General features: G+C 39.9%; 51 protein-coding genes (2 of these 51 running past the window's edge). 31 read left to right on the top strand and 20 right to left on the bottom strand.

Annotated elements, in window-relative coordinates; all coding sequences use genetic code 11:
* A protein-coding gene (locus M595_RS02530) for an element excision factor XisH family protein (protein WP_023064340.1) crosses the window boundary here: on the bottom strand, positions 1–136 show its start. Its footprint begins 281 nt before the window's first position; the window shows 136 of its 417 coding nt (coding positions 1–136); its start codon is at positions 134–136; the stop codon falls past the left edge of the window.
* 357 nt (positions 137–493) lie between these two features.
* Between M595_RS02530 and M595_RS02525 the strand changes: the two genes are divergently transcribed.
* Complete coding sequence (locus M595_RS02525; RefSeq protein ID WP_023064379.1) at positions 494–1,087, top strand: hypothetical protein; 594 nt, start codon at positions 494–496, stop codon at positions 1,085–1,087.
* Between the two features lie 186 nt (positions 1,088–1,273).
* Here the strand turns inward: M595_RS02525 and M595_RS02520 are convergent, their stop codons facing one another.
* Positions 1,274–2,749 carry a DASH family cryptochrome gene (locus M595_RS02520; RefSeq protein WP_023064420.1) on the bottom strand — a complete coding sequence of 492 codons (1,476 nt, stop codon included), beginning with the start codon at positions 2,747–2,749 and terminating at the stop codon, positions 1,274–1,276.
* 293 nt (positions 2,750–3,042) lie between these two features.
* On the opposite strand from M595_RS02520, the gene M595_RS02515 reads away from it, so the two are divergent.
* The 5 genes from M595_RS02515 to M595_RS02495 all read left to right on the top strand — a co-directional run bounded on the left by M595_RS02515 (position 3,043) and on the right by M595_RS02495 (position 6,826).
* Positions 3,043–3,492 (top strand): hypothetical protein, encoded by a 450-nt coding sequence (locus tag M595_RS02515; protein ID WP_023064281.1) that lies wholly within the window; start codon positions 3,043–3,045, stop codon positions 3,490–3,492.
* Between the two features lie 23 nt (positions 3,493–3,515).
* Complete coding sequence (locus M595_RS02510; RefSeq protein WP_023064428.1) at positions 3,516–4,118, top strand: PIN domain-containing protein; 603 nt, start codon at positions 3,516–3,518, stop codon at positions 4,116–4,118.
* 142 nt (positions 4,119–4,260) lie between these two features.
* Positions 4,261–4,923 carry a vWA domain-containing protein gene (locus M595_RS02505; protein ID WP_023064374.1) on the top strand — a complete coding sequence of 221 codons (663 nt, stop codon included), beginning with the start codon at positions 4,261–4,263 and terminating at the stop codon, positions 4,921–4,923.
* Between the two features lie 73 nt (positions 4,924–4,996).
* Positions 4,997–5,764: a PP2C family serine/threonine-protein phosphatase gene (locus tag M595_RS02500; protein ID WP_023064321.1), complete on the top strand. Its 768-nt coding sequence runs from the start codon at positions 4,997–4,999 to the stop codon at positions 5,762–5,764.
* Between the two features lie 153 nt (positions 5,765–5,917).
* On the top strand, positions 5,918–6,826 hold the full coding sequence (locus tag M595_RS02495) for a phosphodiester glycosidase family protein (protein ID WP_023064401.1): 909 nt from the start codon (positions 5,918–5,920) through the stop codon (positions 6,824–6,826).
* Positions 6,827–6,859: 33 nt separating this feature from the next.
* Here M595_RS02495 and M595_RS02490 read toward each other — a convergent pair whose 3' ends face one another.
* Both M595_RS02490 and M595_RS02485 read right to left on the bottom strand, forming a co-directional pair.
* Positions 6,860–7,840: a pentapeptide repeat-containing protein gene (locus tag M595_RS02490; protein ID WP_023064383.1), complete on the bottom strand. Its 981-nt coding sequence runs from the start codon at positions 7,838–7,840 to the stop codon at positions 6,860–6,862.
* A 123-nt stretch (positions 7,841–7,963) separates the two neighbouring features.
* Entirely contained in the window at positions 7,964–8,371 is a 408-nt protein-coding gene (locus M595_RS02485) for a peptidoglycan-binding domain-containing protein (protein WP_023064312.1), read from the bottom strand.
* A gap of 198 nt (positions 8,372–8,569) precedes the next feature.
* On the opposite strand from M595_RS02485, the gene M595_RS02480 reads away from it, so the two are divergent.
* From M595_RS02480 to M595_RS02440, 9 genes are all read left to right on the top strand, one after another.
* Positions 8,570–9,772: an NAD(P)/FAD-dependent oxidoreductase gene (locus M595_RS02480; protein WP_023064409.1), complete on the top strand. Its 1,203-nt coding sequence runs from the start codon at positions 8,570–8,572 to the stop codon at positions 9,770–9,772.
* A 518-nt stretch (positions 9,773–10,290) separates the two neighbouring features.
* Positions 10,291–10,527: a hypothetical protein gene (locus M595_RS02475; RefSeq protein WP_023064348.1), complete on the top strand. Its 237-nt coding sequence runs from the start codon at positions 10,291–10,293 to the stop codon at positions 10,525–10,527.
* Positions 10,528–10,864: 337 nt separating this feature from the next.
* Positions 10,865–11,902, top strand: a complete 1,038-nt coding sequence (locus M595_RS02470) for a tetratricopeptide repeat protein (RefSeq protein WP_083492762.1) — start codon at positions 10,865–10,867, stop codon at positions 11,900–11,902.
* 156 nt (positions 11,903–12,058) lie between these two features.
* Positions 12,059–12,958, top strand: coding sequence for a vWA domain-containing protein (locus M595_RS02465; RefSeq protein ID WP_023064363.1), 900 nt, complete (start codon positions 12,059–12,061; stop codon positions 12,956–12,958).
* Positions 12,959–13,292: 334 nt separating this feature from the next.
* On the top strand, positions 13,293–14,375 hold the full coding sequence (locus tag M595_RS02460) for a hypothetical protein (protein ID WP_023064309.1): 1,083 nt from the start codon (positions 13,293–13,295) through the stop codon (positions 14,373–14,375).
* 115 nt (positions 14,376–14,490) lie between these two features.
* On the top strand, positions 14,491–15,492 hold the full coding sequence (locus M595_RS02455) for an endonuclease/exonuclease/phosphatase family protein (protein ID WP_023064398.1): 1,002 nt from the start codon (positions 14,491–14,493) through the stop codon (positions 15,490–15,492).
* A 30-nt stretch (positions 15,493–15,522) separates the two neighbouring features.
* On the top strand, positions 15,523–15,840 hold the full coding sequence (locus tag M595_RS02450; protein WP_023064399.1) for a thioredoxin family protein: 318 nt from the start codon (positions 15,523–15,525) through the stop codon (positions 15,838–15,840).
* A gap of 292 nt (positions 15,841–16,132) precedes the next feature.
* Positions 16,133–17,089, top strand: coding sequence for a hypothetical protein (locus M595_RS02445; RefSeq protein ID WP_023064267.1), 957 nt, complete (start codon positions 16,133–16,135; stop codon positions 17,087–17,089).
* A 69-nt stretch (positions 17,090–17,158) separates the two neighbouring features.
* Entirely contained in the window at positions 17,159–17,632 is a 474-nt protein-coding gene (locus M595_RS02440; RefSeq protein ID WP_023064333.1) for a BPTI/Kunitz-type proteinase inhibitor domain-containing protein, read from the top strand.
* A gap of 107 nt (positions 17,633–17,739) precedes the next feature.
* Here M595_RS02440 and rsmG read toward each other — a convergent pair whose 3' ends face one another.
* A complete protein-coding gene (gene rsmG, locus M595_RS02435) occupies positions 17,740–18,435 on the bottom strand; it encodes a 16S rRNA (guanine(527)-N(7))-methyltransferase RsmG (RefSeq protein WP_023064335.1) in 696 nt (231 codons plus the stop codon).
* A 66-nt stretch (positions 18,436–18,501) separates the two neighbouring features.
* Positions 18,502–19,158 (bottom strand): ABC transporter ATP-binding protein, encoded by a 657-nt coding sequence (locus tag M595_RS02430; protein ID WP_023064331.1) that lies wholly within the window; start codon positions 19,156–19,158, stop codon positions 18,502–18,504.
* 156 nt (positions 19,159–19,314) lie between these two features.
* On the opposite strand from M595_RS02430, the gene M595_RS02425 reads away from it, so the two are divergent.
* From M595_RS02425 to M595_RS02415, 3 genes are all read left to right on the top strand, one after another.
* Positions 19,315–20,331 carry a Sll0314/Alr1548 family TPR repeat-containing protein gene (locus M595_RS02425; RefSeq protein WP_023064274.1) on the top strand — a complete coding sequence of 339 codons (1,017 nt, stop codon included), beginning with the start codon at positions 19,315–19,317 and terminating at the stop codon, positions 20,329–20,331.
* Between the two features lie 21 nt (positions 20,332–20,352).
* Positions 20,353–20,805, top strand: coding sequence for a DUF3531 family protein (locus tag M595_RS02420; RefSeq protein WP_023064341.1), 453 nt, complete (start codon positions 20,353–20,355; stop codon positions 20,803–20,805).
* Positions 20,806–20,870: 65 nt separating this feature from the next.
* Positions 20,871–21,305, top strand: coding sequence for an NUDIX hydrolase (locus tag M595_RS02415; protein WP_023064376.1), 435 nt, complete (start codon positions 20,871–20,873; stop codon positions 21,303–21,305).
* A gap of 5 nt (positions 21,306–21,310) precedes the next feature.
* Here the strand turns inward: M595_RS02415 and rnhA are convergent, their stop codons facing one another.
* A complete protein-coding gene (gene rnhA, locus M595_RS32065) occupies positions 21,311–22,075 on the bottom strand; it encodes a ribonuclease HI (RefSeq protein WP_023064411.1) in 765 nt (254 codons plus the stop codon).
* 452 nt (positions 22,076–22,527) lie between these two features.
* Here rnhA and M595_RS02405 point away from each other — a divergent pair, with 452 nt between their 5' ends.
* From M595_RS02405 to M595_RS02380, 6 genes are all read left to right on the top strand, one after another.
* Positions 22,528–28,428, top strand: a complete 5,901-nt coding sequence (locus M595_RS02405; protein ID WP_023064272.1) for a PAS domain S-box protein — start codon at positions 22,528–22,530, stop codon at positions 28,426–28,428.
* A gap of 387 nt (positions 28,429–28,815) precedes the next feature.
* Positions 28,816–29,037, top strand: coding sequence for a hypothetical protein (locus tag M595_RS02400; RefSeq protein ID WP_009784000.1), 222 nt, complete (start codon positions 28,816–28,818; stop codon positions 29,035–29,037).
* Positions 29,038–29,143: 106 nt separating this feature from the next.
* Positions 29,144–29,701 carry a sugar O-acetyltransferase gene (locus M595_RS02395; RefSeq protein WP_023064386.1) on the top strand — a complete coding sequence of 186 codons (558 nt, stop codon included), beginning with the start codon at positions 29,144–29,146 and terminating at the stop codon, positions 29,699–29,701.
* Between the two features lie 156 nt (positions 29,702–29,857).
* Positions 29,858–31,147: a polysaccharide deacetylase family protein gene (locus tag M595_RS02390; RefSeq protein ID WP_023064402.1), complete on the top strand. Its 1,290-nt coding sequence runs from the start codon at positions 29,858–29,860 to the stop codon at positions 31,145–31,147.
* Between the two features lie 62 nt (positions 31,148–31,209).
* Complete coding sequence (locus M595_RS02385) at positions 31,210–31,683, top strand: phosphate-starvation-inducible PsiE family protein (protein ID WP_023064393.1); 474 nt, start codon at positions 31,210–31,212, stop codon at positions 31,681–31,683.
* 111 nt (positions 31,684–31,794) lie between these two features.
* A complete protein-coding gene (locus tag M595_RS02380) occupies positions 31,795–32,247 on the top strand; it encodes a nitrate reductase associated protein (protein ID WP_023064422.1) in 453 nt (150 codons plus the stop codon).
* Between the two features lie 11 nt (positions 32,248–32,258).
* Here the strand turns inward: M595_RS02380 and rimM are convergent, their stop codons facing one another.
* A complete protein-coding gene (gene rimM / locus M595_RS02375) occupies positions 32,259–32,870 on the bottom strand; it encodes a ribosome maturation factor RimM (RefSeq protein ID WP_023064439.1) in 612 nt (203 codons plus the stop codon).
* Between the two features lie 44 nt (positions 32,871–32,914).
* Between rimM and M595_RS02370 the strand changes: the two genes are divergently transcribed.
* Both M595_RS02370 and M595_RS02365 read left to right on the top strand, forming a co-directional pair.
* Positions 32,915–34,123, top strand: coding sequence for a tetratricopeptide repeat protein (locus tag M595_RS02370; protein ID WP_023064407.1), 1,209 nt, complete (start codon positions 32,915–32,917; stop codon positions 34,121–34,123).
* Positions 34,124–34,156: 33 nt separating this feature from the next.
* Positions 34,157–34,615, top strand: a complete 459-nt coding sequence (locus M595_RS02365) for a hypothetical protein (protein ID WP_152983524.1) — start codon at positions 34,157–34,159, stop codon at positions 34,613–34,615.
* A 25-nt stretch (positions 34,616–34,640) separates the two neighbouring features.
* Here M595_RS02365 and M595_RS02360 read toward each other — a convergent pair whose 3' ends face one another.
* The 5 genes from M595_RS02360 to M595_RS02340 form a co-directional block, all read right to left on the bottom strand.
* The gene (locus M595_RS02360) at positions 34,641–35,255 is read right to left on the bottom strand and encodes a hypothetical protein (RefSeq protein ID WP_023064344.1); all 615 of its coding nucleotides are present in this window, start codon (positions 35,253–35,255) and stop codon (positions 34,641–34,643) included.
* Positions 35,256–35,507: 252 nt separating this feature from the next.
* The gene (locus M595_RS30425) at positions 35,508–35,729 is read right to left on the bottom strand and encodes a hypothetical protein (RefSeq protein ID WP_023064444.1); all 222 of its coding nucleotides are present in this window, start codon (positions 35,727–35,729) and stop codon (positions 35,508–35,510) included.
* 693 nt (positions 35,730–36,422) lie between these two features.
* On the bottom strand, positions 36,423–37,949 hold the full coding sequence (locus M595_RS02350; RefSeq protein ID WP_023064391.1) for a UDP-N-acetylmuramoyl-L-alanyl-D-glutamate--2,6-diaminopimelate ligase: 1,527 nt from the start codon (positions 37,947–37,949) through the stop codon (positions 36,423–36,425).
* 155 nt (positions 37,950–38,104) lie between these two features.
* Positions 38,105–38,380, bottom strand: coding sequence for a glutaredoxin family protein (locus M595_RS02345; protein ID WP_023064408.1), 276 nt, complete (start codon positions 38,378–38,380; stop codon positions 38,105–38,107).
* Between the two features lie 41 nt (positions 38,381–38,421).
* Positions 38,422–41,907: an EAL domain-containing protein gene (locus M595_RS02340; RefSeq protein ID WP_152983523.1), complete on the bottom strand. Its 3,486-nt coding sequence runs from the start codon at positions 41,905–41,907 to the stop codon at positions 38,422–38,424.
* A 642-nt stretch (positions 41,908–42,549) separates the two neighbouring features.
* Here M595_RS02340 and M595_RS02335 point away from each other — a divergent pair.
* Together M595_RS02335 and M595_RS02330 are read left to right on the top strand one after the other, a co-directional pair.
* Complete coding sequence (locus M595_RS02335) at positions 42,550–43,323, top strand: SGNH/GDSL hydrolase family protein (RefSeq protein ID WP_023064306.1); 774 nt, start codon at positions 42,550–42,552, stop codon at positions 43,321–43,323.
* Positions 43,324–43,601: 278 nt separating this feature from the next.
* Positions 43,602–45,014 carry a sensor histidine kinase gene (locus M595_RS02330; protein ID WP_023064284.1) on the top strand — a complete coding sequence of 471 codons (1,413 nt, stop codon included), beginning with the start codon at positions 43,602–43,604 and terminating at the stop codon, positions 45,012–45,014.
* A gap of 33 nt (positions 45,015–45,047) precedes the next feature.
* On the opposite strand, the gene M595_RS02325 is transcribed toward M595_RS02330, so the two are convergent.
* The 4 genes from M595_RS02325 to murJ all read right to left on the bottom strand — a co-directional run bounded on the left by M595_RS02325 (position 45,048) and on the right by murJ (position 49,919).
* Positions 45,048–45,254, bottom strand: a complete 207-nt coding sequence (locus tag M595_RS02325; RefSeq protein WP_023064440.1) for a hypothetical protein — start codon at positions 45,252–45,254, stop codon at positions 45,048–45,050.
* Positions 45,255–45,275: 21 nt separating this feature from the next.
* A complete protein-coding gene (locus M595_RS02320; protein ID WP_023064421.1) occupies positions 45,276–46,034 on the bottom strand; it encodes a TylF/MycF/NovP-related O-methyltransferase in 759 nt (252 codons plus the stop codon).
* Between the two features lie 452 nt (positions 46,035–46,486).
* Complete coding sequence (locus tag M595_RS02315) at positions 46,487–47,872, bottom strand: carotenoid oxygenase family protein (RefSeq protein ID WP_023064357.1); 1,386 nt, start codon at positions 47,870–47,872, stop codon at positions 46,487–46,489.
* A gap of 433 nt (positions 47,873–48,305) precedes the next feature.
* Positions 48,306–49,919, bottom strand: coding sequence for a murein biosynthesis integral membrane protein MurJ (gene murJ, locus M595_RS02305; protein ID WP_023064378.1), 1,614 nt, complete (start codon positions 49,917–49,919; stop codon positions 48,306–48,308).
* A gap of 258 nt (positions 49,920–50,177) precedes the next feature.
* Between murJ and sfsA the strand changes: the two genes are divergently transcribed.
* Entirely contained in the window at positions 50,178–50,900 is a 723-nt protein-coding gene (gene sfsA, locus M595_RS02300; RefSeq protein WP_023064275.1) for a DNA/RNA nuclease SfsA, read from the top strand.
* Positions 50,901–51,112: 212 nt separating this feature from the next.
* Positions 51,113–51,541 carry a dUTP diphosphatase gene (gene dut / locus M595_RS02295; RefSeq protein WP_023064307.1) on the top strand — a complete coding sequence of 143 codons (429 nt, stop codon included), beginning with the start codon at positions 51,113–51,115 and terminating at the stop codon, positions 51,539–51,541.
* Between the two features lie 557 nt (positions 51,542–52,098).
* Here dut and M595_RS02290 read toward each other — a convergent pair.
* From M595_RS02290 to M595_RS02280, 3 genes are all read right to left on the bottom strand, one after another.
* Complete coding sequence (locus M595_RS02290; protein ID WP_023064279.1) at positions 52,099–53,832, bottom strand: diflavin flavoprotein; 1,734 nt, start codon at positions 53,830–53,832, stop codon at positions 52,099–52,101.
* A gap of 32 nt (positions 53,833–53,864) precedes the next feature.
* The gene (locus tag M595_RS02285; RefSeq protein ID WP_023064423.1) at positions 53,865–54,497 is read right to left on the bottom strand and encodes a vWA domain-containing protein; all 633 of its coding nucleotides are present in this window, start codon (positions 54,495–54,497) and stop codon (positions 53,865–53,867) included.
* A 205-nt stretch (positions 54,498–54,702) separates the two neighbouring features.
* Positions 54,703–56,430 carry a diflavin flavoprotein gene (locus M595_RS02280; protein WP_023064346.1) on the bottom strand — a complete coding sequence of 576 codons (1,728 nt, stop codon included), beginning with the start codon at positions 56,428–56,430 and terminating at the stop codon, positions 54,703–54,705.
* A gap of 662 nt (positions 56,431–57,092) precedes the next feature.
* Between M595_RS02280 and M595_RS02275 the strand changes: the two genes are divergently transcribed.
* On the top strand, positions 57,093–57,671 hold the start of the coding sequence (locus tag M595_RS02275) for a response regulator (protein WP_023064287.1). Its footprint extends 3,666 nt past the window's final position; the window shows 579 of its 4,245 coding nt (coding positions 1–579); it begins with the start codon at positions 57,093–57,095; its stop codon lies off the right edge, out of view.

Here is a 57,671-nt window from a genome sequence, read left to right as displayed (position 1 = left end):
GTAGCTGTTTTGCACCTAAGTATACATACATATCCTTAGTTCCCCATCTCAGATGCAAGGGATCGTGAGTAATTGTCCAATTCTCTTTAATTAAGGCATTTTTAACCGCATCGTGATAGAGATCTAAAGCTGGCATAATTCTCTAGAACAGCAATCAATATCTACTATTATACCTGATTTATTCAAGTTGGGAAAGTCCCAATTTTCGAGCTACTTCTATAGAAGCAACCGGATAAACGGTTTCTGTGGGAGTTATTAAATCCCTCTAATCTCCCCCACAAATAAATTGATATTGTTCGCGAACAAACTCATAAATATATTCAATTTTAAGACTCCATTCTTGAGTAGATTTTTGTAAGATTTCGCCTTCTTGATATCACGACTAATATATCAAATCATAAAAATTCTGTTTTAGTAAAATCCGCACCTCCTAATTTCAGAAATATTTTGCGAAGAAGCTGTTGTCATCAATACAGAGTTACAGCTTAGAAAGATGAATTTAAAGGAAATTGTTAAAAAAGCAATTCGGAAAGAACTTGACGGAACTTCTGAGAATTGGGTAAGATTTTCGAGACTCGCATTAATATTACGTCGTGATGGAATTAAGATCAAAGCAGGGTACTTTGACAAAAATCCAGATTTTCGCATTTACAGAACCGAAAATATTAATGTATTTTATGTTACGCTACCTGACAAATTACCTCAAAATAACACAAAACATCCTCCCATCAGAAAAAGAGTATCTCAATCTAGAAAGGTTATTTCCAAAGCGGTTAATAAACCTCCTCAACCAAAGCTTACTCCAGATCAAATTAATTCCCCAGAAAGTTTAGAACAGGCTTTTTTAGACATTCTCATCTGTTTAACTGAAAATCAACTCAATCATTTTATTCAACCAGAAATCTTCGGCAATCAATTTTATTACATCTATCAGAAACCCATTCGACAAGTGATAAAAGAATTTTTTCCCAATAAAAAGCTGAAAAATGTATTAAATGAAAGCTCATTATTCTTAGTTCGAGAGTCGTCTAAAGACTCAAATAAATGGGAAGTCGCGATCGCCAAACTTGTCAAGCAGGTGTTCTAGAAACCATGAATTATTTGTTAACAGGAGTGGTTCAAAAACTATACAGCAAGGGTTTTAGGGATTGATCTTCATCCTATTTTTAGGAAAGTTCAGGGTGTAAGCAAGAGGGCGCAAGCCTTACACCCCGACAAAGTTGTATTTTGTTGTATTCTATCGAGTTAAAAAATCCTAAATGAGTTGCTATTGCTAAAAACGTTTAGCTTTCGATAAAGCCGCCTCATAGCTTTTTTTATTGCTTTGAACAGACTTCATCAAATCAACAACAGGGTTAGGATAATCCACCCCTAATTGAACACCAAACCGCTTTTGTTCAACGGGTTGTAACATCCAAGGTTCGTGAACTTTTGACGCAGGTAAAGCCGCTAATTCTGGCAACCAATGCTTAACATAATCACCATTGGAGTCATAATCTTTAGCCTGTTTAGGAATATTAAAATACCGAAATCCTCGTGCATCATTTCCGACTCCTGCGGTATAGTTCCAGTTTCCCCAATTACTACAAACATCATAATCAACTAACAGCGACTCGAACCATTCCGCCCCCATTTTCCAATTTATTCCCAAATTTTTAGTCAGAAAACTGGCTACATTTTGGCGCCCTCGGTTTGACATAAAACCTGTTGCTGCAAGTTCGCGCATATTCGCATCAACCAGGGGAAAACCAGTGGTTCCTGTACGCCACTTTTCAAACCGTTCCCAGTCTTCTTTCCAAGGAATTGGAACCCCTTGTAACCCGGACAGACGGAAGATTTTATTGCCATGTTTCAGACAAATAAACCGAAAATAATCCCGCCACAGCAACTCAAATACTAACCAATAAGTTGAGTCATTTTTAACCCGTTGTTCTTCGTAATCCTGTACCTGATCATAAATAAAACGAGGTGATAAACATCCCAATGCTAACCACGGAGAGAATTTAGAGGAATAATTTGCCCCCAACATTCCATTCCGGGTTTGTTTATAGTCTTTTAAACAATCTTGTTCCCAAATATAATCCGTTAACCTTGCAATTCCGGCTGTTTCTCCGCCTTGAAATTTTAAAACTGATCGTTGATCAAACGGGGGAGTTTCTAAGCCTAGCTCTTGCAATGTTGGCAATTCTCCCAATTCAATTTTTGGTAAACTGGGTAAACGCTGAGGTGTGGGAAATGAGGCATAAATTGTGCCATTTTTCTCGACTTGTTTGCGAAATTGAGTGAAAACCTCTGGAAGTTGGTTAGCTGCAAAAGGTAAATCATCAATATCATAAAGAGTTGCTCCCCAATAGGATTTTAACGCTACGTCTAAAGGTTTTAACGCTTTTTTTAGTGCGGTTTCAACCGCCAATTCTTCTGAGGTAACTTCCCGATAATAGTAGACTTCATCAATCTCTAATTGTTTAACGATTTCAGGAATAACAACTTCGGGGAAATCATAACGAACGATTAAATCACTTCCTAATTTTCTCAGAGAGTTGCGTAAATCTGTGACGCTTTCCAGTAAAAATTGTGCGCGAAATACTCCCGTTTTTGGGAAACCAAAGGAGGTTTTTCCAAATTGTCGGGGGTCAAAACAGTAAACGGGAATGATCTCTGCTTGCGCTTTCACTGCTAAATGTAGCGGTTCATGGTCATGGACTCGTAAGTCGTTACGATACCAGATGAGAACTCGTTTATCACTCATTTTTGCTCAACCTCAATTAACCTCGTTACAAATCTTAACAAGTTTTTCAGGATTTGACTATTTGAGCCTGTTCAGTGTTATCTTAGTTACTAAATCCTGTCAAAAATTATACAGATTGCATAAAAAATAAATATCAAAACTCCGTAATTTATGAAATATGATTGATATAGAAATAATTCAGAATATTCAAAAACTTAGGGGCGCTCTTGCTTCCACCTGAAACCTTTACTCAAAATTTATCCCTTTTCTTCCGCTATAATTTAATTTGAGGATAAATCCAATCTGAGAAAACTATGAGTCTTCAAATCTTTGACTTCGTTATATACGGAAAAGATGATCAGCCAAAGCTGATTGTGGAAGTTAAAATAAAACAAGAACCCACTTTGAATTGGGCGGCTCAAATCCACGCTATGTATGGTTTTGGTCTGTTAAATTCACCCTTTTTTCTCCTAGCTCTTCCCCAAGTTTTTTATCTTTGGAAAAATCCTGAAAAATTTTCAGATAATCTGATAGAGCCAACTTACAGAATTGATCCTAAACCCCTTTTGAAACCTTATTTTGATAAATCGGGTGTCTCTCCCAATGAAATTAGTGGTTCAAGCTTTGAACTGATTATGTTTTTCTGGTTAAATGAGGTCTTATTGGGAATAACAAAAGAAAATGAAGTGAATTTTAAAAATCAAGACTGGCTGTTTGATTCCGGATTGGTTGATGCAATTCGAGGTGGAGAGGTTAAGGCTTAGGTTGATATTTTGGTTGGATAAGAATGAATGTGTATGTTGAGACAAACTTTATTCTAGAATTGGCTTTTATGCAAGAACAGCACGAAAGCTGTTTGCAACTTCTTGAACTTTGTAGAGCAAATAAAATTAATGTGCTGATTCCAGCCTACAGCCTTGTAGAACCCTATGAAACAATGATTCGCTCTGATAAAAAAAGAAAAAGACTGACTGAAGAACTGAATACAGAGTTAAAACAACTTGGTCGTTCTCAGAGCTATTCTGAGCAAGTAAATATGCTTCAAGATTTAGCCAGTTTTTTATTGCGGACTCGGGAAGATCAAAAGCAAAGATTAGAGAATACAATCACTCAATTGGTTCAACTCGCAGAGATTATTCCTTTAGATGGGGAGATTATTAGAGCGGCAGTTTCTGGTCAAACTGAACTTGATTTAACTCCACAAGATTCTGTTGTATATGCTTCTGTTCTTAGTCATATCAGCAATATAAATAGCCGCAATAACTGTTTTTTAAATCGTAATCGCAAAGATTTTAACACCCCCGATATAACTAATAATTTAGCTTCCTATAACTGTCAAGTTTTATTTAGCTTTGAGAGTGGGTTGGATTATATTCTTAGCCAAATTTAATCAATTGGTGTATGATTAGCAAAGCGATCCTCCTGCGGAGACGCTGCACGAACGCCAAATCTCTCGCTTCAAATCAGCGATCATCAAAAACAGGCAAAAATCGAGTATCCTAAGAGAACTGCAAACTCCCACACCACCCATTATGAGACTTGAGGAAGCTGTAGAATTTGCTGAAAACCCTGAACCCCGTTGTCCTTGTGTGCTGTTGCTGGACACTTCCGCCTCCATGCAAGGTGTACCCATCGACGCCCTCAATGATGGCCTGAACACGTTTAGACACGATTTAGCTCGGGATGAATTGGCAAAAAAACGAGTCGAAGTTGCCATTATTTCCTTCGATAATCAAGTTAAAATTCTCCAAGATTTTGTCACCGCCGATCAGTTTGAACCTCCCTTGCTAACAGCACAGGGACAAACTTTTATGGGAACAGGGATTAACCAAGCCCTAGATTTAGTAGCCGCCCGCAAAGCCGAATATCGTAATAATGGTATTGCCTATTATCGCCCGTGGGTGTTTATGATTACTGATGGTGAACCGCAGGGCGAATCTGATCGGATGGCGGATCAAGCGGCTGAACGAATTAAACAAGAAGAAGGCAATAAACAGGTTGCTTTTTTTGCAGTGGGAGTGGAAGGGGCGAATATGGAACGCCTGAGTTTAATCGTTGAACGCGCTCCTTTAAAATTAAAAGGATTAGACTTTAGAGAAATGTTTATCTGGCTGTCTGCGAGTATGCAAATGGTGTCTCACTCCAAAGTCGATGAACAGATTGCTTTACCGCCTCCCGGATGGGGTGCTGTCTAAATTAATCTGCCCATTGCTAATCGTGAATTAATTGTTATTCGCTGATTTTTGAGTATCTTTTACGGGATATCCCATGTCTAACCGCGACTTTAACTGGCAAATTGTATCGGCATCTATACGGGGCAAGAGTCATGAAAAAAGTGATCTTCCCTGTCAGGATGCTTACTGCTACAAAAGATTATCAGATGATCTTTTAATTGTGGCTGTGGCGGATGGAGCCGGTTCAGCGAGATTGTCAGAAATTGGCTCAAAAGTAGCCGTAGAAACGGCTGTAAATACTCTTGCTCAAACGATTAATCTTCCCTTATCAGCATCCCAAGAAATTGACTGGAAAGGACGATTAATGGATACGTTAAATTCAGCAAAAATGGCAGTACAAGCTGAAGCCAGTGTTCAAGACGTGGAAATTAGAGAATTAGCAACAACACTGATTTTATTGTTAGCAACCTCTAATTTTATTGCCGTTGCTCAGGTGGGTGATGGGGCAGCAGTGGTAGAAGATACAGCGGGAAAAATAGAGGCGATAACGCAACCCGAACAGGGTGAATATTTGAATGAAACAAAATTTTTGATTGGGTTTGATGCGGTGGAAACGGCACAGATTAGGGTTTGGGAAGGTGAACCGACTCATTTAGCGGTGTTCTCAGATGGCTTACAAATGTTAGCATTGAAAATGCCCGAAGCAACTCCCCATCGACCTTTCTTTTCGCCCCTGTTTAAATTTGTTTCGATGATTACAGATGAACAAGATGCTCAAGAACAGTTAGAAGCTTTCTTGCGATCGCCTCGTGTTTCTGAACGAACTGATGATGATTTAACGCTAATTCTAGCTTCATTATAGCACATTAATTAATCAAAAATACAATCGGAAAACTCAGTCTAAAAATTCATCAAAATAAATTTATAAAAATCCGGTTACTTCTTCCTCGCGAATGAGTATTGATTTGTATTACCCTAAAATAGGGTTATGCGTGAGTTGTATCTCTCAATACCGATGAATAAACGTTTTCTGATCAAAACTATACTAAGTTTCAGTTTAGTGATTCTCTTAACTCCGGGTTTATTATACTTGGGATTACACCTGACCCGACCTTTACCTATTTCCAAACAAAAACAAAAACTTTTTCAAGGGATTACTTACCAAAGAATTCGACGTTCAAAACCCGATCCGTTAATGGTTCATATTGTTAAAATAGACTTAACTACTCCCGGAATTAAACTTTTAGTAACTCCCGGAAAACCCGGAGAAGATAATCAAGATATCGCGGCTCAAACTACATCCGAGTTTTTACAAAATTATGATCTACAACTGGCAATTAATGGTAGTTTTTTTCATCCCTTTTATGTCCATAGTCCGATAGATTATTATCCCCATTCGGGAGAACGGGTTAATATTTTAGGGCAGGCAATTTCTCAGGGAAAAATTTATTCAAGCGTGAATGAAGATTGGCCAGTGCTTTGTATTTCTCCTGAAAATAAAGCAGAAATTTACCCAGATACTTGTCCTCAAAATACCGTTCAAGGGATAGCCGGAAATCTAATTTTAGTTAAAAAAGGTAAACCGATTAAAGTTAAAAAATTCTCAGATCACAACAAAAAGTTTCCTCGCACTGCGGTGGCAATTGACAAAACAGGAGAAACGCTGTGGTTCATTTTAATTGATGGTCGTCAACCGTTTTATAGTACAGGTGTAACCTTAGCCACTTTGACCAATATTATCCAAGAAATAGAAGGGGTAGAAACGGCGTTAAATTTGGATGGTGGGGGTTCGACAACGTTAGTGATTTCTGAGGGAACAGATACCAAAGTTTTAAATGCACCCTTTCATAGTCGAATTCCCATGCGTCAACGTCCCATCGCCAATCATATCGGGATTTATGCTTTACCGATTGAACAAAAATAAGACTATTTTGACTCTTTTTTAAAGTCATTTAATTTACTCTAATTTTAACCCTAACTTGTAGAGAAAATCTTTAGAATATCGAGCCAGTTCCCAATTTTGAGCCGCCCAAACTTGAGACGGATGTAACCCTTTGGCATTTTGAAAATTAACGCCTTGCAAATTAGCCCCTTGAAAATTAGCCCCTTGTAAATTGGCATCTTTGAGATTAGCCCCTCGGAGATTGGCATCTTGAAAATTGGCATCTTTGAGATAAGCACCTTCTAAAATAGTACCTCGAAGATTAGCTTCTTGAAAATCTACACCTTGTAAGTTTCCCAAAATATAAGCCCCTTGAATATCTGCTTTTTGGAGATTCGCTTCTAACAAATTAACCCCTTGTAAATCTGCATAACTGAGATTAGCAGAACTCAAGTTTATTTTCTGCATTTGTGTCAGAAGAAAGAAGGCTTCTTGTAGATTAGCTTTCCAAAAATTAGCCCCTTGCAGTTGAGTGAGTTCAAAGGTACTTCCTTGTAAATTGGCTTCTTGAAGTTTAGCCCCTTGTAGGTTCACTTCTTTAAAATCACCATCCACTATATGAATTTGTTCAAGATTAGCTTTCGGTAACAATAACCCTTTTAAACTAATCCCATCTTTAGCTAATTCTTCTAAGGCTTTAATTCGAGCATGACTAAACTCAATTCCTTGAGCAGAGTCGATCACTTGCCACGCTTCATAATGAGATTGTTTCTTTCCTCGTCGCAAATAAACAACTAAAGCAGTAACAATACTAATACTTTCAAACGTTCCTAAAATTCGAGATTTTTCAATCGAACGAATAAACAACTGACCCCAGTCTGTTTGCTCTTCTAAAGTATTTTCTAGATATAAAATAGAGAGAATAACAAAAATAACAGCCGTAAAAATAATCAGAACTTCTAAAACTTCATGCAATAGACGACCACAGACTCGATGAAGTCGAGATATCTGTCGCTTATTACCTAATCTAGCAATTTTTTTTTTGAGGGATTCCATGGTTTAAAATTGGAGAAAAATTAAACTTTCACTCTAATATTTGATCAAAAAATGTAGAATTCCTCTCCGAAAAGGAGCTAAACATTGCTAACTTTTTTTAAGCTCTAAACCCATCATAAAACACTAACATCCATAGTAAATTTGAGCCTGACCCAAGCCAAAATCCCGTAGATAATGTTGCCAGCGTTTGGCAATTTCAGGATTAGAAAACGGCCCAACCGCAACTTTGGGATTAAAAGGACTATTCCGTTGATACACCCCCGTTTCCGGCACCCCCAATAAAATCACTTGTTCCACAATTTTAGGTAAATCTTCGGACTTACCAGAAATAACCACAAAATAAGCCGCTTTAGCCTTACCTCCATGGACTCCATAAGTCCGTTGTGCTTCCTCCAAAGCCGCCTCTGTTTCAGGATTCAATCTCCCATTCACAGGCCCGGGGTCAAGACCCAGTGCTTGCAGTCGTCTTTGCAACTCTAGCACCAGTAATTTACTGTAATGTAAACGTCCAAATAACTTATCTTCCGGCATGGGTTAATAGTTTACAGTTAAGACCTTCTCTTTCTCTATCTTGCATCAGTCTAGGGACATACTCCGCAACGAACCATACACTCACCCGTATTTTTACTCAACACTCAGCCCAAACTAACAGACGGAAAACACTCCCTAGCCTTGTTATCCTAGTGAAAGAAACTGCTTGATTGCTTATCCGTTCCTCATCTGCAAACTATGACTGAACAACCAACCCGCATCTGTATTTTGGGTGGAGGCTTTGGTGGACTCTATACCGCCCTACGCTTAAATGAGTTACCCTGGCAGAAATCTCAACAACCGGAAATTATTCTTGTTGATAGCCGCGATCGCTTTTTGTTTTCGCCATTATTGTATGAACTCTTAACTGGAGAACTGCAAAGTTGGGAAATTGCTCCCCCCTTTGAACAACTGTTGCAAAATACAAATATACGCTTCACTCAGCAACTTGTCACCGCTATCGATATTGAAGCCCAGCAAGTTCAGTTCAGTGAAGGTGAACCTGTGACTTATGATTATTTGGTTTTGGCAATGGGAGGGGAAACACCCCTCGATATTGTACCGGGAGCGGCTGAATATGCAATTCCTTTCCGAACCCTCGAAGATGCCTATCGCCTCGAAGAACGGCTGCGAGTTCTAGAAGCCTCTGATCGCGATAAAATTCGGATTGCGATCGCAGGTGGCGGTTACAGTGGTGTAGAGTTGGCTTGTAAGCTTGCTGACCGACTCCAAGATCGGGGACGGTTACGACTGATTGAACGAGATCAGGAGATTTTGCGGGGTTCTCCGAGTTTTAACCGTGAAGCCGCCCAACGCGCCCTCCAACAGCGTCGGATTTGGGTGGATTTGGAGACAACCGTTCAATCGATAGCAGCAGATTCGCTCGCTTTGGAGTACCGGGAACAGATCGATACGATTCCGGTAGATGTGGTCTTGTGGACGGTGGGAACAAAAATTTCGCCGATTGTCGAGTCGCTACCCTTGAAGCATAATCAGCGGGGTCAGGTGAGCGCAACAACGACCTTGCAAGTGGTTGACCATCCCGAAATTTTTGCGCTGGGAGATTTGGCTGATTGCAAGGATGTTGACGGTCAAAACGTGCCGACAACGGCTCAAGCCGCGTTTCAACAAGCAGACTATGCAGGCTGGAATATTTGGGCTTCTTTGACAGGACGCCCCTTGTTACCCTTCCGCTATCAGGGTTTAGGCGAAATGATGACTTTAGGCACTGATGATGCTACCCTGACGGGTTTGGGGATTAAGTTAGAGGGACAAATGGCACATCTGGCTCGTCGTTTGATTTATCTTTATCGTTTGCCCACCCTCGATCATCAAGTTCGGGTTGCTTTTAACTGGATGACTCGACCCCTTCAGGAAATGATGTCACCTCCGACTCGGTAGTCAGGTGGAGGTCGGGAGGTCGGGAGATCTTGCTTCTTGCCTTCTTGCCTTCTGACTTCTTGCCTTCTGACTTCTGACCAACGGTCACAGCAGCGGACAGACCCCCAACGGGTACTCTGTGACTTCTAACTTCTAAATCTCCCTCTCCATAGTTAATGGGTTTAACCCCTTAATGGTTTAATACTGCTTTCACCGGAATAAATCTCTATTTAGAAGTCAATTTTTATTCAAAATATTCTTACTTTAGTCTCAAAAATATACTAACTAATGGGGTTGACAATAAAATAAAATTATGTATATCGTCTCCAATGGGGATAAGGTTCTTTTTGTCAATCTCCATAGGTAAAAAATTAATCCAGATTAATATTAGTTTAAATACGTTTTATAAACCGCTTAAAAAGCAGATTCTTGGAGAACTGTCACTAAAATCTTGCTTTGTAGGTATTGGCAGTGTGTCATAAAGGAAGTTATACTAAAGCCAAAGTTTATAACCTAGTCCACCTTTCATTTACAAAATTATGAGCGAGCAAAATAAAGGTCAAATTATTCCGAGCAACCTGGATGCTTTACACTTTGATAGTTTCTCTCGTGATCCGAATATGGACATCGTGTGTGTGACTCCTGTACGCACCATTGTTCGTCGAGAAGAAGAAATCGTTTTAATTCGTAAGGTTCGCAAAGTTGAGGAGTTTGATGCAAGTCCTGCTTGTCCGATCAATACCACTCAAGTTTCTGGTGTTCAGCAAGATAAATAAGGACATCACTCAACCGTTGCAATAGAAATACAGTTTTCTGCTGGATTAAATTAATTCATCAAATTAATTTAAACGGAGGAAATGTTCGTTGTTTTTATTGAGAAAAACGGGATTTTAAAGATGAAAAAATGGGGGAAATAACACGGTTTAACTGAGTTTTATAGCTGTAGGGGGCGATATAACTAGGTTTAATCGTGTACCCCAATTTCATTTTCAAGCTAATGAGTTGAGATCACAGTAGTTGATTACTGAAAATGAAAAGCAGTAATTGAGTGAGGGGTTAAGTTGCACGAATTATATGATCGTCTGACTTTATAGCAATGTCAGATCTGTACCGATGTCGCTCAATACAAAACCTGTAACGTCTTCACCTCATAAAGCGATCAGAATTTTCCTCAAGATAGTGGAGATAGCCTTGTTAGTGGCGATTATTATTATTGCAAGTAGTGTTCTTCTGTTTATTTTTGTGTTAGTTGTGCCAGCCTTGTTAAAAAACAGGAAAGACCGTTCTCAAGTTTACAACAATCAAGGTCTTGATTACGAACAAAACCAAGAATATTCTGAGGCAATTGAAGCCTACGAACAAGCGATTACAACCTATTCAAACTCTGCGGAGGCTTATTACAATAAAGCCAATACTCATTACACCCTCCGAGAGTATACTCAAGCCATTGAAAACTATACTCAAGCCATTGAAATTAATCGCAAATATGCAGAGGCTTACAATAATCGTGGTAATACCTACTACATCCTAGAAGAATACGAAAAAGCAGTTGAAGATTACACTCAAGCACTGACTTTAAAGCCTCAATTTTATCGCGCTTATTACAATCGAGGTACTGCATATCATCGACTAGGTGGCTACGAAAATGCGATCGCCGATTATAGTCAAGCCTTAGAATTCAACACTAACTATGCAGAAGCTTACAATAATCGTGGGGCGGCGAGTTATGCCTTACAAAAAAATCGAGACGTTCTAGACGATTACAATCTAGCAATTGAGATTTCTCCCGACTATGCCGAGGCTTATAACAATAGAGGAACGGTTTACTATGACTTAAAAGATTATGTCAAAGCCATAGAAGATTACGATCAAGCAATTAAGATTCATCCCAACTATGCCGAAGCCTACAACAACAGGGGTAATGTTTATTACGAACGCAAAGAATACGATCAAGCAATAGAAGACTACAATAAAGCGATTCTAAGCGAGCCAGGTTATGCGGAAGCTTTCTACAATCGTGGATTAGTTTATCAGCAGTTGAGAGAGAATTCCAAAGCAATTCCAGACTTTAAACAAGCTCTACAACTCTGTGAACAAAAAGAAAATCCTATGCTTTACAAAAAATTACAAGCTGTTTTAGGAAAAGGTTAATACAGCTATGATAATTTAAAAGAGTTCAAGGATGAAAGTAGAAGACCCTAATTTTAGGTGTGAGTCGCAATATTATCAGTCTTCTAAAATTAGTCAAAACAACAACATTACTGTCACAACACATTAAATTTAGACCCAGAATAAGAAGGAGAAAACATGACAAATCCCCAGAGAAATTTCACCCCCGCAGTTGATCTAGTGATTGTAATCGACACCAGTCCCTCCATGAAAGACGAAGCCCAAGCCCTGAGTCAAGCCGCTTCCGTCTCTATTAAAGCCGCAGCTTCTAGTTGTCCTTCTGACTTGAGAGTGACTTGGTTTGGCGTCGAAGGAACATGGAACAATACCAACTTTAATCGCACCATCCGGGATTATCTTCTCAAAGTCTGCAAAATTTCAGAATCCAAAATTCGAGGTCGTAAACGAGGAGAACTTCCCTCAGCAGGCGCTCAAGAAGATGGGGCGAGAGCCATTGAAGATATTGCTAACCATTTTGATTGGCGACAGGGTGCTGCACGGGCGATTTTTTATCTCGGTGATGAAGCCCTCGAAGGCGGTGGCTCTGAGGTGAAAAAAGATGATATCGAGGCTGCAAACCGAGCCATTCAAACAGTAAAAGCAAATCAAGTTAAAGTTCATACCTATTTTGGGACTTCTAAAAGCAAAAACAAAGATCAATTACAACAAGAATTTGCTCGGGTTTCCAAAGAAACAGGAGGGCAAAGCTTTACCAAACAGGATACGCTTAAAGGCTTCACTTTTGTCTTAGAAAGCGTCATTTGCGGAAGTCGAAATGTTGCTGATGTTCCGAGTACAGGTGGAGGAAGTAAGCAACCTGTTAATCCCATCGTTGTCGGGGATTTAATCGGTAATATCAGCTTTGATAGCTTTAGCCGAGATTCCCAAACTGACATTGTTTGTTTGACTCCCGTGCGAACAATTGTGCGTCGAGAAGAAGAAGTTGTACTGATTCGCAAAGTTCGTAAAGAAGAAGTTGTAGAGGCTTCTCCTGCTTGTCCGATTGAAACAACTCAAGTTTCACCTTCTCAGTCTTAAACTTCTGTAGACAGGAGATTGCTCAAGACCGCTAAAACTTCACAGTGAGAGGGCAATCTAGCTCGATTTAGATTTGAGTAGTTGTATTCTTAAGTCTTGTCTAAATCAGCTTAAATTAAGAATTGCCACTCACTGACTCCGCAAGTTTTAAAAATACTTATTTCAGATTTTTAGGAGTGAAGTTCTTTGATAATTTCCATCACATTTAAAAATTTTTAAGCTGAACTTAATCGTTTGGTATACAAACTTTGATAAGATTATTGAAGACCAATTTTTTAATCTTTCCCTCAAGTCTATCAAGCCTTAACTCACTATACACATTGGAGATGAAACCATGAAAACATTAACTATTCATAGTCAAGACAGTTGTTATGTCATTAACCAAGGACAAATGGATAATGACTTACAATCAAAAACGGCTAAGTCTATTACCTTAGAACATGGAAAATATTCAATCAAAATTGAAAAAGGATGGTATAGTTATTCATCCAGTTCAGAGACAAATGAACCCCTCGTTATCCTCTGGATTTATGGACATGACAATGCGCCCTTTGTCAATCAAAATACCGGATTAGAAGTCGGAACTACCTGGACAACACTCAACGGATTTAATGATGTGTTGACCCTAGAAATTAAACCCAATCAAAAAGCAACAGTTTGTGCATTATTTCTTGATATTGATGCCCGTCAAAGTAAGGGTGGAGAAGTCGAAGTTTCTTTTACACAAATTCCCTCTGCTGTTCAAAAACGACTAACAATTCATAGCCAAAATAATTGCTGGAAACTCAATCAAAGTCAACTTCAAAACATTAAACGACATAGCTTTAACTTTATCGAACTAGAACCCGGAGAATATCAGCTCAGGGTTAAAGAAGGGAAGATTAGTTACTGGCAACAACAGGAAGAAAAATTCAAGCTAGAACCTTGGGCAATGCTTTGGATAAACGGTGGAAAATTTATTACCAAATATCCGGCTCAAGACTCTAACTATAGCGTTTCTGAGAGTTGGTGTTCTCTCAATGGATATAACGACAGACTCAATCTAAAAGTTCTGGAAAAAACCACCCTATTTGGACTATTTTTTGATACGGTCAAAGAAGACAATCAAGGTCAAGTTGTCCTCGCAATTGAAGAAGTTGCACTCCCGAAACCCAATCAAACTCAAACCGTTTCCTCCCAACCCAAACAACCTCAGCCTGTTGACAATATTGATTGGTCTAATATTATTAATAGTCCCGCCATTTGGGAAATGCGCGATCAGCAGGATATTGTTTGTGTGACACCTGTTCGGACTGTTGTTCGCCGCGAAGAAGAAATTACACTGATTCGTAAAGTTCGCAAAGTCGAAGAAGTAGACGCTTCTCCTGCTTGTCCGATCAATACTAATCAAATTTCTCCCCCTCAACAAGAACCTTAAACTTATCCCTAACAATAGGAGTGGTCAGGGAGATTTTAAGATTGATCAAACTATCACTTCCTATTGCTTGTCAAGATTAAAAATAATTAAAACTCTCGTGAATTTCTAACTCATTATGCCGCCTAAAAACTTCAAAGTTGGTACATTTAACCTCTATAATTTAGTGCTACCCGAGGTCACTTACTATGATAGAAATAAATATTCAACTGAAGTCTACGCTCAAAAGAAAACCTGGATAACAGGACAATTTGAACGAATGAATGCGGACATCGTAGGCTTTCAAGAACTCTTTCACGAACAAGCAATTAAAGAGATTGTACAAGATATAAAATCCTATGAAAATGCTCACCTTTTCGTCGGTTATCCGGCAAGCTATAACCCCGAACAACTCAGACCTTTAGTTGGACTGGTTTCTCGTTTTCCGATTTTAAATCATCAAGTTTATGAAGATTTTCCCCCTCAAGCTCGTTTAGAAATAAATGATAAAGATATCCCGTTAGATAAATTTTCTCGACCGATCCTTTCAGCCCAATTACAAATTAGTGATAGCGTTGAATGTACTGTTTTTGTGGCTCATTTGAAGTCAAAACGCCCGATTTTACCCGCAGATGCAGATAGAAATGATCCCGTTGAACAAGCCAAAGGAGCCGCCAGAGCGTTAATATTACGAGCAACAGAAGCCACAGCATTACGCATGATTTTGATGGAAACCTTAAAAAATAGACAACATCCCGTGATTGTAATCGGTGATGTCAATGATAGTGGTTTATCCGTCACAACTCAAATTATTACCGGACAACCGCCTTGGGAAAAACTTCCCTTTGAGAAAAAGAAAGAAATTTGGGATGTTTTACTCTATAGTGTTAAAGATATTCAAGCTCGTCAAAGTTATGGAGATTTTTACTACACTCATATTTACAATGGTTATTATCAAGATCTCGATCATATTTTAGTTAGTGAAGAATGGGTGGCTCAAAATCCAAGTCGTTTGGGTCAAGTGGAATATGTTTCCATTCTCAATGATCATTTAATTGATGAAACCTTGAGTTATGAAGATGTTAAAAAATGGCAATCCGACCATGCTCAAGTTGTCACGACTATTAAACTGGAACAGTAAAAAATTAGAAATTTTAGGAGCCATAAAATAATGGTGGTTAAAAAGCAATTTTCTAGTCTAGATGATTTAATTAAAAATACACCCATTCCAGTCTTTGTCTGTTTTTATTCTAATCAGTGTCCCTATTCTAAAACCTATGCTCCCATTTTAGAACAACTCAAAGCTCAAATGGGAAACCAAATCCAAGTGATTAAAATTAGTACCGATAAGTATCCGCAATTAGCTGTTAAACATGAAATTAAAGCCTCACCCACTTCGCTGTTATTTATTGAAGGTGAATTAGCTTGTCGGATCAAAGGCGTAATGCAAACTCCCCAACTGATTCAATACTTGCAAAAATTTATATAAATTCAACATTTAAGCCTACAAATTATCAGTTAATTATTCCATGTAATTCAATACATAAATGGGGTTGAGCTTGATTGTTTTCTTATTTAAGATTTATTTAAAGATTTGTAAACCTTAAATTTAATTTCTAGACAATCTGAGATATGATGATAGGATGGTAAGATAAGAATAGAAAGAATTAATTGTGATTCAAACCGAAGTATAAACTCATCATTAGAAAACCTAGCAACTTCAACCTGAAGTGTAAACCATCCAAATTTTTTGTCATAAATTCTAAGACGAGGAAAAACTAATGAGTAATCAATTGGGAAATACAACATCTTCTGGAATTGCTTACGTTCAAGATCGAATTGAGGGAAAAACAAGCAGTCTTTATACTTTAGATTTATCGACAGGTAAAGTCACAAAAGTTGGTGAGATCGGTTTTGAAGTTTCTGATCTTGTGTTTGTTGAAAATCGGCTGTATGGAATTGCGGGAAAAAAGGAAAGTCCCACCAGTAAACTGATTGAAGTTGATCGAAAAATAGGTCAAGGAAAACTGATCGGCGATGTTGGATTTATCGTTGTTGGTTTGAGTTACAATCTCGTTAATAAAACCCTCTATGGAACAAATGCAAAAGAATTAATTGCAATTAACACCCAAACGGGTCGAGGTCAGTCAGCATTAACCGTTGCCGATCAAGAGTATAATTGTGGAGAAGTTGCCTTTGATTCCCATGGAAAAACTTATATTACCTTAATTGGAAGTGATCGGAAAAAGTTACTTGCAACCTGTAACTTAAATTCCCAAGAAAAACCTAAAATTATTGGTGATATTGGATATCCTAACCTCGCTAGTATGAAGTTTTTAGGAGATACATTGTATGGAGTGACTGGAAGCTTCTTTAACTTAGGAAAAGATGGTCAAATCCTGAAAATTAATACCCAAACTGGAGCGGCTACATTAATTGGAATAACTGATCCTGTAAGTCGTTGGGCGGGAATGAGTATCTATCAAGAAATCTCTGACAAAATACCTGTAGATCCTCAACCCATCTCTCCCGGTCAACCTGGAATTTCTGTTCCGATTACAAACATAACATTTGATAGCTTTACTCGCGATCCTAAACTTGATATTGTCTGTCTGACTCCTGTTCGTAGCATTGTGCGTCGAGAAGAAGAAATCACCATCATTCGTAAAGTTCGCAAAGTCGAAGACGTCGATGCAAGTCCTGCTTGTCCGGTGAATACAACCGAAGTCTCAAAATAGTTAAAATCTTGATAATTGTATCCTTACTCTCTGCTAAGGTTGGAGGTGAACCTATTCTCAAATGCTATAATGATTAAACAAATCATCAAGCTAGTCACCACAATTTCATTGGCGATCGCAATCATCATTTCCAGTAGTTTGCTCGTCTCTCCAACTGTTTTTGCTGAACCGAAACCAATGTGTAATCAACCGATACAAAGCGGAACTTGTCAAGCCGATTTTAGTCGATATGCTTTTGATGGTGAACGGTGTGTTCTCTTCTCCTTTGGCGGTTGTGAAGGGAATGAAAATAACTTTATGACCCAGGGAGACTGTCAACAAACTTGTCTCGGTGAATCTAAACGTGTAGATCAAGCGAATACACCCGAACAAATTTGCGCTCAACCGATACAAAGTGGTACTTGTCAAGCCGATTTTAGTCGATATGCTTTTGATGGTAATCAGTGTGTTCCCTTCTCCTTTGGCGGTTGTGAAGGAAACGAAAATAATTTCACAGCCTTAGAAGATTGTCAAGAAACCTGCATTGTACAAGCTGAGAACTAATCTTAATATTTGAGAAGTTTTAATGTTCTCTAACCTTAACCAAAGATCGGGTTTAATATTCAAAATTCGATCTTTTTTTTTGAACTAAAATAAACAAGAATAAAACCTTACAACTTCTTTAAATAAATACAATTTCTTGCCCCCTGAGTCAAGGGTGTTGTAAAGCTTCTCACCGACTCAATTTCGCCCCCCAAACCTTTCAAAACAGAGTTTAACTCTTTTTCTTCCTCCACAGTCCAACGTCCGCGATACAACACCGCTCGCCCCCCTTTCTGACAAAACGGTAAAGCATATTTTGCACAAACAGGCGCCGCCGCCACCGCACGAACTAAAGCCAAATGATACTTATTTTTAAACTTTAACTGTTGATTAACCTGTTCGGCACGGCCCACACAAACTCCTGAGTTTTTAATCTCTAAATCAGCAATCAAAGACTCTAAAAAAACCATCTTTTTGCGGACACTATCTAACAACATCACCGAACTTTTAGGGAATCCAATCGCCACGGGTAAACCCGGAAAACCTGCCCCTGTTCCAATATCAATCACCTCAATAGTTGAGGCTTGAAAATCCCATTCTCCTGTCAACAAAGGCGCAATTCCTGCCAGAGAATCCCATAAATGTTTTTCCCAAAATGCTTCAGGTTCAGTAATTCGAGTTAAATTGAGAGATTGATTTCCGGTTAATATAGCCTGATAAAGAGATTGAAACTGTTGGTTTTGGGTTGCCGTCGGTTGCCAATTTAAAGTTTCTAACCAAACCGAAACTCTATCCGGAATCATCGGGATTTCAGGATCATTCATCGTTAATCAAACCGCAAAAATATTATGAACTATAATCAACAAACGGAAGATTTATTGAGAACAAACTTATGATATTTTTTCCCAAGCTGTATCCGGATCTAGGCATTGTAAATCTCCATGATTCAACGTCCAGCACTGATCAGCAACCCCGATCAAATCAGCAGCATCGTGAGTCACAATCAACAACGTCCAATGGGTTTTTAACTTCACTAATAAACTCACCAATTGTTGTCGCATTGACCAATCCAACCCCGCTGTCGGTTCATCCAACATCAACAAATGCGGTTGACGAATTAATTGTACCGCCAAAGCCAAGCGTCGTTGCTGTCCTCCACTTAACGAATGCGGTGGATTTTGCAGGGACACATGACCCAATCCCACCTCATTTAAAGCATGATTAACCTGTTCTAAACCTAATTCTGGATGTCCGAGGCGTAATTCCTCCAAAACCGTTCCCCCACAAAAATGTCGTTCCGGAAACTGAAACACCAAACCTGCTAACTGTTGTAAGTGTTCAGACGTTAACACCTGATCTCGCCAACAAATTTCTCCCCTTGTTTTTTCAGCCAAACCCGCTAAAATTTCAAGAAGCGTACTTTTACCCGATCCACTGCGACCCACAATCAACCCCATTTGCTGAGGTGCGAGTTCCAAATTGATGTCTTTCAGGATGGGTAAAGGAGTCGCGGGCGGATGATAAAATACATTCTTGAGATAAAGCATCGGGGAAAAAAGCTAAAATTTGAAAGTTAGTAAACCGTTAAACACAGTTCCTCAAGCATCATAACATCTGCTTACCATTTATTGTGGAACAAACTCTTTTATTTTACCGTCAACTATTCATTCTTTACTGTTGTCATTACTCGAAAATTAATCCTTATGTTTGCAGCTTCTTGGTTCAAATCTTTAACTCCAACTTGGCAAAAAATCAGTGCAGTAACCGCGAGTACCACTGTCCTTATCCTTAGCTTATCTATCATTCCAGTTTTGGCAGCCGATCCCTTTCGAGAAGGAGATCAAGCCAGAGAAATTGGAGAAAATACAGAAGCCGCTTTCAAGGCAATGTTTGAACAAGGAAACTATCAAAATGCTCAATGGTATCTCGAACAAGCGGTATCTCAAGAACCAGATGAACCGATGATTTACGCCTTGCTTGCTTCTTTGGCTTACCAACAGCAAGACTTAGAGAGTGTGAAAACTTATGCTGACCAAACAATGGTAGCGGCAAAAGCTCTAGAAAGTCGGGATTTGTTAAGAAGTAATCTCTATACTGCGATCGCTTATTTCTTAGATGGTGCTTATATTTTAGCCACCAAAGGAACGCTTAGAGGTGCGCCCGTTGCTCTAGATATGCTTCAGGATGTTTTCAAACACATGGATGCAGCCGCTCAAATTGATGCAACTGATCCTGAATTGAATCTCATTCGAGGTTATATGGATTTATTTTTAGCTTTAAATCTACCGTTTTCTGATACTCAAGCAGCAATTCAAAAACTCGTTGACTATGGAAGTCCGCGCCATCTGGCTTATCGAGGTCTAGCGCTTGCTTATCGAGATTTAGAGCAACCTGAAAAAGCCTTAGAATTTCTCAGTAAAGCGATAGAAGATGTACCCGAAAATCCTGAACTTCTGTATATCAAAGCTCAACTTCTCAATTCCATTGCCAAACGCAATAATAACCCCACGACGTTAACAGAAGCCCAAGAAAGCTTTCAAGCCGCGTTAGCCCAACCCCAACAACTCCCGAAAAAAATAGTCGCACAAATTTTTTATGAACAATGCAAAAATCTGAACCGCATTGATAATCAAAGTCGTGCTTGTGATCCAATGCGAGATACAATCAGAGAAACGAATAGTTCGTGGGGGCCTACTCGAGAACAAATGCCCTCTTTATAAACCCGATCAGCGAGTCACTTTATGGATGTTAAGTTTCGCGAATGTAATCCTTTTGATATCTGGATTTGGCTTAAATTTAGTACCGTTCCTTCTATGACTGAACGTCAGTATATTGAAGAAGTGTTTGATTCTTGGTTTCTCTTAGGAAAATTAGGTGGGTTTAACGCAGAAAATCTACAAGTTCAAGAGAGTGGAGTTGATATCAACTACATGACCTATGATATAGATAACGCCCAGAGTAGTATGATGGCACTCATGCACAATATGGGAGAAATAGAATACGAAGGACTTTGGGTGAGATGTTGGTTTGATCTCGGAACCAGTGATGCTTTTTCTCTGGATATTTTGATTAGTGCTTTTAAGCAACTGAGTAAAGAATATGTCACTATTGAAGAATTAATTGTTGGCGGAGAAAATGAAGATTGGCCAATTAATGAAGAGTACCGAAATTCTAGTTTAGCTGATTATAACTAAGAGTCTAACGGACGGTAAAAAGAAAGGATCAATATTCACATCAGTTGATTGTATTGGGTGCATTTATGTCTAAGAAAATTAGAGTCTTAGCCTTAGGATTAATTCAAGATCAAAATCGCTTGTTTTTATCCCAAGGTTACGATTCAGTCAAACAAGAAAACTTTTATCGGGCTTTAGGAGGAGGTATAGATTTTGGCGAACAGAGTCGAGACGCTTTACAACGAGAATTCTTAGAAGAAATCCAAGCAACCCTCACCAATATTCAGTATTTGGGTTGCTTAGAAAATCTCTTTGTTCACAACGGAAAACCGGGACATGAGATCGTTCAACTTTATAAATGTGACTTTGCCGATCCGAAATTTTATCAGATCGAACAACTCACTTTTAAGGAAGGAAAACGAGAAAAAATAGCACTTTGGATTCCATTTGAACGCATTTTATCCGGTGAATTAATCCTCTATCCTGAAAATTTTCTTGAATATTGTGTTAACCCAAAATAGAAGTTTTAAAACAACGAAATTTGCTGCATCTCTGGATTTTCATAGCCTAAATCTTGAAGTAGATTTTGCTGTTGACAGGCTTGAACTGCTAGGCGATCGCAACATTCATTTTCACGATTGCCTGCATGACCTTTGACCCAAACAAATTTTACTTGATGCTGTGAACACAGTTTTAATAACTGTTCCCAAAGATCGGGGTTCATGGCTAATTCTTTTTTATTTCGTTTCCAGCCATTGGTTTGCCAACGTTCAGCCCACCCTTTTTCAATCGCATCAACCACATATTTAGAATCACTATAAAGCGTTACTTTGCTTTTTTTCTCTAATACTTCCAACCCCACAATTGCCGCCATCATTTCCATGCGATTATTGGTGGTGAACTGAAAACCTCCTGATAATTCTTCTCGATGATCTCCACGAATTAATACAATTCCATAACCCCCTGGCCCCGGATTTCCCTGACAAGCCCCATCGGTATATAACATTACTTCTTGAAGTTCTGATGAATTTTCTGAAGTGTTTTGAATCTCTTGAACCAACCGATCAGACACTAAGGTTTTTGTCGGTTTGGGTTGAGGTTTAGTTTTTGGAGAAACCGTCAAGTTTGGCGTTACACTCTCCCGAAATAGCCGCATCATCTTTAAAAGATTGGATCGATATTCTGGCGGTGTCGCTTCAATTTCTGCTAAAAACTCAGCAGTCTCGATTGGAGAGGATTGATGTACAGGTTCAGACAAGCCGTGATCGGTCATTCCATTCAGTTGAGACATAATCTTTTTTTGAGTCAATGCAGTCTATACAGCATCACTGCTCTTTTCATTCTAAGATGCAATTGCACTTCTGCTTCTACAAAAATTTTGCAGATCTGAATCTATCTCAAGATAGAGATGTTGAGACTATTATTTATCTTAAGCTAAAATATAACCTTAATCAACAGAATGATGAATGATGAATGATGAATTATAAATTGATGACCTGAAATAGAGGACACAAATCCCTACTTTCTGCTTGAGTTATGAATTATAATTTCTGAAATTAAATTTTATTTTGAGAGCGAAAAAATTGTGATATCATTTATATATCTTCATTTTTCAGGACTCATAATTCTAGATTCAGAGTTGAGTTAAAATTGCACCTAAAATTAATTTTATTTTGACTACAAGTTTAGAATTAAAACATGACAATCTCGATAAAAATAGGCATCGCTAGGAGGGAAAAAACAGTGACGGAAACACAACCCGATCCATTTCTGAGTCTCAGTAAAATGGGAGAAATTATGCGATCGTTCGATTGGCAACAAACTCCTCTGGGTGCAGTGGATCAATGGTCTATACAGCTTAAAACTATTTTAAATCTGATTTTAAACGCTTGTCATCCGATGTTTATCCTTTGGGGAGATGAAAAACTTTTCCTCTATAATGATGCTTGTCGTTCAATTTTTACGGATCTTCAGCCAGCTTTAACTTTAGGTCAACCTTTAAAATCGTGTTACCCAAACCTAGATCGGGTCATTGCTTCAGATATCCAACACATTTTAACAACAGGAGAAGCGATTTGTCGTGAAAATCAAGACTTCAATCAACCGTCATTTATTGAACAAAAACACAGTTCTTTTAAAACCTCCTACAGCCCAATTTTTGATCAAATCGGTAAGGTAGCAGGTGTGTTGGGAACCCTGATAGAAATCCCTTCCCCTGCACAGGCACCCATTAACCCCGAAACACCCTCTAATATCTTAGAACGAATTACCGATGCTTTTGTCGCCTTAGATCGCAATTTTTGTTATACCTACGTCAATCAAGAAGCGGCCCGTTTATTCGGATATTCTCGCGAAGAACTATTGGGAAAACAACTCTGGAAAGATGTATTTGTAGCCGAAGCAGAATATCCCGAAGCCGAACAATTGCGTCAAGCGATGAAGGAACAAACCCCCCTTTATTTAGAAGCTTTCTCCCCAAGCCTGAATCGCTATTTAGAAATCAACGCCTACCCCTCAGAAGAAGGAATTTCGATCTATTTTAGAGATATTAGCGATCGCAAAAAAATCGAAATTAAACTGCAATCCAGCGAAGAATTTAACCGTCGGATTATCGAAAGTAGCGCCGACTGTATGAAAGTATTAGACTTAGAAGGGCGACTCCTCTCAATGAACTCCGGAGGACAACTCCTCCTTGAAATTGATAATATTGAACCATTTTTGGATCAACCTTGGGTAAAGTTTTGGCAAGATCAAGATCATCCCAAAGCAGAAAAAGCCATTCGCCTTGCGAAAGTCGGAGGAACCAGTCGTTTTCAAGGCTATTGTCCAACTCAAAAGGGTCAATCTAAATGGTGGGATGTGATTGTTACCCCCATCTTTGGAGAACAAGAACAAGTCGAACAAATTCTCTGTCTGTCGCGAGATATCACCAACTTAAAAGAAGCCGAAAACGCACTCCGAACCAGTGAAACTCTCTATCGAACCCTCAGCGACGCCGTTCCCGACTTTATCTGGTCTTGTGACAGCAATGGACAAACCGATTTTGTCAACTCGCGCTGGATAGAATATACAGGGTTAACCCTAGAAGAACTCAATACTAACGGCTCCCAACAAATCAATCATCCCGATGACTATCCTCACTTACAGCAAGCCTGGGAAGAAGCCAAACAGCAAGGAGAATTTTTTGAAGCCGAATTTCGTTATCGTCGCCATGACGGAGTTTACCGTTGGTTTATGGGCCGTGCAGTTCCCCTCAAAGATGAAGTGGGTAACGTGATTAAATGGATCGGCACCACCACAGACATCCACGAACGCAAACAAGCCGAAGCCGAACGAGAACAACTGCTTCAACAACTCGAAACCGAACGCTCTCGAATGAATGCAATATTACAACAAATGCCAGCCGGAGTGCTGATCGCCGACGAAGCTACCCAAAAATTAGTTCTCGCCAACCAACAAGTTGAACAGATACTCGGCTACTCTTACCCCCTGGACTTAGAGTTAGATGCCTACACTCAAACGATTACCTTTACAGGGTTTCATCCCAACGGACAACCTTATCATGCCTCAGAATATCCCCTGCTGCGATCGCTGAAAACAGGCGAAGTCATTTTAGGGGAAAAAATCTCCATTCTCCGGGCTGATGGGGATTGTATCTTTATTAATGTTAATTCCGCCCCAATTCGCGATCGACAGGGAGAGATTGTCGCCGCCGTTGCTGTGTTTCGAGATATTACCGCTCAACGACAGGCAGAACTGTCTCTGCGACGAGGTGAAGAACGATTTCGTGCCTTGATCGAACAGGCCCCCGATGCGGTATTGATTGCCGATATCGATGGCACCTATATTGATGTCAACAACAACGCCTGTGACTTATTGGGGTATCGGCGAGAAGAACTGATAGGAAAGCAAATCAGCGAGCTTATTCTGAGCGAAGACAAGCCCCGACTCGCAGCAATGAAGCAATCTTTACTCCTCGGGAATACCCATGTCGAAGAATGGACGTTAATTAGAAAAGATGGAACTCCCGTTCCCGTTGAGATTAGTACCAAGATTTTACCCGATAGCCGTTGGCAAGCCTTTGTCCGGGATATCACCGAACGCAAACGCACCCAACAAGCCCTCCAAACCAGCGAAGAACGATTTCGACAGATGGCCGAAAACATCGAAGACGTCTTCTGGATCTCCCAAATGCAGGACTACAAAGTTCTTTATGTTAGTCCCGCTTATGAAAAAGTCTGGGGACGTTCCTGTGAAAGTCTTTATAAAAACCCCTATCAATGGATGGAAACGATCCACCCCGACGATCGCGAACTCGTTCAAGCCAGCTTCACTGAACAGGTTTTAACAGGTCGATGCGATGTGGAATTTCGGGTGATTCGTCCGGATGGGTCTATACGGTGGATACGCGATCGGGGTTTTCCCATTCCCGAAGCAGACGGTCAAATTCGGCGAGTGGCGGGTATTGCCGAAGATATCACCGATCGCAAGCAAGCTTTATCCGCCCTCAGACAACGCGAAGAAGAACTCCGCTTAATTACCGATGCAGTCCCGGCTTTAATCGCCTACGTTGATCGCGATCAACGGTTTCGCTTTGTGAATCAAGCCTATCAGGATTGGTTTGGACAACCGCCCGAAAAAATTATCGGTCAGCATCTAGCTGAATTTCTTGGGGAAACGGCTTATCAGTACATGAAACTCAATGTCGAATCAGCCCTAGCCGGAGAACCCGTTACCGTTGAACTCTGGATGCCCTTTGAGGGTGGCCCCCGTTATGTTCGTCGTCAATATATTCCCGATATTGCAGACAATGGTACTGTTAAGGGATTTTATGCTCTGATTACTGACATTACCAACTTAAAACAAGCAGAAGTTGCCCTGCGCCAGAGTGAACAACGTTATCGCTCTCTCGTTTCTATTTTGAGTTCGATTGTGTGGACGGTTGATCCCGAAGGTCACTTTATTCAACCTCAACCCGCTTGGGAAACTTACACCGGACAAAGTTGGAGTGAATATCAAAATTGGGGTTGGTTACAAGCGATTCATCCTGAAGACCAAGCACGAGTTCAATCTCTGTGGATACAAGCGCGAGACAACAAAACCATTTATCAATCTGAAGGACGGATCTGGAATGCTGCAACCCAAAATTATCGCTACTTTGAAGCAAAGGGAATCCCTTTATTTAACTCCGAAGGTTCGATCCAAGAATGGGTAGGGACGATCACCGATGTAGACAACCGTAAACGAGCAGAAATTGCCCTGGGGCAAAGTGAAGAACGATTTCGGCAAATGGCGGAAAATGTCGAGGATGTTTTCTGGATCAGGGATGTGGAAGACGAGCAGATTCTTTATGTCAGTCCAGCCTATGAAACCATTTGGGGATATTCAGCCGAAAGCCTTTATGCTAATTCCTACGACTGGCTAGAGGCGATTCATCCCGAAGATGCCTTGCGAGTCAGAACGGCTATTTTTGAACAAGAACAAGGACTGAATGGGCAATTTAGTCAAGAATATCGCCTTCTTCATCCAGATGGTTCCGTGCGTTGGATACGCGATCGTTCTTTTCCCATTGCCAACGAACAGGGTAAAGTTCGGCGTATCGCTGGTATTGCTGAAGACATTACCAATAGTAAAGAAGTTGCTGCTGCTCTGCGACGCAGTGAACAACAATTTCGTGTGGCTCAAGAATTGTCGCTGTATGCCTTTACCATCCTCAAAAGTGTGCGGGATGAAACCGGACAAATTGTTGATTTTGAGTTGATTTACGTTAACCCCAAAGCCGCAGAAGCGATCAAACGTCCCGCAGAACATCTGATTGGTCAACGACTTTTAGAAGTCTTACCCGGAAGTCAACTCAATACCAATCTTTTTTATCGCTACATTCAGGTTGTGGAAACGGGTCAACCTCACAATATCGAGATTTTATACGACGCTGACGGGATTACAGGTTGGTTCCACAATATGGCGGTGAAGTTAGAAGATGGTGTGGCGGTTTCCTTTAACGATATTAGCGATCGCAAACAAGCTGAAGAGGCTTTACGAGACAGTGAAGCCGCAGCCAAAGCTAGGGCTGAAGAATTAGAAACCTTGATGGAAGCGGTTCCCGCAGCGATTTGGATCGCCCACGATCGCCATTGTCATCAGATGAGTGCTAACTTAACCGCCTATGAACTGATGCGAATGTCTCCCGGTGAAATCACCACCGCAACTTCCCCCGATGGAAAGAATTACTTACCATTTAAGCAACAAAGAAATGGCAAAGAGATTCCCCCTCACGAATTACCTATGCAACGGGCGGGACGAACAGGTGAGGAGGTTGAAGGAGAATTAGAGTTTGTGTTTGACAGTGGTGATGTTCGCTATATCTACGGTAAAGCCGTTCCCCTGCGAAATGATCAGGGCAAGGTGCGCGGGGTGATTGGAGCGTTTTTGGATGTGACGGAACGCAAACAAGCTGAAGCTGAACGAGAACAACTTCTCGCCCGTGAACGTGCTGCTAGAGAAGAAGCTGAGGCTGCTAACCGCATCAAAGATGAATTTTTGGCGGTTTTGTCTCACGAGTTGCGATCGCCGTTAAATCCGATTCTCGGTTGGGCGAGTTTGCTTCAGCGTCAAAAGGTCGATGATCAAGTTTTTCATCAGGCTTTAACGACGATTGAGCGTAATGTGAAGTTGCAAGTTCAGTTGATTGATGATTTATTAGATGTTTCTCGGATTTTACGCGGTAAATTGAAGTTAAATCGGTCGTCGGTTGATCTGGTTGTTGTGATTCTTTCTGCCATTGAAACGGTTCGTCTGGCCGCAGAAGCTAAGTCGATTGAGATTAGAACTCACCTCGATACTCAAGCTGGAAAGGTTTTAGGAGATGCGGGTCGTCTCCAACAAATTGTCTGGAATTTACTGTCTAATGGGGTTAAATTTAGTGAGAGTGGTGGACAAGTGGATGTTTATTTAGAATGTGTGGGGAATGAGGCTGAAATTCGAGTACAAGATCGCGGAAAAGGAATTAATTCTAAGTTTTTACCTTATGTGTTTGAATATTTTCGTCAAGAAGATGGAACAACAACTCGCAAGTTTGGTGGCTTAGGGTTAGGATTAGCAATTGTTCGTTATATTACTGAAATGCACGGGGGAACGGTGCAAGCCGATAGTCCAGGCGTTGAAAAAGGGGCTACTTTTACCGTTAAATTACCTTTACTTCCCCTTGATGGAAAATCTTTAGACTCTGACAACATCATAAATGCCAGCTCGATTAATGCTCAGTGTTTACAGCGAATTCAAGTTTTAATTGTTGAGGATGAAGCTGATACCCGTGAGTTTTTGACTTTGATGTTAGAACAGGCGGGTGCAACGGTGATAGCAATGACTTCAGCACCTGAAGGGTTAAAAGCATTTATGAATTCGACTCCCGATATTTTGGTCAGTGATATTGGGATGCCGGGAATGGATGGTTATCAGTTAATCAAGCAAATTCGCTCATTATATAAGAATGAATCGGACAAACAAATGCCTGCAATTGCCTTAACTGCTTATGCGGGAGAAGCTGATTTTAAAAAGGCGCATCGATCCGGTTTTAACCAGCATATTTCTAAGCCGGTTGAACCGCAGATTTTAATTCAGGCAATTCTGGATTTAATCAACTGATAAAGAACTTCAAGTCACAATTTGTTTTTGAATTTAAGTAAAAATCGTCTAGTTTTTTCGTCGTGTTTGCAGCGAATTAACGACAGCTCTTGTACAAGTTGCTGTTCACTACACGGATACAAATATCGCCAACGGAAAACCTGCTAAACTAAAAGTTTGGGTGGTGTTCTGCCTTTCTTGCAATTGCGAATCAACTTGATCGATTGAGTATTCTGACTCCAACTCGCTCTATTCAGGCTCTCAAGTCCATAAAGCATTAAGTTTTAGCGTTAACTCTTTACAAAAGGTAGCAGTGTGCAGTTTAATAAGGGCAATAGGGATATTAGCAGACAAGCCAAGAGAGTTACTACCGTCCCCGATTGTACTCCTTACGGACAAATATAAATTATGCCACAAAACAACGTCACCTCAAACCCAGAGGTGAGTGCATACCGGGATCGTCTGAATACTTGGGCGATCGCTCGTTTGCTTCCTGATCTCGAACAGACAGTTGTAGCACGATTTCGCAGTCGTTCAAATGCAGAGGGACATTTAAAGCGTTTGAAACAACTCAGTCCGCAAGCCTCATTTGTTCTTGTATTTGATCGTCAATCGGAAACTCACGAATAAAACTATCAGAATTAATCAAACTTTATAGTCGCAAGAATAGGGGGGAAAGATGAGGTGATCTTTCCTTCTAAATTCTATTTCATGGTTTCGATGTAGTATTCTGGAAATGAAGACCGAAAAACAAAAAATGCTCTCAGGAGAACTCTATTTAGCAAGTGATCCTGAACTGACAACGGAGCATCAACGAGCCGATGAATTGACTCGCCTGTATAATGCGACACTTGCAACTGAACTCGAACACCGCCAAAAGCTGATTCAAGAATTATTCGGTCAAATTGGTTTAAATGCGGTTATTACTCCGCCTTTTTATTGCGATTATGGGAGTAATATTTATGCCGGGGATAATCTTTATATGAACTTTGGTTGTGTAATTCTCGATTGTAATACGGTTCATTTAGGAGATAATTTACTTTGCGCTCCCTACGTTCAAATTTATACCGCTCATCATCCCATTGATCCGACGATTAGATTAACAGGAAAAGAACTCGCTACCCCGGTTAAAATTGGGAATAATGTTTGGATTGGGGGTGGTGCAATTATTTGTCCGGGTGTGACGATTGGAGATAATACAAGCATCGGTGCCGGAAGTGTAGTGACGAAAGATATTCCTGGAAATGTTGTGGCAGTTGGTAATCCTTGTCGAGTGATTCGAGAGTTATCTTAAAACTATGATTTTCTATCATAATTGATCAGCTAGATATACTGTAGAGTCAGTATCTTGAGTTGTCAAGACTGATGCTGAAGATGCAAAAAAAAGATGCAATTGTAGTCAATATACGTTAACCTATTTGTGAGTCCAAAAATAAAATAAATATTACTCATGTCATCGAATACAACTGCTAATCCTCTCGCTGTCTTTGTTCCTTGGCTGCATATGCACCAACCGCCGATTTGGGTAGGTCAGGGTTCAGACGCGAAACTGATTGGCAATTTAGAAAAAATGCTGAATAGTGAACCCAATTCTGAGGAAAGTTGGAATTCTCGATGGTTTGCTCAAGCTTACAAAAATCCGGCTCGTTATGTTAAAAATCTCAAATCTGAGGGTTTAAATCCACGAATAATGGTTGATTATTCTGGAGTTTTGTTAGAAGAATTAGCCAAACTTTCAAGTAATAGTCATTTTGATCATCTCGAAGTGGATGGAGAAATGATGGGGGATGTAATTGGCTTATGGAGAGAGGTTTTAAGCGAACATTCAGAAGCGGTTGAATTTACGGGAACGGCTTACAGTCATTGTTATTTTCCCGCCACTCCTGAACGGGATCACGAAGCTCAAATTATGGAATGGCGGCGAGTGTTTGCAGATTTATTTGGAACAGACGCGCTTGCAAAGATTCGGGGATTTTGGCTTCCTGAAATGGGAATGACAGGTGATCCCGCAGAAGCGTTACGATTGATTCGGTTACTGAAAAAATGTGGATATGAGTGGATTATTCTGCCTCATTCTGCTCTAGAATATCCGAGTGATTGGAGTACCCCAGAAGTCGAAAATCGAGTGCATTGGTTAGTCGTTGAATCGGGGGGAGAATCAGAACGAATTCTCTGTGTGGTGCGTGATACTGATATGGGAATTCGCCAACAAAGTGGTCAAAATACTGATGGATGTATTCAAGATATTCGCTATCGAGGAAATACTTTAAAAGAGTCTAAAGTTCCGCCTTTAGTTGTCCCGACATCTGATGGTGAAAATGGCAATGTGATGATGTTTGAGTATTTTAGAAATTCTTTTGTTCCGTTGTTTCGAGAGTCACAAAACTGGTCGGATATTGCTTTTATGACCGTTAGCCAGTATATTGACTCTTACATCGGTAACAATCCCAGTACAGAAGTTCGCCTCAAAGCAACTGGGGGGTCTTGGATTGGCGGACATCAAAGTTGGAATGAAGGAGACTTACGCCAGGGGGTTTTGAAAGCTGTTGAACGCTTGAGTCAAGCCTGTGCTTCTCGCCGAGAATCAACCCATTCATCCCTCTCAGATGAACAAGAACGAGCGCTATTATTGTGTGAAACCAGTTGTTTTGTATATTGGGGTTCGGAGTTTTGGGCGCAACAAGCCAATCAGTGTTTAGCCTGGGCGGAAGATTTAATGGGTGAAACGGTTCGTCAATAGCTTGATATAAAGACAAGAATACCGCTACAATCTGAATTAAGTTTTTCAGATGTTTTTAAATTATGGGGCGGTTCAAAAACAACTTTTGGCTATTCCGTTTCTGGTCAAGTGATGAAAAATTCATTGACTTCATAGAAGATATTGAGGTCATCATCTCCAAAATTCTTTCTTTGGCGATGGTGGCTTTGATCATCTCGGCGACGGGTCATTTAATGGTTTTCTTATTCAAAGAGTTACTTTTTGATCCTGATCTAATCTTTAAAAATACTCTTTTTGAAATTTTTGGATTATTTTTAAATCTGTTAATTGCACTTGAACTTTTAGAGAATATTTCGGCTTATCTTAGAAAACACGTTATTCAAGTTGAGTTAGTCATTGTTACTTCTTTAATTGCGGTGGCGCGAAAAATTATTCTCTTTAATCTGGATAAGAAAAGTGGAGTGGATTTAATGGGTTTAGCTTTAGCTTTATTTGCTTTGTCGATTAGTTATTGGATTATTCGTCGAACAAATGCTAATCGTGACCATGATCGTTAATCTAATCTTGAAATCATTCAGACTCTTTATAATCAACGAGTTGCTGAGAATAAAAGTCTCAATCATTACGCTATAATATAAAATCAAATTTAATTGGATGGAGAAATAAAAGTGACGTATTTTTTTGAATTTGAAGATGATTTTGTCGCTTCTTTACGTTGTATTCCGATGATTGTTCGCTATAAACTGGATACCTGTGGGGTGAAGTTAAAATTAGCCCATTGGAATCAATTTCCTCAAACTGAACGTCAAATATTAGTCGAACACCCGACGACAACTCCAGAAGAAATTCAAAGTTATCAAAATCTCTTACGACAATTTGCCGAAAAATATACCGATATCCCGTTAAAAGACTTACCCATTGAGGAAAATCCAGCTTGGTTAGAGATAGAAAACATCCCCGAAACAGTTCAACAAAAAGCTGAAGAAGTCGGCGTTCAACTCACAGTTCAACACTGGCAAAGTTTAACACCACTTCAGCGATTTGCACTAATTAAACTCAGTCGTCCAAGTCACGAAAATCATAACTTTCTACCCGCACTCAAAGAATTTAATCTCGTTTAATTTCTCAAAGTTTACTCGATCAATCCAACCGGAGGTGTAATTTCAACTCGATTTTTGTTTAAATCCACCACAGGAACAATTTCTTCAACAAATGGAATCAAAACTGTTTTGGGTTTTGATTTACGTTTTTTTCGACGAGGGGGAGAAACCTCAGCAGAAGGTTGATCGGAATCTAAAGGAATTTCTGAAGGTTCTAAAGTCGATGAATAAAGTTCAACTTCTAACAAATCATTTCCCGCCGGAACCAAACTAATCACAACACCAATCACTTCTTGAGTCAGTTGATTAAACACTTCCAAGCCAATCAAATCCAACAAATAAAATTCATTCTCTTCTAAATAAGGGCGATCATTTTTAGATACAAATAACGTGCTATTTCGCAATGCTTCGGCTTGTTCTCGATTTTCAATTCCCTCTAATTCCAGCACATAGAGACTTCTTCCTGGAATTTGACGTCCCTCAAGAAGTTCTATCGGTTGGGGTTCAGATTGTCCAGGTTGCAGTAGCCAACGTGTCCCCGGTTCCAGAAATCGTTCCGGGAAGTCAGAATTGGGGTTAACCCGAACTTCACCGTCTAATCCTTGGGCGGCGACAATTTTACCAATCTCAATCCACTCAGACATGATAAGATTTCTACACTCACAGGCTAAATAAACTGAATGAATCTATGGGAGCAGGTGTTCTACTTTGGAGTTCACGGTCATTAGTAAAGAAGATAAAAGGCTCGATAGCGATCCTGTTATTCCTTTTACGAGTTCGTAAACAAGCTCATCCAACTCCAAATCAGTTTACCTTTGGGGGTTGGATTCTCATTGTATCAATTATATTCTCTGGGAGACTCTCTTTTGCGACTCCAACTTCATTATTGCTGGAACAACGAACGATTCTTCCGGTTGCACAAATTCCCCGCTTGAGCGAACAACAAGAGATCAAAAACTCGATTCAAGCCGAAGTCGATCAAGCTTTCCGTCACAAACTTTCAGTGATTAACTTATTGTTAATTCTATTGTTAGTGATGCCCACATTAGCGGCGGCGGGGGTTTGGTTTATGTTAGCTCAGTTAAACCAAAAAACGATTTTAGCCCAACAGGAAATCGACAGTCTAAAAGCAGATGCGTTATCTCAATTAGAAACAATGCTCTCTGAAGCTCAGACACTTTTATCTCATCTTCAATACCAAAATACTGAGGTTGATCGCTCTTTAAAGTCTCTGAAAACCCAATCTCATCTTCAACTTCCTCAACCTAGTTCTGCCGATAGTCAACAAAATTTAAAACTGGCTCAAGATTATGCAAAACAAGGGGATAAATTTTTTACTCAAGGCTGTTATGATGAAGCGGTTCAAGCTTATGATCGCGCCTTACAACTCGATTCTCATGGGGTAGAAGTTTGGAATAATCGGGGTGTTGTTTTAACGAAACTCCAACGATATCACGAAGCCATCGCCTCCTATGAGCAAGCTTTACAATTGCGTTCAGAATATGCGGATGCGTGGAATAATCGGGGTGTAGCGTTAGGGAAGTTAAAATATTACGAAGCTGCGGCTTTATCTTATGAACGAGCGATTCATCTTCGAGAAAATTATGTCGATGCTTGGAATAATAGAGGATTGGCTTTAGCACAACTTCAACGGTATGAAGAAGCGATTGATTCTTATCAAAAAGCGGCACAATTAAATCCTGATTTTTATTTAGTTTGGTATAATCAAGCTCGGTGTTATGGCGTTCAAAATAAAGTAGACTTGGCTCTAGAAAGCTTAGAGCGGGCGATGAGTATAAAACCCACTGTTGTTCGCAATTTAGCCAAGAAAGAAACGGATTTAGAATCTCTTGTTAATGATCAACGATTTCAACAATTAATTCAAATTCAAAGTTAATTTTTAGTGATTAATAATCTATTGATTTGTGATATGATTAAATTGAGTCAGTTATTTGGGTTGATCTTAACGGTTTCTATAAGTTTTCAAAATTCAGTTTTAGCTGCATCTATTTATGAGCGTTTGATCAGCGCTAATAGTTATACTCTCACCGAAATTCAAAATGAAGTTTATCCCAGTGTTCGCCGCATTACTCCCTTTGTGAATACTTGGATTGTTATTGCTGTTTTGGTTTCAACTTCAACTGTAACCAGTGTTTTGGTTTTATTGGTAATGTCAATTCAAAAAATTCAACAAACTCAGCAAAATATTCAAGCAATGAAACAGGATACGATATCTCATCTTAATCAAAGCTTATCTGAAGCTCAAGCTGTTGTCAACGATCTGCAATATTCTATTCAAATTAGCCAAGAAAATGTTCACAAAATCTCATCTCAAACTTTATTGTCTTCTCAAACAGAACAAGATCAAACTGAAACTGAAATGAAATAGAGGTGAGACAAATTTTCTTTCAATGTTAACTCAAAAAAGTCTGAGACTTATGCTGTAAATAATCTAAGACAAAATTAATCGTTTCCAGTTGAACCCATCCTTTCTTAACTGCAATTTCTCCAAAACGTAAATTGGTCTGATGTTGTTCATTTAAAATCACCTCAATTTGCAGATCATTTAAAAGTTTTGCAGATTTAAGATACTGTCCAATCGGCTGCTGAGGCTGAGTTCTTATTTTGATTAAAGAGTCTGCAAAAAAATCGATTGTTTCTTGCTTCAACCATCCATAACTAGCAATAATTTCTCCAATTCTCATATAATTATGGGCGGTTTGCTGAACATCTAATACTTGAATAAGCTGAGATTCTGAAATTAAACCTGCTTTCTTCAAAAGATAGCCTAAAGGTAAAGGATTCAGAGGTAATGAAGTATTTAGACTTGGCTTTGTTTTTTGGTTTTTAACAATTAACTCTATCCACGAAATTGGAACAGCAATCGGCCATAAAACAGTCATCAGCAGCAACATTTTCCAGGAATTTAGGTGAGTGAGAGGAGTCGTAAAATCGCGAACAAGTAAACTAAACCAAACCGAGAAACTCGCCAAGCCACCAATACAGTAGATTACTGATATGAGATTCATAAAGTGTTGAGTCTTTATTCAGGATATAGAACCTTCTTGTTACTTTTTTATCTCCATTTATTCTCAATCACTCTATAGCAATTTATGTTCTTTTTGACATCAATTTAAGGATTGAGATTAGCACCCTGAGTAGAATTAGAGAGAACTCTCGTCTTAATCTAAAAACCCCCATGTTATTGAGGGTTAACTGGGAGTCAATATTAATATCTTAATTTACATACCGCTATTATTGCTATCTATAGCAGTCCTGATTTATTCCTTTATGGATACACTCTGGGTTGTGTTTCCTGTTGTAGTTGTCAGTTTCGCAATAGAGCTTGGAACTGTTATCGGCCAGCAGAAAGAAGCCAGCACTAAAATAACCCAGGATTTGCGATCACTGAGGGGAGTGGTCGAGTCATTCAAAAATACGATAAACCACATCCCAAAAGCGGCTAAAGCAATCAAAAAGTAGTAGATTAATAAAGTTTCCATAACATACTTGTCCTATCGGCTTTCTAACAACAACTTCTTCTTACCCTATCCCCAAGTTCTATTTGAGTTCGTGTGATAGGTTTTCCTATCTTTGTTTCTAATTTAAACTCAAGTTATATGTTGAGATTTATGCTTTCAACACAAAATTTGAGATTAAAAAGAGTCTGCTTTTTGATTCTTTACTTAGGCTTTATAGATGAAATAAACCTTCATCTGTACAGAGAATAATAGATTATTGTTATTTTCTCTACCTAAATCTGCTCTGCTCCCTGATATTTTTAAAAAGCTTTTTTCTTTGCTCATTGGGATGAAAATCAAATCAAACAATCTTGATATAAATTTTTACTAGGTCTCACACTAGCTATGACTTCCATCGGTGAATTGATCATCGCAAAGAGTAGAACATTTAGAATAAGATTTTACTCTCTATTCTAACTTATCATACAGCATATATAAATCATCTGTCTTCAGATAGAAACTGTATGAAGCTTTCTTAACTGTCACATCCATCAAACATGGAGAGATAAGGAAAGGGGAGACTTGCAACCCAAACATCAATCAATAAACCCCGCCATGATGCTGTTGATGTCTATCGCTTCGAGAAATAGCAAATCTCCATCCTTTTAGACTGGGAAACCTCATGCTCACTGACCTCTAACAATTCGTACTGTTACAGATCTTCACACAATTAGCTTATGATTCCGGACACTCACCCGATGAGACTTTTGCTAAAAGCGCTTCTCGGGCTTGTTCACGATCATCAAAGTGAACCTTCTCAGTTCCCAAAATTTGATAATCCTCGTGACCCTTTCCGGCGATCAGCACCCCATCACCCGGTTTCGCCTCAGAAATAGCACGCTGAATCGCTTTAGCGCGATCGCACATCACTATCGGTTTGACCCCCAAATCAATACCCGCTAAGATATCCTCTAGAATCCGATTCGGATCTTCGGTGCGAGGATTATCAGAAGTCACCACCACCACATCTGCGAGATCCGCCGCAATTTTTCCCATTTTCGGGCGTTTCGTGCGATCGCGATCTCCCCCACACCCAAATACACAAATCATTCGCCCAGGAATAAACGGACGAGAAGCCTTTAACAAATTCTCCAAACTATCAGGAGTATGAGCATAATCAACAATTACACTAATATCCTGCTGAGGACTAATCTGAACTCGTTCCATGCGTCCGGGAACCCCCAAAAACTGGGGTAATTTTGCCATCATCGTCGCCAAATCTAAGCCCAGTGACAACCCCGCCCCGATAGCCGCCAGCAAATTAGATAAATTGTATTGACCCACCAAAGGCAACTCAAAAGCCGCTTCACCTTGAGGCGTATGCAAAACTCCTTTGACGCCATTGGGTTCATAACTCAGTTGATCGGCCCACAAATCCGCCGTAGAATCATCAATACTATAACTCCAAACCTGATCCGCTTGTAAACGTTCAATTAGGCGTTTTCCATAGGAATCATCGGCGTTAATAATCGCTCGACCTTGAAGATATTGGGGACTAAATAGCAACGCTTTCGCCTCAAAATAATCTTCCATCGTCTGGTGATAGTCGAGATGGTCTTGGGTTAAATTCGTAAAAACTGCCACCTCAAAAGGACATTCCAACACTCGTCCTTGGTGGAGTGCATGAGAACTAACTTCCATCACGCCATACTGACAACCCGCTTTCACCGCCTCGGCTAATTTTTGTTGAAGTTCCACCGCAAAAGGAGTCGTGTGGGTAGCGGTAACTTGTGAACCTAACCAACGAGTATAAAGCGTCCCAAACAAAGCAGTCGGTTTGTCTGAGCGTTCCAGCAAATATTCTATCAAATGAGTGGTTGTGGTTTTGCCATTGGTTCCCGTGATCCCTACCAGTTTAAGCTGTTGGGCTGGATAACCATAAAAAGCCGCCGCAACTTGGGCGCAAGCGGTGGTCATATCGGCGCTGGGAATAACACAAGGAAGTTCTGGGCTTTCAGTTGACGTCTGTGGAGTCTTCTCCGCCGCCATTTGAGAAACTAACGCCGCCACAGCACCATTGGCGATCGCACTTGGCCAAAAATCCCCGCCATCGACTCGGGTTCCCGGCATTCCAATAAATAAATCCCCCGTTTGACACGCATGGGAATTGGTTGCTAACCCCTTAACTTCCTTCTCAAAAGCGGGATGGGGTTTGAATTCAGACAGATCGGCAACTTTTGCGAGTAACTCCTTTAATTTCATCACAACTCCTCACCAACAAATTAAGTTTAACTTTGCATGATCATGGTAAATGGACAATTTCAGGAAAAGTGAGTCGAGTCAATGCGTTGATCGATCAACCCGATCTTGAGTCTTGACACTTTTGCTGAGTCCACCCTTTTTTCATTACCCTGTTTTTAGAGATACTTCCGTAACATCATGTCTAACTGCTGAGGAGAAATCCGGGGAGAAGCCCGAGGTAGAGGTTCTTCACCACACTGATAATCCCGTTGTCTACACAAAACCGGAATATCATACTCATAGGCTTTAAACCAGTCCTCTTGAGTCGTAATATCTCGCACTTCTAGCTCAAATTTACATTCACTTTCAGGATTGGCGAGAATTTGTTCTAATTTTTCTTGTAATCCTTCGCACAAATGACAGCCTGGTTTGCTATAAAGAATTAACAGCACTTTACACCCTCATACTCTGTTAGGACTCCTGACTCTATCTGCTATGAGTTTAACAGAAATTGTGTCGCCTGTTCGGGATTGAGGGGTTTAGAAAAAAGATACCCTTGACCCATTTCACAGTCGAGTTCCTGAAGCAGTTGTCTCTGTTCATCGGTTTCGATGCCTTCAGCAATTACGTCTAGGTCGAGATTATGAGCTAAGGTAACAATTGCCCGAATAATTTGAATTTGTTGACTCGATTTTTCCAAAGAATTAAAGGTTTTAGGTTGTAGTCGTCTCACAAAAGACTGATCAACCTTTAGGGTGTTGATTGGAAATTGATGTAAATAACTGAGAGAAGAATAGCCGGTACCAAAATCATCAATTGATAACTGAATCCCTCGATTTCGCAGTTCATCTAAGACCACAACAGAGGTTTGAAAGTTTTTCATAATAATACTTTCAGTGATTTCGAGTTTCAAGCAATGGGGGTTACAATTTGTTTCGGCTAAGATTTGATCGATGGTTTCGAGTAAATTCGACTGGACGACTTGTTGACTTGAGAGGTTAACACTCATTGTTAATGGAGGGACTGCTCCATTTTGGATGTCTTGTTTTTCCCAAACTTGATCGTAAGACTGTTGCCAAATTGTCAGCTGCTGACAAGCTTGTTTTAAAATCCAACTTCCTAAAGGAATAATCAGTCCTGTTTCTTCAGCCAGTGGAATGAATTCACCCGGAGAAACTAACCCACGAGTTGGATGTATCCACCGCACTAATGCTTCAAATCCGACCACTTTAGCAGTTGGAAGTTTAACAATCGGTTGATAATAAACGACAAATTCTGTCGGATCGATACAGTTGTTTTGAGAAGGCAATAAAGGTAAAATAGACTGGTTTAAACTTTGAGGTTGAGCAGTTTCTAAACTCAATATTTCTTGAGACTCTAATCCATTAAAATTCAGTGATTTAGCCGATCCCAAAATAGCGTGTCGTAAGTCTGTTTCTAAACGTAATAGGGCGAGAGTATGTTCTTGCATCGTTAGATCAAAAAGTTCATATCGGGATCTTCCTTTTTCCTTAGCCCGATACATCGCAATATCTGCATCTCTTAATAAGTCTTCGGGATTATTATACAAAATACATTGATAGTTTTGATAGTTTTGTAAGTCTTTCGGATCACCAGTCAAAGTTTTCTGACTGGGAACGATTCCAATACTGACAGTGGTAAAAATATTATGTCCTTCTAAGTAAAAAGGTTGAGAAAGAGTATCGTGAATTTTTTCCGCCATCAACACCGCTTCCCGACAACTTTGTATATTATCTAATAAAACTGTAAATTCATCGCCTCCAAGTCGAGCAATGATATCATGGGAATTGACACAAGTTTCTAGTCGGTGAGCAATTTCAATCAACAGTTGATCGCCAATGAGATGACCTAAACTATCATTGACCACTTTAAACCGATCTAGATCAAGAAATAATAGTGCAAATTGATAGTTAAATTCTTTCTTAGAACGTTGTAAAGCCTTTCTCAGTTGTTCGTTAAAGAAGCTGCGGTTGGGTAAATGAGTCAGTGCGTCGTGAGAGGCTTCATAGATTAATTGGGATTCGACTTGTTTACGAATGGTAATATCTCTGATAATCACTTGGGTCGCTATTTTTCCTTGATAGGTTGCTGGAATTCCCGCCACTTCAACGTCAATCACTTTTCCATCGAATCGAATCAATTTTTGTTCTTCTAAGGGAATCGCAAGTCGTTTTTTTTCGGTTTTGTGAATACGATTTTGAACAAGACTTAGATATTCAGGATGAATAAACTTATAGATCGATTCTCCAATAATTTCATCCGCAGAATTAGCACCTAACAATTTAGCACCAGCATAATTAATATACATAAATTTTCCCTGGCTATGAACCGCGATGGCTTCTGGGGAAAGTTCAACTAAACGACGATAACGTTCTTCACTTTCGCGCAATGCAACTTCAGCTTGGGCTTGTTTTTGTTGGGTTTGATGAGTCGCAATAAAACGACCAATACTTTCAGCCATTAACTCAATAATCTCTCGTTCTAGTGATTCAAAACCTTGGGTTCTGACTTGGGGAGAGGCAAAATCAAGTATTCCATAAATCACTCCATTTACCCAAATGGGTGTCCCGATATAAGATTCTAATTTCCAGTTTTGATGATCTAGATTTTTGGATATCTCTACCTCTAAATCCATTTGAGTAAAGATCATCGTTTTTCTTTGCTGAATGACTGTTTTACAGTAACGTTTTGAAAGATTAAACTGATCTTCTGGTTGTAATTCTTCGAGATAGGATTTTACGGCTTGAATGTGATAGCAGTCTCCCTCAATTTGAGTAATTCCACCCATCGGTAAATCAAAAATTTTACACCCAGCTTGCAGATAGTCAGCAAACATTTCTGGTAAAGATCGATAAATGCGCGTAGAAATTTTATGGAGATCTTTTAAACAAGAAATAAATTTTGTTAAATCTTGAGATTTTTTTTGCAGCGCAATTTCATAATATTTTCTTTTGGTAATATCCGCTTGAATTCCAATAAAATGAGTCAGATGACCCTTGGTATTATGAACGGGCGAAATAGAAAAATCATTCCAAAAAGGAGTTCCGTCTTTCCGATAATTTTGAATGACTTGATTACACGATCTTCCTTCAATAATTGCCTGTTTAACGGGATCAACCCTCAAACCATTTTGTTCTTCTTCTCTTTGTAAAAAACGGCAATTTTTCCCCAAAACTTCTTCTCGACTGTAGCCAGTCACTTTTTCAAAACCTGAATTTGCAAAAATAATCGGATTATTGGGTTGAGTCGGATCAGTAATAATAATGCCATTATTGCTACTATCAATCGCCCGTTTCATCACTTGCATCCATTCCTCAGAACGATGACGTTCAATAGCACTAGCTAACACATTGGCAACTGATTCTAAAAAGTGAACATCATCCTGAGTAAACTGACGATATTGACGAGTGTGAACCCCTAAAACTCCCCAGGAAGATTGAGATTTTTTTGACGGAGAGGAGTGATGTTCTGTGGATAAATACTCTTGAAAATAGGGGGTTTCTTCAACAGTTCCGGGAATAACCACACTCACACCACTGACGATGCGATGGTTATGCAAAAGCGGCGTTCCAGGAAAGCGCGTTTCGACCCAAAGATCTTCTACAATAACGGGTTTTTGGGTGAATAGAGTATATCCGGCTTGGGACTGCTGACTTGCGCTGACATTGGCATAACCCACCAGCCCTCGATGCCAACCTACCCCGGCACGCAGAAAGAAAGCATGGCCGTTAGGCATTAATTCTAACACTTTGCAGTATTCCACATCTAAGGTCTCAGCGATCAGAGAAACGGCTTCATCGAGGAGTATTGATAGGTCAAGTCCGGCTAGGGCGCGTTGTCCGAGATCAGCAACTGCGGCTTGTTGCTTGGCTTGGGCTTGGAGATTAGCGAGTAACTGATGTTCAATGTGTTCTTGACTAATTTTTCCTGTCGTTTTCATCTTTTTATAAATCTGCATGATTATCCCCGAAATTTAATTAATTTATTGGGTTTATTTTCGATATTGTTTTGATTCTAGAGAAAATATGATTAATCTCTTGAATAGTTTCATCCTTAAATTCCCTGATGAACAAGTCAAAATAGGTTTGATAATTTTAATGAATACCTAAACATACTTTTATTTTTTTACCCATATTATTTATAATACTAAATTTATTGAACTCATTATGATTTTCTTTAAAAAACTTTAATATAGAGCCAGATTCAAGCCCATGCTCAACCGAAAAAACCCGACTGATCACCGTTTCGAGGTATAACGAATAATTCAACCTCTAGTTGAAAATACGGGACTTTGATCAAAACAATTGATAGTATCTCCGTAAAAACTCGGATGTCATTCTGTGCAGCAGCAATACCTGTTACTCCGTTTGGGGAAAGCGCGAGTCAGAGTCAAGAAGGATCAACAACTGCTCTCTCTAGATCATAATGATTAGCAATTGCTTAACAAAAGATGATCAGCTAGAGTAAGTCAATAGTCATACATTTAATCATTCTCAGTTCATCTGTTGAACATCAACCTAGACAGTCATTGAATAAAAAAGATAAAATTGACTTGACCCGATCAACTTCTATTCATCGAAGCTATTGTGAGGAAAAATCAATGACATCCAATAAACCTCGCATTTTGTTAACACTTTTAGTTTTCGCAATACTCGCAGGTTCAATCACTTTAAACTTCTTGTTATTTAACCGAGCTAAAAAATACTACCTCGAACTCAATCTCACTCGTTTAGATCCCTTGGGTTGGAACCAATATTTCCCGGACTCAAACCCACCCATAAAAGCAAATTCTCAAGTCCGTTTAGTCTTTTTTGGAGACTCCAGAGCTGCGAGTTGGCAATCACCAGAACTTAAGAACTATGAATTTATCAATCGGGGAATTGGTTCTCAGACTTCGATACAAACGGTTCAACGATTTGAACAACACGTTACCCCTCTCAAACCTGATATAGTGTTAATTCAAGTTGGAGTTAATGATTTAAAAACCATTCCATTATTTCCGATGCGAAAGGATTTAATAATTGCTGACTGCCAAGCTAATATTCAGAAAATTGTAGAAGATTCTAAGGATTTAGGCGCTCTTGTTATGATCACCACTATTTTTCCAGTTGGGGAAATTCCCCTTGAACGCCAACCATTTTGGTCAGATGAGGTGAGTCAGGCGATTGAACAGGTTAATGTTTATATTAACAGTTTGGCGAGTGAAGATGTGATTGTATTTGATGCGTTTTCGGTTCTTGCTGATCAACAAGGCACTATCGAGCGAAAATATACAAAAGATGAATTACATTTAAACCAACAAGGATATGAGGTTCTAAACCAAGAGTTAGTGTTGTTGTTAAATTCCCTCAAACTTAATACGACTGAGGGTTAATATAAATTGTGATCAGATCGGGTTTCAATCCCTAACTGGGAAACGAGAGGCAGCTACAATCAAGAATAAGCGGAAAAAACAATGGATGGGTCTAAGGACGTCACAAAAGAGGAGTTCACAGAGGCGGTTAAAACCCGTATTTGGTGAACCCGTTGGTGAACCCGTTTGTGAGACAGTCCATCAAGAAGGCTTGAACCGCTTTTATTTAGAAGGGTAGGGAGTACAGGAAAGCGATTCAAGTAGTATAGTAGATCTGTAGCTGATTCATTTACCAGCCCGTGCTAGACGAACATCACGATCAAGTCTCTCCCCCACGGTTAATGGAGGGGAGCATTTTCGATCTGGGTTTAGCATCAACTTTGGGAGATCTATCTCTATATGAGTTTCAGGTTTCTGTAAGTTGTGTAGGAATTGTTGTCGCTCAAATCTTTGAGCGGTATCCTCTTGTTCCTGGAGTGATTCTTGTAGAGGAATCACCAGACGGAAATTCGCGATTTGTCGGGATGATCTCACGACGTCAATTGTTAGAATTTCTGATTCGCCCTCAAGGGATGAAACTGTTTTTACAGAAGCCCTTGCACGTTCTTTATAGCTACGCCCGCAACTCTCCCCTCATTCTCTCAGAGGACACACCCATTGTGAGTGCTGCACAACAAGCCCTCCGACGATTACCTGAACTGCGAAGCGACCCGGTTGTGGTGGAAATTGATCCGCAGTCTTCTTCCTCTGCCAGTTTACCTTATCGATTGTTGGATGTTAACGAATTAAATCTTGCCAACTGGCAAATTCGGGGGATTGAAACTCAAGTTCGCTATGAACGGATGCAAACTCAAATTGTCCAAATTGAGAAAATGGCGAGTTTGGGACGGTTGGTTGATGGGGTCGCCCATGAAATTTTAGATCCGGTGGGTTTTATTTGGGGAAATTTAACTCATATCTCGACTTATAGTGAGAGTTTAATTGAGTTGATTTCGGCTTATGAACAACATTTTTCAAAAATTCCATTAGATATTCAGCAGCTTAAAGAAGAAATTGAATTTGAATATATCCAACAAGATATCCCCCAAATTGTTAATAGTATTCAAGCGGGAGCCGAACGGTTAAAAAATTTAGCAACTAGCTTACAAAACTTTTGTTACATTGATGAAGTTCATCAGAAACCTGCGGATATTCATACCAATCTTGAAGGTATTTTATTACTGCTGAAAAGCCGCATTTCAAGTGAGATTAGAGTCATAAAAAATTATGATCATATACCACCTGTAACCTGTTATATTGGTCAGCTTAACCAAGTTTTTATGAATATTTTAATTAATGCAATTGATGCGTTAATTAGTCAGGCTTCTACTCAACAATGGGCGAGGAAATATCGAGAAACTAAAAATAAAGTTCCTGTTCCAGAACCGACAATAGAAATTACAACAGAAGTGCGATCGCCTAAAACTAAACTAAGTACAGAAAGAACTCCACAACGTTGGGTTTCAATTCGGATTAGTGATAATGGCTCTGGAATGTCTTGGGATCAACAGCAAAAAATCATAGAATCTTTTTCAACTCAAAAACGTCTTGAAAAGGAAACCAGTTTAGCCCAAAGTTATCAAATTGTGACGGCTAAACATGGAGGTCAATTTTTGATGCAATCTGAACCGGGTATAGGAACGCAGTTTGAGATTTTATTACCTCTAGTTTGATTTGAAAGTTGAGTTAGAGGATATCTTTTGATATCATTTGATTCTTATATGGTAAAGTTGGATTTTACTATGTCCAGATAAGCATTGATAGCATTCTCCAGTTTCCACATTGTCAATTTTTAGGGTATTATCAGCCAACGGCGCCATTTTTGTTCCATACAAACTAAACGCCACCGACACCACAAAATGCGCCCCCATATTTCCCAGAAGTTGACCTGTTTCGACATCCAAAAGTTTCACGGTTTCATCCCATCCCCGAGATTAGACTTCTGAAGATTTTTGATGGATAATAAAGCTTTGACCATAGCTTCCATAGGAAATAAATTCTTCTTCAGAAAGTTGCGGGTTTTCTTCTAAAAATTCTTGGAAAGCTTTTCGTTGACCCCGATTATTATCTCGATCAAAGCAATTCCAATCATCAAAAACCAGTATGGTCTTGTCTATGAGCAAATCTGAGATGAATTTCAGCACATCTTTTGTCGAGGAATATAGATCGCAGTCAATTAAGGCGATTGATATTTTTTCTAAATTGTATTGAGTTTTGAGTGCTTCGGTTAAAGAATCTTCAAAAAAGCCTTCAATTAAAAACGTTCTTTCCCAGTCTACACCTTTCGAGTTTAAATTATTGATAACTCCTGCTTTGGAACAGTTATATTGACCTTGATAAAAAACTTCCTCTTGGGTTTGATCTTCTGGGTTGGTAATTTCCGGTAATCCCTGAAAAGAATCAAAACCAAAAAATCTCATCTGAGTAAAATCATCTTTGAACTGCGTCGAAATATTTTGGGCTTTCCAAAACGCATATCCTTTGAATACACCAAACTCACAGTAATCTCCTTGATTCGCCGTTCCCAATTCCTGAGCTTTTTGAAAAATAATCTCTAAAGCATCCTCGATCTCAGGAGTTGCACTGTTAAAACCATGAACATACCCATAATATACCTTGTGAGCTAATTTATTCAGTTTGGTTTTTTGCAAAAACTTAACTACCCCTGATCTTAATTCAGTTTTGAGAGTCATTGTTAATATTTCCTCAATATTTAGTTAATTTCTTAGACTCAAAAACGAAGTCTGAATAACCTTCCGATACTCACATCAGATTCAGACCGAGAATCTAAGCAATACCTTTCGACTACGCCGATCAAATTAGTGCTGATGCTATCATCTTTTTTAATAGCTTTTATTCAGACCCCTAATTTTGGCTCTGATCTGCAAATCAACTGTTGTACTGAAAGAAAGCTTGAGGTAAAATAGAGGCGATTAAAACTTTGTTAATCACCTGATACCGGAAATATTATCAAACCGTTCTATAGATGTCAAATGATTGAAATAAAATGTACTTAAACTTTACATTTCTAAAATTATCTTGACAAGAAAAACCCTGGCAACGATCAACCAGGGCTTATATTTTATACACCGAATTTTGTCGGGATGGACTTAATTTAAGATCCGGCGAACGTGATCTCAGAGAATTATTGAAACTGGCTTTGAGGCACCCAAGTTCCATGAAAACCATAGGGAACCCGTTGGGGAATAATCACTCGCGCCACAGGTTCAGACGTGATATTCTGAGCATCAACAATCACTAATTCTGACTGCTGTTCATTCTCATCGTGAACAAACGTCACTAACCAACCTGCATCTTCGGCGCTATCATCTGGACGAGGAACAAACACCGCTTCACCGCCAAAGCGTCCCTCTCCAAAATGGTGAACCTGACAACTATTTTTATCAAAATCGTATTTATTAATCCCTTCAAATTTGGGGAGTTCAGTCTGGGCTGTTTTACCTATATAACCGTAACGGGTTTGTTGTCCGGTGAAGTGATTATTAATCGTCGGAAATTCTCCCGGTGTATCATCCATTTGTTCTTGTTTAACTTCCCCGGTTTCCATATTAAACCGCCAACGATATAACAAGGGAATATCAGAAGCCTCATTATCGGTCATTGCTAATACCGAAGTAGATTCCATCCGACAAGCAATTAAAACCACTTCCGAACCCTGTTCGTAGGCGTTTAAGGTGTGGAAAATAAAACAAGACGGACATTCAAACCATTTCACTTGGCTACTATCACCATGACGGGGAACAATTCCAAACCGACTCGGTGTTTCTTTTTCAAACATGATTGGATGTTCGCCCCGTTGTATCCGTTCCATCCGAAAAGTTAGGGGTAAATCCATAAAGATTGTATAGTTTTTGGTGATGGCAAAATCGTGCATCATCACCCCAACAGGAATTTCTATCGGGTTAATTTGTTGAAGTTTCCCATCCGGCGTCACCCAACCATATTGTAAATAAGGCGGGGCTGACATTGAATACCCGATAAACCTCATTTCGCCTGTTTCGGGATCAACTTTCGGATGGGCGGTAAACGGAGAAGTCAGTTTACCCTCAAAGTCATCAGCCCCAACAGTATTCACTTCTGGAAGGGTTAACGCATGAGGTTCTCCGCCTTCCCAGAGTGCTAAAAATTTACCTGCGTGCCAAACTAAAGCTGTGTTTCCTGTATTTTTGCTCGGGCCACCGGGAAGATTTTCTTGAGGCGGTTCAAAGATTCCACTCCAGAGGGCGGTTCCGGCTTCATGTTCGATTTTATAGCCTTGAGTGCGAACATAGCGGTTGCGATAGGATGCTTTACCATCGAGAATGCGAACGGCATGGATCATACCATCTCCATCAAACCAATGATACTGTCCAATGGGCGGAAATTGAGGATTTGGGCCGTTTCGTAAAAACATTCCCGACAAACCCGCAGGAAGTTCACCGATGACTTTCAGGTTGTCAGCAGTAATTTCATCGCGAACCGGGGCAAAATTTCCTTCCAGATAAGGATTCGTTGCAACTGTTGAGGTCATATTATCAGTTAGTGAGGTTCATCACTCTTTAACATAGCGTAATATTTCCGTTCACGGAAGAAAAAAACTCTTTCTTAGGTTAGAAATTTATCACCAAGAGTAAAAGCTTTTATGAGTTCAAGGATTTTAGAGTAATCGTCTGATTAACACAGGTTTTAATGATCTGTTGTTGATGAAAATATTTCCCCAAAAATCCTCTTGAATTAAAGTATAAACAGCATTCCGATTTAGTATTGATAATCTGAGGATCTTCACCTCTGTTGAATTCATTAAGCTTGGGAATACTCGAAATTTGATTAAACATTAATAAATGCAGCAGCTTCTCCATTCATTAACTGGAGAATAAGCTGACTGCTCATTAGGAGCAAAACAGTTTTTTGACTGTTCTTGATGTCGAAAAACAAACGATCCATCAACCAATATACAACTTCATTTATCGACTAATTCGTTGTCTGACTTTACTCATTAATAAATCAACTTCAGGTAACTTCATCTGCATTGCAAAGGTTGCAAATACGGCAAATCCTACCGTTGTTGCTAAACAAAGTTCTATTAATAATACCAAAAATCCCTCACTTCCTAAAAGGTTTTGAGTTCCCCAAATCGTTCCCCAACAGGCTAAACCCGCAAATACACTCCCTACCGTTAAACCCAATAACGGAAAGCCCCATTCTCGCCAGGGAAGCCCGTTTAATTTACGATCTAACAAGACTAAAAACATCAACATTGAAACTAAATTAACCCCCACCGTTGCTAACACTAAACCGGGTGCGCCAAAAGCTTGAACTAACAGAAAATCTAACACCGCATTCAAGACAATATTCACCATACTCACCCGAAAAGGTGTTTCTCCATCTCCCAACCCATAAAAGACTCGAACTAAAACATCTCGCCCCAAATAAACAAACATTCCCACGCCATAAGCCATCAATACCGAAGCCACAAATTGAGACGCTGCTAAATCAAACGCAAACCGTTCATAAACCACTCGCACAATGGGTAATGCTAAGGCGACAATGATCGCACTTAAAGGTAACATCGTTAAAGCAGTTAACATTAACGCCTGTCGAATTCTATTCTTTAATTCTGGCCAGTCTGCGGGTTCTCGGAGTCGAGAAAAGATCGGCAAAAACGGCACCAAAATCACATTAGAAATAATTCCTAACGGCGTTTGAACTAATAACCCAGAATACGCCAGTGCAGCAGCAGCTTGGGGAATATAAGAGGCAAAAAATAAATCCGTATAAACATTAATTTGCAGCATTCCCGATGAAAACGTCGCCGGAAGCATCACGCGCATTACATCTTTAACTCCCGGTTGTTTGAGGTTAAATCTCAACCGCAATCTTCCGAGTTTTGATTTCCACATCGCCGGAAGTTGTACCAACCATTGCAACACCGCCCCGGCTAACGTTCCCACTGCTAAGACAATTCCGCCCAGTAAAGCATATTCGGGAGTAGTAATTTTGGGGCCGAGATACACCGCCAATATTCCCAAACTGCCAATTAAAGCCACACTAGAAAATAACGGACTAATAGACGGTAGCCAATACATATCGGCCGCATTTAAGGTTCCGAAACCAATACCAATTAACCCCGCAAATAACGCCATTGGCGCCATAATTTGCAGTTGTTGGATGGCGATCGCCCGAATTTCTAAACCTTCTGGAGTTTGGCTGAGTCCGGGGGCGACTAAATCAATTAATGGACTTGCAAATACAACCATAAATACCGTGATCAATAACAATACCCCACTGACTAAAGTGGTGATCGTTTCGATCAAAGGTGCCGCTTCACTGCGATCGCGTTTGGCTAAGGCGCTGACAATGGCGCTGTGAAACGGGCCATTAATTCCGCCGAGTAAAATCAACAGAAAACCGGGAATGACGTAAGCGTAGTTATAGGCATCGATCGCCGCCCCGACGCCGAAAAGTGCTGCCATTACCTGTTGTCGAACCAGGCCAAATACTTTGCTGATCAGGGTTGCGGCGGCTACAACGGTAGCAATACTGACCAGGGAACGAGTTGTTTTTTGCGATCCAGACACAAATGGTTATAAACGCTTAGTGGCAACCCCTAGTGTATCGGGGAATGGACAATTAGAAAATAGGTGAAAGGAATAATTCCGTGTAGATGCGTTGATCGGGCAAAATAGAAAGGTTGCTGATGATTTTATAGCAGTTCACGCTGGTATATTAACAAATGCAAGGAAACGAGGAATTGCAAAAAGCCTTATTAGACTGAGTTTTTTCCTTTTTCCTCCATGAGTGCCTTTTGCAAGAGCGCGAAGCGCTATAACAGCCGAATGACTGATTTCCTCTATCAATATCCGCCATTGCAAGCGGGCGTATTAGTTAAACGTTACAAACGGTTCTTCGCTGATATTATGCTGACATCCGGAGAAACGATCATCGCCCATTGTCCGAATACTGGCCCGATGACGGGGGTTTGTGTGTTGGGAAATGCGGTTCAAGTCTCGCCCAGTAATAATCCTAAGCGGAAGTTAGCCTATACTTGGGAGTTGATAGAAGTAACGGATAATCAACCGACTTGGGTGGGGGTGAATACGGGTTTACCCAATCGGGTGGTAAAATTAGCTCTTGAACAACATTTGTTTCCAGAATTGGGAAATTATAGCGAGATTAAAAAAGAAGTGGTTTACGGTTGCGATCGCAAAAGTCGAGTTGATTTTTGGTTACAAGGTGAAAACCAGCCGATTTATTTAGAAGTAAAAAATACGACTTGGGCAAAAGATAAATTGGCGTTATTTCCCGATACCGTGACTACACGCGGACAAAAACATTTAAGAGAGTTAACCACGATTGTACAACAAGGGGGTCGAGCGGTGATGTTGTATTTTATTAATCGGGGAGATTGCGATCGCTTTTCTCCGGGGAAAGATGCCGATCCGGTTTATGCAAAGTTGTTAGAAGAAGCGATTAAAATAGGTGTTGAAGTCTTACCTTGTCGGTTTGAGGTGACACCTGTAGGAATTGAATATTTAGGACAGGCAAAACTCGAAATCTGAAACCCCAACTCTCTTGATTAGCGGAAATTATTTTGGGCAATATTCTTAACCCTACCAAAATTATGCAAGTTAAACTTAAACAAATTATTATCTCCCCCGGTCAGCAACTCCTGATCACCAATATCAGTTGGGAAATGTCTTGAATTAAAACCAAAAAAATTCGTTTTTGTGCTTTTGCAAAAGGAACATTAAACATCTCAAACATTAATTGAATGAAACTTAAAATATTGAAATTAGATCAAGCAGCAATTGTGCCAAAATATGCCCATCCTAATGATGCGGGACTGGATTTATATTCTCTCGAAGAACAAGAAATTTTACCCGGAGAAAGCAAACTCATTCACACCGGAATTTCTATCGAACTGTCACCGGGAACAGAAGCCCAAGTTCGTCCCCGAAGCGGTTTAGCCCTCAAACATCAAATTACCGTATTAAACACACCTGGTACAATAGACGCAGACTATCGCGGCGAAATTGGGGTAATATTAATCAATCATGGCAAAACTACCTTTAATATTAATCAAGGCATGAAAATTGCCCAACTCGTTATCGCCCCTGTTATTCACGCGGAAATTGAAGAAGTTGAACAACTCAGTTCGACTGTTAGAGGAGAGGGTGGATTTGGATCAAGTGGGGTTTAAATTATGAATGATGAATGATGAATTATAAAAATAGTTTCAGTCATTTCTAGATGATTGTATCTGCGGCTGCATTAACTGCCTCTCCTAAGCTGGTTAAGCCATCACCAGCAACAATATTAAAGGTTGTATCGACATTAAAGGTTGCCATTGTTGTTCTCCTAATCGGGTTTAAAAGGTTGTTAAATCGTTTTCTAGTCAGGGATTAAAATCAATTTCAACTCATTTCAAAACTGATTAACTAACCTTGTTATCAACTAATCTAATCTTGATGTACAGCAAAGACAATATGAAAATGTTTGAAAACGTATTAACTTTTAGATAAAACTGTTTCAAACATTTTCCTCGCTACGTTCAAAAATGTATGAAAAAATAGAAAAATTTATGATGATAAGTCATCAGACAACAACCAACACTTAGAACCTCAATTCCCGGATCACAACTAAAAAGACACAAAGCCTCAGAGAAATACTCCCTTAGTGTCCTTGTGTCTTGGTGTTTTTTCTGTTGAAAAAAATTAACTGAAACTTTTCCCGTCTATCTCTTGAACCCTTTATCCTTTAATAATGGGTACCAATTTTGCGGTAATGAACGGCTGTTACTCCTTCAGAACTTAACACCTGACCATTAGTAACAGTGGCATAAATTAACCAATGATCGCCACATTCCATCCGTTGTTTCACCTCACATTCGAGATAAGCCAAGGCATCTTTTACCACCACACAACCATTAGATGCTTCCCCAATATCCAACCCCGCAAACCGATCTTCACCCGGTGCAAACCGCTTCATAAAATGCTTACGCAGTTGTTTTCCTTCTTCTAAAATATTCAACACAAATTGATCGCCGCTATGGGTTAAAGACTCTAACGCCCGATCTTTCGCCACCGAAATGGTTAAACCAGGAGGGTTGAATGTCGCTTGAGACACCCACGACGCCAACATCGCACTCTGAACATCTTCTCGCCGACAAGACATCACGCACAGCGAACCCACTAAACGCCCTACCGCTTGGGCAGTACGATCGGCCCCCGAGTCCGTAACAGAAGATCGGGCGCTGCGAAGTTTTTGGGTGCGTCTGAGGGTTTGGGCAAAATCAATCGCCGCTTCTTTACAGGTTTGTAGGGTGACATCGGTGGGTTTAAACTTGACGCGGATGGGTTCAAACCCAAACTTATATCCGGCATCTTTTAGCTTACTTTCAAGGATATCAATTGCTTCTCCACTCCACCCAAAAGACCCAAAAACTCCCGCTAATTTATTAGTTGAAGCGGTGTTTAATATAATTCCTAATGCGGTTTGAATTTGGGTCGGGGCGTGACCTCCTAAAGTGGGTGAACCGATAATAAATCCATCACATTTTTCAATCGCGGCTTGAATTTCTGAGGCTTTGGTATATTCACAGTTAATTGATTCGACCGCAATACCTGCTTTAGTTAAACCTTTGGCGATCGCTTGGGCAATAGTTGCTGTATTTCCATAGGCTGAAGCGTATAATAAAGCCACATTAAAATCTTGAGTTTTTTGTCGATTACTCCATTCTCGATAGAGGTGAGTTAACTCACTCATGCCATAACGAACTAATGGCCCGTGACCTGTTGCATAGAATTTAATTTGGGGTAAATCTGCAATTTTATCGAGGGTTGAAAGCACTTGACGGGCTTGGGCAGCATGAAGACAATCATAATAAAAGCGTCGATCTTCGCTATAAATTGACCATCCTTCATCAAAGATCTGATCGCCGCAAACGTGCGCCCCAAAGAATTTATCGGTGTATAATACTTGGGTTTTGGGATCGTAGGTTAATAAGCCATCCGGCCAACGGGGAGTGGGGACAGCGATAAATTGGAGTTGATGTCCGTTACCGAGATCGAGGGTTTCTTCTCCTTTAACAACGAGCAGGTTAATATTATCGTAGTCGCTGAGATATTCTTTTAAAGCTAAGGCTGCGGGATTGGAACAAACAAAAGTAACTTGTGGGGCAAGTGTTAATAATGCTTTAATCGTCGCCCCTCGATTCGCATTAAAATGTCCTAAGATAATGTAATTTAATTTCGACCAATTCAGCCGCATTTGCAGGGCTTCAATATAGTTGCGGGTAAAAGATTCTCCGGGCGGATCGATAATGGCAGTTTGTTCGGCTTGAATCAGATAGCTATTGGCGCTGGTGCCTTTTTTGAGGGAATATTCAACCTCAAATTTCAGGCGATCCCAAGTGCGCGATCGCAGAACTTTTGTATCTTCTGCAATCAAGAGTGTTTGTACGTCACGGGCTTTTACAAGTGTTGCTGTCATGTTAGATTCTTTTGAATGAGTTGTAAATTGCTTTAATCCAAAATTGCATCAATTAAAAACTGATTAACGGATTTCCGTTTAACTTCATGCCAATATTTTGTATCCACGATATCAAACTTAGCACCGACTTGGGTTAAATCATCATCCAATCCCGTCATAAATCGTCGAGTTGTCACATCATCTCCGATTTGAATAAAGGTAATTCCCAATTCTTCGGCATAATCCATCTTATGGGAGGATTTGATAATTAATTGTTGAAGATCTCCAATCCCATCAATGCCATGTTTATCTAGAACAACCACAATAATCTCACCTTTGGGCTTGGTTTGATTATTTTCTTTGCGCTCAAAATAATGATTGAGAATATCAGCAACTGCTTCAACTACATTAATGTCAATGATATTGGTAACACAAGAACGGTTATTTTCTTGTAAGATATCGGCAAATCGATTCACGGTCGCTTTCGGATATTTTTTTAAATAACTAGAAGCCTCATAAATCGTTAAGCCATTGGGATCAAATTCCTGACATTTCTTTGCCAAATCAATTAAAGAAGCTTGAGCATCTATCCATTCATTAAACCAAGGATGCTGTTGATCGCGGCTGACCCCACTGCGAGCAATCACAATTGTGTAACTACGGTCTTTCAATAAATCGGTAGACATGGAATTGCACCTCGTAAAAATAGGGAAATGGTTGAGACGTGAATAATTAGGCGTTCTCTGGAGATTCCTATTCCTCTGATTTTATCAACGCCGTTGCCTAAAAAAAGTAAAAAAACAGGCATTTCTTGAGTTCCTTTTTATCACTCTCCCGCAGAGAACGACAATCAACTCACACTTTTATATTCCCTATTTTTCGAGTCCCAGTCTAGTAATGATTACCCACTTTCCGATGGTGAACCGCAGGTAAAGTATCGGGATCACTCACTCGTCCTGCTTGCACAGTGGCATAAATAATCCAGTGATCACTCAACTCCATCCGACTAGCAACTTTACATTCTAGATAAGCCACCGCATCCGTTAAAATCGGACTGCCATTACTGGCGCTTTGAGTCTCAATTCCTTCAAAACGATCCGCACCGGGCGCAAACCGTTTGAGAAAATGACGCATCAGCTTTTGATAGTTATTTTCTGCCAAGACATTTAAAACAAAGGTATCATTAACCTGCATTAAAGCTTCAATTGCCCGATCTTTTGCCACCGCAATGCTCAAACCCAAGGGTTGAAAACTGGCTTGAGACACCCATGATGCCAACATCGCACTGCGAACTTCTCCTTTGGTTGCGGTGATAATATATAATCCTCCACTGAGGCGACCGAGCGCTTTATCGAGGTCATTATCGAGGGATTTCATTTGCTTAACGGCTTTTTTCAACCCTAACCACTGTCCGATGTCCGTCCCCGCTTCTTCACAGAGTTTGTAGGTGTTTTCGGTTGGGGTTTCAGTAACACGAATGGAGGGAAAACCTTGTTTAATTCCGGTTTGTTTGAATTTGACTTCTAAAAGATAAACCGATAAGCTACTCTCGCCGCTTTCGTACAGACCAAAGGCTTGTTTAGCGTGAGTGGAGGCTAAAATCGTGCTAATTGCTTCAGAGGCTATTTCAGCATCAGGGCCAGAGACAGGCGGTGTACCGACGATTAAACCTTGGGCGGAACTGGCGAGTTCACGAATTTCTTGCTGATCTGCCGATCGCAAATCTAGCATTTCGACTGCAATTCCGGTTTTAGTCACCCCATGAGCGATCGCTTGGGAAAGCCGATCACTATAGGCATAGTCGGAGTAGTAGAATACCGCTACGGTGGTTTCGCCTTTGGCTTGGGCTTGACTCCATTCGTGGTAACGCCCGACGAGTTCCCCGACATTATGACGAAGTAATGGCCCGTGTCCGGTGGCGATCGTGTTGATTTCCCCGAGTTTTTCCATGCGTTTGATCGCACTCAGGACTGAACGAGCGTTCGGTGCCATCAAGCATTCATAATAGAAGCGATAATCTGGCTCAATTTCGGCTAAATTTTCATCATAGGTTTGATCCGAGCAATAGTGCATCCCAAACGCATCACAGGTAAACAGGGTTTCGGTTTTGCGATCGTAGGTGAAAATCGTGTCTGGCCAGTGTAAATTGGGAGCAGAGACAAATTCTAAGAGATGACCGTTGCCTAAATCTAGAGTCTCGCCGTTTTTGACTTGAATGCGTTTAAACTCAACGTGGGTGAGATTTTCGAGGAATTGAATCGCGACTTTTGCACCGACAATGGTAATATCGGGAGCGAGTTCTAAAACATCTTTGACTAAGCCACTGTGATCGGGTTCGGTATGGCTGATAATCAGATAATCAATTTCACGCGGATCAATCAGTCCTTGGAGAGTTTCGAGGTACTGTTGACGAAATTTGGCGTGGGAGGTATCAACTAGAGCCGTTTTTTCGCCTCGGATGATGAATGAATTATAGGTTGTTCCATTTTGTAATCCAAATTCGATATCAAAGCGATCGCGATCCCAATCTAAGGAACGAATTGCGGTTGTATCTGTAACCGTTTCGCTGACTTCCATCGTCAAGCGACTAGATTGAACTTTATCGGTAAGGGCTACCATATTTGACTTCCCCTCAGTAACTCGTTATGACTTCAACTTGTGTTCTATTGTGACATGAATCAACTCTAAAGTTTTATTGAAAAACCTATAGGTGAGTTAAGATCCACAAAAGGTTGTTCATTTTTCCCCGTTTACAGGGGACGCTCTCCTTGAGTTCTACGGCAACTCTATCGAACAATACCGCAAAAATCTGGGATCATCTTCACCTTCAAACCACCTCGTACTTTGAGTTGTGTTTTTGAGTTGAAGTTTAATATTACGTTATTTAGGGTTAAAGCTTGAAAAGTGATCTCCAAACAACCCTAACTTGAATATCTATATATTAGACAAAATTGTATCAAATTTTGATGACCGAACCGTGAGCAAATCAAACGGAATTTAATCTAAATTCAAAGAGTAGAAGATTTTACAAGATTTTATCTGTGACTTTCAATGGCTATTTTCTGCTATTCTGCGGTGATCAAGACCGAGAGATTGGAAGGGTTTGGAGTATTCAAGTTAAAATCGAGATGAGACATCAACCAACCTCTCAAAAAGATGAGGTAATGTCACCAGCAAACGATTACGGTTGATTGAGATGCCATGGTTGGAGATTCCCCTCCATCAGTTGGGTGCAGGTGTATTGATGCGAGTCACTCAGTCGCACCACTAAGGAATATCCCATGAAATTGCGTAAGAAAACCCTATTAATTATCGGTGCAGCCCTATCAAGTCTCCTTGTGGCACTCTATGTCACAGCATCAATTGTCCTGCATAATAACTTTCATCGCCTAGAAGTGGAGTCTGTACATCAAGAGTTCATGCGGGCGGTGAATGCTTTACACCAAGAATCCGTAAACTTAGAAAAACTAGCCCAAGATCAAGCCCAGTCCCTCAATATTGCTGCGATTGTCAATTCCTCCAATTCTATAGAGGTAGATTGGCAACGAACACCCGTTGATTTATTCGTCTTAGTGAATGCGGAAGGGAAAGTTGTTTTCAGCAGAGGATTTGATCCAACTCGTCAGCGAGAAATCCCTATTTCTGAAGGGTTTCAAGACTATCTGACCTCCGACTCTTTCAGACTTAGCAGATTTTTGAGTGAAAATAGTCAGAAAATTTCCCAATCTAACTTTTTGTTGTCTTCTAGTTTAGCAGAAAAAAACAGTTCTTATTCTTCAATTTTTACCCCTGGAAGTTCGGGTCTTTTAACTTTACCAGAAAGCAATTGGTTAATTGCAGCCCAACCTATTTTTACCTCT

The sequence above is a fragment of the Lyngbya aestuarii BL J genome (genome assembly GCF_000478195.2).
Lineage (GTDB): Bacteria > Cyanobacteriota > Cyanobacteriia > Cyanobacteriales > Microcoleaceae > Capilliphycus > Capilliphycus aestuarii.
This window is presented reverse-complemented; position numbering and strand designations above follow the sequence as displayed.

What these genes read in the sequence shown, in the direction of transcription:
- M595_RS02525 (WP_023064379.1), top strand. Translation starts at nt 494, where the DNA reads ATGAATTTAAAGGAAATTGTTAAAAAAGCAATTCGGAAAGAACTTGAC.
- M595_RS02520 (WP_023064420.1), bottom strand. Translation starts at nt 2,749, where the DNA reads ATGAGTGATAAACGAGTTCTCATCTGGTATCGTAACGACTTACGAGTC.
- M595_RS02515 (WP_023064281.1), top strand. Translation starts at nt 3,043, where the DNA reads ATGAGTCTTCAAATCTTTGACTTCGTTATATACGGAAAAGATGATCAG.
- M595_RS02510 (WP_023064428.1), top strand. Translation starts at nt 3,516, where the DNA reads ATGAATGTGTATGTTGAGACAAACTTTATTCTAGAATTGGCTTTTATG.
- M595_RS02505 (WP_023064374.1), top strand. Translation starts at nt 4,261, where the DNA reads ATGAGACTTGAGGAAGCTGTAGAATTTGCTGAAAACCCTGAACCCCGT.
- M595_RS02500 (WP_023064321.1), top strand. Translation starts at nt 4,997, where the DNA reads ATGTCTAACCGCGACTTTAACTGGCAAATTGTATCGGCATCTATACGG.
- M595_RS02495 (WP_023064401.1), top strand. Translation starts at nt 5,918, where the DNA reads ATGAATAAACGTTTTCTGATCAAAACTATACTAAGTTTCAGTTTAGTG.
- M595_RS02490 (WP_023064383.1), bottom strand. Translation starts at nt 7,840, where the DNA reads ATGGAATCCCTCAAAAAAAAAATTGCTAGATTAGGTAATAAGCGACAG.
- M595_RS02485 (WP_023064312.1), bottom strand. Translation starts at nt 8,371, where the DNA reads ATGCCGGAAGATAAGTTATTTGGACGTTTACATTACAGTAAATTACTG.
- M595_RS02480 (WP_023064409.1), top strand. Translation starts at nt 8,570, where the DNA reads ATGACTGAACAACCAACCCGCATCTGTATTTTGGGTGGAGGCTTTGGT.
- M595_RS02475 (WP_023064348.1), top strand. Translation starts at nt 10,291, where the DNA reads ATGAGCGAGCAAAATAAAGGTCAAATTATTCCGAGCAACCTGGATGCT.
- M595_RS02470 (WP_083492762.1), top strand. Translation starts at nt 10,865, where the DNA reads ATGTCGCTCAATACAAAACCTGTAACGTCTTCACCTCATAAAGCGATC.
- M595_RS02465 (WP_023064363.1), top strand. Translation starts at nt 12,059, where the DNA reads ATGACAAATCCCCAGAGAAATTTCACCCCCGCAGTTGATCTAGTGATT.
- M595_RS02460 (WP_023064309.1), top strand. Translation starts at nt 13,293, where the DNA reads ATGAAAACATTAACTATTCATAGTCAAGACAGTTGTTATGTCATTAAC.
- M595_RS02455 (WP_023064398.1), top strand. Translation starts at nt 14,491, where the DNA reads ATGCCGCCTAAAAACTTCAAAGTTGGTACATTTAACCTCTATAATTTA.
- M595_RS02450 (WP_023064399.1), top strand. Translation starts at nt 15,523, where the DNA reads ATGGTGGTTAAAAAGCAATTTTCTAGTCTAGATGATTTAATTAAAAAT.
- M595_RS02445 (WP_023064267.1), top strand. Translation starts at nt 16,133, where the DNA reads ATGAGTAATCAATTGGGAAATACAACATCTTCTGGAATTGCTTACGTT.
- M595_RS02440 (WP_023064333.1), top strand. Translation starts at nt 17,159, where the DNA reads ATGATTAAACAAATCATCAAGCTAGTCACCACAATTTCATTGGCGATC.
- rsmG (WP_023064335.1), bottom strand. Translation starts at nt 18,435, where the DNA reads ATGAATGATCCTGAAATCCCGATGATTCCGGATAGAGTTTCGGTTTGG.
- M595_RS02430 (WP_023064331.1), bottom strand. Translation starts at nt 19,158, where the DNA reads ATGCTTTATCTCAAGAATGTATTTTATCATCCGCCCGCGACTCCTTTA.
- M595_RS02425 (WP_023064274.1), top strand. Translation starts at nt 19,315, where the DNA reads ATGTTTGCAGCTTCTTGGTTCAAATCTTTAACTCCAACTTGGCAAAAA.
- M595_RS02420 (WP_023064341.1), top strand. Translation starts at nt 20,353, where the DNA reads ATGGATGTTAAGTTTCGCGAATGTAATCCTTTTGATATCTGGATTTGG.
- M595_RS02415 (WP_023064376.1), top strand. Translation starts at nt 20,871, where the DNA reads ATGTCTAAGAAAATTAGAGTCTTAGCCTTAGGATTAATTCAAGATCAA.
- rnhA (WP_023064411.1), bottom strand. Translation starts at nt 22,075, where the DNA reads ATGTCTCAACTGAATGGAATGACCGATCACGGCTTGTCTGAACCTGTA.
- M595_RS02400 (WP_009784000.1), top strand. Translation starts at nt 28,816, where the DNA reads ATGCCACAAAACAACGTCACCTCAAACCCAGAGGTGAGTGCATACCGG.
- M595_RS02395 (WP_023064386.1), top strand. Translation starts at nt 29,144, where the DNA reads ATGAAGACCGAAAAACAAAAAATGCTCTCAGGAGAACTCTATTTAGCA.
- M595_RS02390 (WP_023064402.1), top strand. Translation starts at nt 29,858, where the DNA reads ATGTCATCGAATACAACTGCTAATCCTCTCGCTGTCTTTGTTCCTTGG.
- M595_RS02385 (WP_023064393.1), top strand. Translation starts at nt 31,210, where the DNA reads ATGGGGCGGTTCAAAAACAACTTTTGGCTATTCCGTTTCTGGTCAAGT.
- rimM (WP_023064439.1), bottom strand. Translation starts at nt 32,870, where the DNA reads ATGTCTGAGTGGATTGAGATTGGTAAAATTGTCGCCGCCCAAGGATTA.
- M595_RS02370 (WP_023064407.1), top strand. Translation starts at nt 32,915, where the DNA reads ATGGGAGCAGGTGTTCTACTTTGGAGTTCACGGTCATTAGTAAAGAAG.
- M595_RS02365 (WP_152983524.1), top strand. Translation starts at nt 34,157, where the DNA reads ATGATTAAATTGAGTCAGTTATTTGGGTTGATCTTAACGGTTTCTATA.
- M595_RS02360 (WP_023064344.1), bottom strand. Translation starts at nt 35,255, where the DNA reads ATGAATCTCATATCAGTAATCTACTGTATTGGTGGCTTGGCGAGTTTC.
- M595_RS30425 (WP_023064444.1), bottom strand. Translation starts at nt 35,729, where the DNA reads ATGGAAACTTTATTAATCTACTACTTTTTGATTGCTTTAGCCGCTTTT.
- M595_RS02350 (WP_023064391.1), bottom strand. Translation starts at nt 37,949, where the DNA reads ATGAAATTAAAGGAGTTACTCGCAAAAGTTGCCGATCTGTCTGAATTC.
- M595_RS02340 (WP_152983523.1), bottom strand. Translation starts at nt 41,907, where the DNA reads ATGCAGATTTATAAAAAGATGAAAACGACAGGAAAAATTAGTCAAGAA.
- M595_RS02335 (WP_023064306.1), top strand. Translation starts at nt 42,550, where the DNA reads ATGACATCCAATAAACCTCGCATTTTGTTAACACTTTTAGTTTTCGCA.
- M595_RS02320 (WP_023064421.1), bottom strand. Translation starts at nt 46,034, where the DNA reads ATGACTCTCAAAACTGAATTAAGATCAGGGGTAGTTAAGTTTTTGCAA.
- M595_RS02315 (WP_023064357.1), bottom strand. Translation starts at nt 47,872, where the DNA reads ATGACCTCAACAGTTGCAACGAATCCTTATCTGGAAGGAAATTTTGCC.
- sfsA (WP_023064275.1), top strand. Translation starts at nt 50,178, where the DNA reads ATGACTGATTTCCTCTATCAATATCCGCCATTGCAAGCGGGCGTATTA.
- dut (WP_023064307.1), top strand. Translation starts at nt 51,113, where the DNA reads ATGAAACTTAAAATATTGAAATTAGATCAAGCAGCAATTGTGCCAAAA.
- M595_RS02290 (WP_023064279.1), bottom strand. Translation starts at nt 53,832, where the DNA reads ATGACAGCAACACTTGTAAAAGCCCGTGACGTACAAACACTCTTGATT.
- M595_RS02285 (WP_023064423.1), bottom strand. Translation starts at nt 54,497, where the DNA reads ATGTCTACCGATTTATTGAAAGACCGTAGTTACACAATTGTGATTGCT.
- M595_RS02280 (WP_023064346.1), bottom strand. Translation starts at nt 56,430, where the DNA reads ATGGTAGCCCTTACCGATAAAGTTCAATCTAGTCGCTTGACGATGGAA.